Raw genomic sequence first — 56,916 nt, 5'->3', positions numbered from 1 at the left:
ATGATCGCCATAGGGGCCCCGGCCAAACACATCCACCCAGCCGGGCACCCACCACAAAGCCCCGGGCTTTAAACCGGGGAATAGCCGAGCACATCCACCCAGCCGGGCACCCCACAAAGCCCCGGGCTTTAAACCGGGGAACAGCCGACCACATCCACCCACCCAGGCGTACCTCAACGAAAAGACCGGGCAGCCACGACGAAGCACGTTCCCCACTCAGCGCCTCAAAGCTCGACCTTCGCAGAGCGCAGCCCACCCAGAGCGCAGGCGCAATCGCCTGTGGATAGACGTTTGACCAGCCCTTCACCCTGCGGAAGAATAGAAATCGGGGGTCCCCCAGGGCCTGTGGATGGCGCGGCACCACTTTCGTCCAGGTGTGGTAAGGGGTGACCGGATGGAGCCGGTCCGCCATGTTGCTCCGCCACGCTGTCCACCACGGGATTCGCCGACAGTGTCCGATTCGTCGACAGTGTCCAGAGTGGACGAGCCGCGACAGCGGCAAGAAGGCCTCACTTCCCCCCCACTTCAACATATAGCGCGCCGGGGGGCTTGTGGCAAGACCCCGGTCAGGTCGCAGAATTGCCGCCTCCAGGCCAAATCTGCGGAATGGGTGCACAGTCCGTGTCTTGTTGACCTCGTGGGGATCACGCGGAGACGTCGAGCCGCTCGCGGCGCTCGCGGTCGCGTTGTGGCAGCTCGGCGCGGAGGCGCGGGTGTGCGCCCCTCCGGACGAGGAGTTCGCGGCGCTGATGGACCGGGCCGGTGCGCCGCCGGTGTACGTGGGTTTCGGCAGCAGGGCCGCGCAGTCCCCGGTGGACACCGCGCGGGTGGCCACCGAGGCGGTCCGCGCGCAGGGGCGCCGGGTCCTGCTCGCCCGCGGGTGGGCCGGGTTGGCGCCGGTCGACGACGCGGAGGACTGCTTCGTCGTCGGTGAGGTCAACCAGCAGGCGCTGTTCGGCAGGGTGGCCGCCGTCGTGCACCACGGTGGTGCGGGTACCACCACGACCGCCGCCCGGGCCGGTGCGCCCCAGGTGGTCGTGCCCCGGATCGCGGATCAGCCGTACTGGGCCGCCCGGGTGGCCGGGTTGGGCATCGGTTCGGCGCACGACGGTCCGACCCCGACCACCGACTCCCTGTCCGCCGCGCTCGCCACGGCCCTGGCCCCCGGGACCGGGGTGCGGGCGCGGGCCGTGGCGGGCGAGATCCGCACCGACGGGGCGGTGGTCGCCGCGAAGCTGCTCCTCGGAGCAGGTCAGTGAGGCCCGTACCCCGGTGGCGGGTACTGGCCGTACGGCGCGTGCCCGGGGAAGTGGGTTTTGTGCGGGGTGTGCCGCAGGAACGCGAACGTCGGCGGCAGCAGGCTGAGGATCATCTCGAACAGCGCTGTCAGGCCGATGAGGACGACGACCGCGGTCATGCCCAGGTACGCGACGTAGATCCGGATGTTCGGGACGAGGAAGAACAGGACGGCCGTCACCGAGGGCAGGAAGGCCCCGACCGCCGTGAGCACCGCCCCCGCGGTCTGGCGCGCGAAGATCAGTGCCGCGCCGACCAGCAGCAGCAGCGCCGACACGCTCAGGCCGACCGCGCACGCGATCGAGATCGGGTAGGAGGCGCCCGACCTGGCCACGCAGCGCCCCACGCACTCGGAGACCGCGCCGAACGTCACGAAGGCCCCCCAGGCGCAGGCGATCGCCAACACCACACCGGCCCCGGCCGCCGTGTACGCGGTCGCACCGCTCGGGCTCGGCTGCGGGAACCGGGGCGGGTACCCGGCAGGTGGGTACGGCGGGTACTGGCTCACGGGTCCATCCAGGTCGGGTCCGGGGCGGAATCCGGGCTGACACCGCCGGGCACCGGCATGCTAGTGCCGCGGGCCCGCCCGGTCGGTGACAACCGGGAGTTCTCCGACAGCCGCGCCAGGCGGCCAACCCGTCGCGGGACGGGTGGCCGCCCGCAACCGGTTCGGGTTGAACGCACGGGAGAGGGGTGGTCACCGCGAGCGCGGTGACCACCCCTTCGCCCCGACCGGTCAGTCCGTGGCCTCCGGCAGGTCCACCAGCGGGGTCTGCACCAGCCGCACCGAGCGGCGGCGGTTGATGTACTGACCCCGGCCGACGGGCAGGGTGCGGGGCTTGAGGTTGCCCAGGAACGCGCCCTCCTGCTTCGGGCACGACAGCAGCAGCGCGGGCGTGCCCAGCTCCCACATCTTGCGGACCGCCGCGTTGCCCATCGACCGGCCCGCCCCCGTCGTGGAGCGGGCGATGATCACGTGCACGCCCACGTCCGCGGCGTCGGCGAGGACGGGGAGCAGGGGGGCCAGCGCGCCCGCGCCGCCCGCGGTCTCGGTCATCTCGAAGTCGTCGATGATGATGTAGAGCCTGCCGCCCTGCCACCAGTCGCGCTTGGGGAGCCTGCTGGGGGTGATCTCCGGGCCGGGGACGCGCTTGCGGATGACCGACGCCGCGCCCTCGATGGACTTTGCGAGGGCTTCCGCGCCGACCGCGTACTCCATCTGGTGCTCGGCGGGGACGCAGTCGCGCAGTTCGCGGCGGAAGTCGCCGAACATGATGCGGGCCTCGTCGTTGCTGTGGTGGGCCACGACGGAGCGGGCGATGTGGCGCAGCAGGTTGGTCTTGCCGGACTCGGTGTCGCCGTAGATCAGCAGGTGCGGGCTGGCGTCGAAGTCGTGCCACAGCGGGCCCAGCTCGACGTCGTCGACGCCGAGGGGGATGCGGACCTCCGCGGCCTTCGACGGCGCGGTGGGCGGGGGCAGCTCGGCGACCGACAGGGTGTGCGGCAGCAGCCGCACCTGCGGGGCCACCGGGCCGCCGGGCACCGCCAGCGCCTCGGCCAGCTCCACCGTGGCCTCGGCGAGGTCGTCGGTGTCGGACTGGCCGTCGATGCGGGGCAGGGCGGCGAGGAAGTGCAGCCGGTCCGGGGTGATGCCCCGGCCGGGGATCGCGGGCACGGTCGCGGCGAACCGGCTGTTGATCTCGGAGTCGGTCGGGTCGCCGAGGCGCAGCTCGAAGCGGGTGCCGAGCACGTCGCGCAGCCACGGGCGCATCTCCGCCCACCGGCTCGACGAGATCAGCAGGTGCACGCCGAAGCTGAGCCCGCGCGCGGCGATCTCGGTGAACCTCTCCTCCAGCTCGTCGAAGTCCTGCTTGATCGTGTACCAGCCGTCGACGACGAGGAACACGTCCCCGTACGGGTCGAGGTCGGAGAAGCGGCCCTCGCGCCGGGCCCGCCGGTAGGTGGTCATGGAGTCGATGTTGTGCTCGGCGAATAGCTCCTCCCGCTTGGACATGATGTTGGTGACCTCGAGCACCGTGCGGGTGACCCGGTCGCGGTCGAGCCGGTTGGCGATGCTGCCCACGTGCGGCAGCTTCGCCAGCGAGCTGAGCGTGCCGCCGAAGTCCAGGCAGTAGAACTGCACCTCGGCGGCGCTGTGGGTCAGCGCCAGCGCCGAGATGATGGTGCGCAGCACGGTGGACTTGCCGCTCTGCGGGCCGCCGACCACCGCGGCGTTGCCCTTGCCGCCGGACAGGTCGGCCACCAGCAGGTCGCGCTTCTGCTGCGCGGGCAGGTCGACCAGGCCCAGCGGCACGGTCAGCTCGGAGGTCATCAGGTCGCCCACCGGGCGCAGGCCCAGCTTCGGGTCGTCCACCAGCGGCGGCAGAAGCTGGTCGAGGGTGGCCGAGGTCTTGAGCGGGGCCAGCCACACCTGGTGCGCCCGCGGGCCCACCCCGCGCAGCCTGCCCATGAGCACGTCCAGCATGGTCTCGGTGACCTCGCCGTTCACCGGCTCCGGCTCCGGCTCGGGTTCCAGGGTCGCCGGGGGTTCGACGTAGGCGGTGCCGAACGGCACGACCCGCTGCTCGACCCCGTCGTCGGACTGCGCCCGCTGCTTGGTGCGGTAGGGGGAGGAGGAGAACGCGCCCTTGAACCGGATCAGCGACTGGGTGTCCGGGCGCAGGTAGCCGTTGCCGGGGCTGTTGGGCAGCTCGTAGGCGTCCGGGACACCGAGGATGCTGCGGCTCTCCATCGCCGAGAAGGTGCGCAGGCCGATCTTGTACGACAGGTGCGTCTCGATCTTGTGGATGCGGCCCTCGTCGAGCCGCTGGGAAGCCAGCAGCAGGTGCACGCCCAGCGACCGGCCCAGGCGGCCGATCATGGCGAACAGGTCGATGAAGTCGGGCTTGGCCGAGAGCATCTCGGAGAACTCGTCGACCACGATGAACAGCGCGGGCATCGGCTCCAGCGGCACGCCCTGGGCGCGGGCGGCCTCGTAGTCGCGGCGGGAGGCGTAGTTGCCCGCCGCGCGCAGGTGCTCCTGGCGGCGGTTCATCTCACCGGCCAGCGCGTCCTGCATCCGGTCGACCAGCTCCAGCTCCTCGGACAGGTTGGTGATCACCGCCGAGGTGTGCGGCAGCTCGTCGAAGCCGAGGAACGCCGCGCCGCCCTTGAAGTCCACCAGCACGAAGTTGAGGTCCTCCGAGGTGTGCGTGGCGGCCAGCGCCAGCACCAGCGTGCGCAGCAGCTCGCTCTTGCCGGAGCCGGTGGCCCCGATGCACAGCCCGTGCGGGCCCATGCCGTCCTCGGCGGCCTCCTTGAGGTCGAGTTCCAGCGGGGTGCCGTTGGCGGCGATGCCGATGGGCACCCGCAGCCGCCGCTTGGCCGTCATCCGCTCGCGGCGGTACTTCACCGGTTCGAACCGGGCCACGTCGCCGAGGCCGAGCAGCCCGGCCAGGTCGTAGTCGGCGGCCATCGGCTCGTCGTCCTCGGACACCTCGCCGACCCGGAACCTGGCCGTGGTGCGGGCCAGGGCGCTCGCCGCGATCGCGCTGAGCCGGTCGGGCCTGCACAGCGGGCTGGTCCTCGGCTTGCCCAAGCGGTCGAACGACACGGTCCGCGCCTCGTCGGCGTCGACCTCCAGGAACAGCACGCCGGGGCGCTGCTGCCAGGGCAGCGAACCGGACACGTCCAGCACCACGGCGTTGCGGTAGCCCTCGTCGGCCATGCGGTGGTCCGACGGCACGGACACCCCGTCGACGACCAGCACCACGAACGGCTCGGAGGCGGTGATCGGGGTGTCGGCCTCGAACCGGGGCCTGCCGGTGAACGACGGGCCGCCCAGCAGCAGCTCCACCTCGGCCACCTCGGCGGCCACCAGCCGCCGGGGACCCGCCGCGTCGCGGCTCTCCGGGTCCTGGTTGTGCGGCAGCCACTTGACCCAGTCCCAGCGGTCCACCCGGTCGGCGGAGGCGCACACGGCGATCCGGGCGTCACCGGGGGCGTGCGCGACGGCGAACTGGGCCAGCACCGCCCGGACCAGGTCCAGCACGGCCGCGTCGGCGCCGCTGAACTGGATCTGGCCGAAACCGCGCAGGTACACCGCGATCGGCGCGTCCGGCAGCGACGAGTAGGCGCGCAGGAACCGGCGCAGCGCGTGCGCCGACATCGGCTCCAGGTCCTCGATCGGCTTGGTGCTCGGCGGCAGCAGCTTCAGCGTCGAGCGCTGCGCGCCGACCCCCAGGCGGACCTCGCCGAAGTCGTCGTGGGCGGGCCTGCGCTCCCACAGCCGGTAGCCAAGGGCGATCGACCACAGGGCGCGCGGGTCCGGGTGCACCCACCGGGCGGCGCGCTGCTGGGCGTGCAGGGACTTGCGGACCCGGCCGCGCAACTGCGCGAGGTAGCGGATGTAGTCGCGGCGGTGCCCGTGCAGCTTCTGCTTGTGCGTCACCGAGCTGCGCATGAGCTGCACCACGAGCATCCCGACCACCGACAGCACCATCATGCCGCCGCCGATGTAGGCCATCGCCCCGGCGCCGGGCCGGACGAACATCATCACCATGGCCATCGAGCCCAGGCCCATCGGGGCGTACATCAGCACCGAGCTCATGCCGCCGCCGGTGTCCTCCGGTACGGCGGGCGGCTCCTGGATCTCGATCTCGGAGTCGGGGGCGGTCGGCTTGGGCCGCCGCGACCTCCGCGCGAACAGGACTGTGCCCACGTGCTCTCCTCGGTCGGTCGGTGCTCTCCACCCCTGCACGGCTCCCGACCCCGAAAAGGGTCACCGCCGCCGCGGGTGAACCCGGGACGGCCCCGCAGCCGTGCTCTGCCTCGCACCGGCAGGAAAGGACCCGGACACCGATGGAAGAGCAGACACAGCACCGCACGACCACCGCCGTGAGGCTGCGGTTCGTGCTCGGGAAGAAGGCGACCGACGTCGCCCTGCCCGCGGACGTCCCCCTCACCGACCTGCTGCCCGCCGTCCTGCCCCAGTTCGGGGCCGAGTGGATCGAGCAGGGCGCCGACCACGAGGGGTGGGTCGTGCAGCGGGTCGGGGAACCGCCGCTGGACGAGGACCGCACCCTCGCCGAGCTGCAACTCCTCGACGGCGACACCGTCCACTTCCGGCCGCGCGCCGACGAGCTGGCGGCCATCGACTTCGACGACCTGGTCGACGGCGTCGGCGAGCAGGTGCGCGAGCACCCCGGCGCGTGGAACGCCGCCCGCACCCGGGTGCTGCTGCGCGTCGTGTCCGGTGCCGCGCTGGTGCTCGGCGTGCTCCTGGTGCCCGGTGTGGGCGCGGTCGGCCTCCAGGCCCTGGTCGCCGGGGTGGTGGCCGTCCTGCTGCTGGGGGCGAGCGCCCTGGTGGCGCGCGGCGCCGCCAAGCCGCAGCCCGCCACGGTGCTCGCCGGTGCCGCCGCGGTCTACGCCGCGCTCGGCGGCGACCTGCTGGTGCGGGTGCTCAGCCCGGAGTCCGGGACGATGGTGCGGCTGACCGCCGCGGCCGCCGCCGCGCTCATCGCGCTGGCCGTGGGGGTCGTCGCGGTCGCCGACTCGGCCCTGCTGTTCGCCGGGGCCATCCTGTTCACCGGGGTGCTGGCGGTGACCGGGCTCATCGGGTCGCTCGCCGAGGTCACCGGGCCGCAGGCCGTCGCCATCGGCCTGACCCTGACGCTGCTCGCCGGGGCGTTCGTGCCGTCCACGGCGTTCCGGCTCTCCGGGCTGACCCTGCCGATGCTGCCCGGTGGCGCCGACGAGCTGAGCGAGGACATCGACCCGGTGCCGCACAAGGTGGTCATCGAACGCGGTGCCGCGACCGTCGGCTACTCCACCGCCCTGCACACCGGCCTCGGCCTGGCCCAGTCGGTGCTCGTGCCGTTCCTGGTCGTCGGCGGCCACGGCTGGTCGATGGTGCTGTCGCTGGTGATGGCGTTCCTGCTGCTGCTGCGCTCGCGCCACCCCAGCGGGCTGGCGGCGCGGTGGGCGTTCGTCGTGCCCGCCCTCGTGGTCGTGGTGACCAACCTGCTGCACGTCGGTGCCGAGCAGACCGGTGGCGCGCGGCTGCTGGTGGTGTTCCTGCCCGTCCTGGTGGTCGGGCTGCTGCTCCTGCTGGCTGGGGAACGCCTGCCTGGGCGGCGGTTGCGCCCCTACTGGGGCCGGGCCGTGGAAATCCTCGAATCGGTGACCGCCATCGCCGTGGTGCCGATCCTGTTGCAGGTGCTGGGCGTGTACGCGGCCATGCGCGGATTGGCGGGCTGACATGCAGTCGCGCAGGGACCAGGTCCAGGCCTACTTCTTCGTGGTGGGGCGGCTGGTGTCCGCCGTGACCACCGGGCGGCCCGACGCCATCCAGTCGCCCTACCGGCGGCTGAACACCGGCACCGTGTTCGGCGTGCTGCTCGCGGCGGTGCTGATGGCGATCTTCGGCATCTACGGGTTGTTCGTCCCCGGCGGGGACAACTCCTGGCGGCAGGACGGCGCCATCGTCATGGACAAGACGACCGGCACCCGGTACGTCTACCTCGCCGGGCAGTTGCGCCCGGTGCTCAACTACTCCTCGGCCCGGCTGGCGACCGGGGGTGCCGGTGGCGGCGGCCAGGTGAAGTCCGTGTCGCGCAACTCCCTCGGCGACACCCCCGTCGGCCAGCCGATCGGCATCACGGGCGCACCGGACATGCTCCCCGGCGCCGACCGGCTCAACCGCGGCCCCTGGACGGCCTGCGTCACCCCCGGGGACGGCACACCCCAGGCGGGCCCGCAGGTCACCCTGCTGATCGGCGGGCCGTCCCGACCGGGGCTGACCGACGCGCAGGCCCTCCTGGTGTCCACCCCGGACGGTGGGGTCCACCTGGTGTGGCAGGGCAAGCGGCACCGCGTCGGCGACCGCGCCGTGCTCGACACCCTCGGCTACGGCGACACCCGGCCCCTGCCGGTGTCGGCGGCCTGGCTCAACCCGCTGGAGCAGGGCAAGGACGTGGCGGCGCCGGTGACCCCGGGCATCGGCGCGGCCGGCCCGCAGGTCGACGGCAAACCCGGTGTGGTGGGCCAGGTCTTCCGCGTGCGCAACCCCGCGATCGACTCCGACCAGCTCTACCTGCTGCGCGCCGACGGCGTCGCGGCGCTGAGCCGGACCACCGCGGCCCTGCTGCTGGCCGCCCCGGACACCAAGCGCGCATACCCGGGCGCGGCGGTGACGCCGATCGAGGTCGGACCCGCCGCCCTGCAGGGCATCCCGGTCGCACCGGGGGTCGACCTGGTGAGCGGCCTGCCCGCGCAACCACCCACCCTGGTGACCCCACCGCGCGACTCCTACGCCTGCGTCCGCTACGGGCCGACCGGCGACGGCGACATGGACGTGACGGCCGAGGTCCGACCCGCCGCGGAGGTCGACGCCAAAGCCGTGCCCACCGCCCCGCACGACGCCGGGACGATGGCCGACCGGGCCTCCGTGCCCGCGGGCGGCGGCGTGCTGGCCCGCGACCTGCCCGCCCCCGGCGCGGCACCGGGCGCCCTGCACCTGATCACCGAGAACGGGATGCGCTACCCGGTGGCCGACGCCGCGGCGCTCGGGGCGCTCGGCTACGCCGAGAACGCCGCGGTGCCCGTCCCCGCCGCACTGCTCGCCCTGCTGCCCACCGGTCCGCTGCTGAGCACGCAGGCCGCGTTGCAGACCCAGGGCCCCTGATCCGAATTCCCCCGCTCCGGGGGTGAACCACCCGGAGCGCCCCAACCGTGTTGGGGATGAAGGCAGTCGCACACCGAACCGAGGAGAGCCGCAATGGCAACGAAGTTCAGCCAGACACAGATCGACACCGCTGCCGGGAAGCACCAGGACTTCATCAACACCCTGGAGGACACCCACCTCCGGGCGCTGCGGACGGAGATCGCCAACACCCTGGCCTCCAGCGGCAGCAAGGTCACCACGGCGCTGGACCAGGTCTGCGAGGAGTGGATCACCCAGATGAAGCAGGGCGTCATCACGAACATGAACGGCATGATCAAGGCGATCCGGAGCGCGGCCGCGGACCAGACGGAGATGGACCTGACGAGCGCGCGGGACATCACGAACCTGTCCATGTCCAGCTCGAGCTTCCTCGGCGGCTGAGCGCCGGACTCCGGCCCGGTCCACCGCACGACCTCCTGATCCCACCTGAACCACCCCACACGAGCAGAGGATTCCGATCATGGCGAACGACCAGACTCTCTACGACTACGACGTCATCGAGGCGTGCGTCACCCTCATGAAGAACAAGGCGAACGAGATCGCCGGTGACGTGCAGGGCCTCCAGGGCGACGTCAGGACCATCATGGTCGACTGGGAGGGCACCAGCGCCCAGGCCTACGAGAGCCTCTCCACCGACCTGGTCAACGACCTGCACAGGCACAACGACTACCTCGAGCAGCTCAAGGTCAAGCTGGAGGCCGCGGCCTCGGGCATGCAGGGCTCCGACAGCGACTGGGGCAAGAAGATCCTCGCCAACGGTGGCTGATCGGTCCGCGGTGTGCCTGCCGGGTCGCAGGCACACCGCGGACCCTTCCCCCTCCCGCAGAACAAGGTCAAGGAGCCCCGATCATGACCACCAAGTTCGACCCGGAGGCGATCCGGACGTCGGCCAAGAAGCTCGGCGCCCTCATGGACGACATGGGTGCCTTCTCCAAGCTGAAGCCGCACTGGCCCAACGCGGGCCAGTTCGAGCTGGCGCAGTGGCTCGAGCGCGTCGTCGACGACCGGCGCAACGGCATCGTCGCCCACGCCGAGCACCTCAAGATCGCGCTCGAGCAGATGGAGACCACCCTCACCCACATCGCCGACGACTTCGAGAACCTCGACGGCGACAACGCCAAGAAGATCAAGGACAGCATCGGCGAGCTGAAGAAGAACATCACCTCCGGCATCACCACGCTGGACCAGAACACCGAGAAGGACCAGGGCAACTTCGGCGGCCGCAAGAACGACGCCGACGGCGACGGCTACAACGACAGCGTCGGCTGAGCCCTCCTCTTCCGCCCTTCCCCACCCACCCGCCCTCCGCCCCGGCCCGGCACCGTCCCGGCAGGACGACGGCGGGTTGGTGCGCGTACCGACCCACCCAAGCCAACCGCTCCCCGGTGAGGAACCGATCCCATGGCCGACTCCAAAAAACCCCAGTTGGTGGGCGTCTACCAGGCGTCCGCCCCAGCGTTCCTCCCCGGGAAGTACACCACGTACAAGGCCCTCAGCGACGCGGTCAAAGACCTGCTCTACACCGCGCACCGGGGCCGCGGCGTCGAGGGCAGCCTCTCCACCAACAACACGGCGGAGGCCTGGTACGACCTCGAGTTCGCCGTCAAGGACGCCACCAAGCGGCTGGGCGAGGTCAACGAGGCGTTCGCCACCGAGATCAAGAACGTGCGCACCGCGCTGGAGGGCGAGGCGGGGGAGGCCTTCGAGAAGTACACGAAGGACCTGCTCAGCGAGAGCGAAGAGCTGTACACCACGCTCAACAGCAAGCAGTACGGCACCACGATCGGCAACGTCGGCCACGCGATCCAGGCCTACGCCAACCGGTGGTGGGAGATCGTCGACGAGGCCGACAAGAACCGCGAGAGCGAAGAGAAGCGCATCCAGAACGCGGGCATCAAGGGCATCAACAACCTGATGGACCTGGCCGACGACACGAACGCCTCCGAGATCCAGCAGTTGATCAACAAGTTGGCGGAGAAGACCAACGAGGCGATCGTCGCCCTCAACGACGAGGCCGAGGCGGCGCTGATCAAGAGCCTGCAGGAGCTGACCTCGGGGCTGGGCACGCAGTACGACTCGCGCGGCCAGGAACTCGCCCCGCTGCGCATCATCAACGGCCTGGCCAAGTCCGAGGACCCCCGCTACGGCGGTTCGACGGGCGGCGGGAACAACAACGGCAACGGCAACGGCAACAACAACGGCAACGGCAACAACAACGACGATGACGACGACACCGACACCGACACCGGGGGCGGTGAAGGGGAGGACGAGGACTACCAGGAGGGCCTCGACGACGCGGAGGCCGCGGCGGTCAAGGCGATCGACGACCTGATCGCCAAGACCGACGACCCCGAGGAGAAGGCCGCCCTCGAGGCGGCCAAGAAGGCCGTGACCGGGGCGATCGACGACCTGGGCGACGACTCCGGCACGGGTGGCAGCGGCGGCTCCTCCGGCGGGTCCGGCTCGAAGTCGGGCGGCTCCGACACCGGCGGGGGCGGCAGCACGGGTGGCGGCGGGAGCGGTTCCGACAAGGAGGCGCTGGACAAGGCCAATGCGGCCGCCTCCGACGCGATCAACGGCCTCAAGGGCGGCGCGGGCGGCGAGACCGGCTCGGGCGCGACAGGCGGCGGCGAGACCGGCTCGGGCGCGGCGGGCGGCGGCGACACCGGCGCGGGCGGCGCGGGCTCGGCGGAGCAGGCCAAGCGCGACCAGGCGCTGGAGCAGGCCAAGGACGCCGCGGGCAAGGCCATCGACGACCTCATGGGCGGCGGGAAGTCCGGCGGCCTCGGCGGCGACACCGGTGCGGGCGGCAGTGGTGACACCGGTGCGGGCGGTGGCGGCGACACCGGTGCGGGCGGCGGCATGACCGGCGGCTCCCCGGGCATGGGCGGCACCCCGGGCGGGTCGGACCCCGCCGAGCAGAAGCGGCAGAAGGCCCTCCAGGACGCCAAGGACGCCGCGAACAAGGCCATCGACGACCTCACCGGCGGCTCCGGCGGGTCCGGCGACAAATCCGGCGGGCTCGGCGGCGGCTCCGGTGTGCCCACCCCCGAGGAGCAGGAAGCGCTCGACGACGCGAAGGACGCCGCGGGCAAGGCCATCGACGACCTCGCCGGCGGGACCGACGACCCCGAGCGCAAGAAGGCGCTGGAGGACGCCAAGGACGCCGCGCAGAAGGCCATCGACGACATCGGCGGCGGCGCGGGCGGGCTGGGCGACAAGCCCTCCACCTCCTCCGACGGCCCCGGCTCCGGCTCCGAACCGCTCGACCCGAAGGCCCGCGAGGCCTTCCAGGACGCCAAGGACGCCACCACCAAGGCCCTCGACGACATGATCGCCAAGACCGACGACCCGGCGCAGAAGGCGGCGCTGGAGGAGGCCAAGCAGGCCGCCCAGGACGCGATCGACAACCTGATCAGCCCCGAGCACCACCGCGCGGTCGAGGACGCCAAGGACGCCGCCGAGGCCGCGATCGACAAGCTCGGCAGGCCGGGGGACACCCCGGAGCAGCAGAAGGCCCTGGACGAGGCGGCCAAGGCGGCGCGGGAGGCGATCGACGGCCTCGACAGCGCGATCGACCCCGACGACCCGGACTACGCCAAGGCCGTCGAGGACGCCAAGGCGGCCTCCGACAAGGCGATCGACGCGCTCGCCCAGGAGGGCGACAGCCCCGAGCGCACCAGGGCGCTGGAGGAGGCCAAGGAGGCCGCCCGCCGGGCCATCGACGGCATCGGCGCCGCCGGGGACACCGCGGGTGGCACCAGCTCGGCGCTGGAGAGCTTCCTCAACCCGCTCGGCGCGCAGAAGCCGGACATCAAGACCTCCTCCGGCGGTCTGGGCGGCGGCGGGGCGGGCGGTGGTGGCGGCGTGCACGTGCCGTCCCTCGGCGGTGGCGGCGGCGCCGGGCACGTCCCGGCCTCCGTCGGCGCGGCGGGGGAGGCCCGGTTCGACACCGACGTCTCCCGCGACCGCGGCCTGACCGTCCCCGGCGGGGTCACCACCGCCGCGGCGAACGCGACCCCCGGCATCCCGGGCGGCCTGTCCCAGGCGGGCCAGATGGGCGGCATGCCCATGGGCGGGATGCCGATGGGCGGCGGCATGGGCGGGATGGGCGGCATGGGCGGCCAGCAGGACAAGGAGCGCGAGCCGCAGATCTGGATTCAGGCCGAGGACGGTGCCTGGGACGAGGACAAGGACGGCCCCCGGCCGCCCGTTCTGGGACGGAGCTGACCCGTGGTACTCGCACCCCTCGACCCGCCGCCCCCGGCGGACGACCCGAACCTGGCCAACCTCACCACCGAGCAGCTCGCCGCGCTCGTCTTCGCGGGAGACCCGGAGGTGTACCACGAGCAGGCCAGGGCGATCGACGCCGCCACCGAACGGCTCCAGCAGGTGCTCGACGGCATCCGGCACGACGCCCGCCTGATCCACGAGGCGCTCGACGGTGAGGTGCTGGTCGCCTTCGACGACGTGTCGCACCGCCTCGGCGCCTCGGTCGACGCGGTGCTGCAGGCCGCGTGGAACCCCGGCTACGCCGCGTCCCTGCGCGCGGCGGGCGACGCCCTCGCCGCGAGCCAGCAGCGCTTCCGGGACCTGCAGGGCAAGCAGGCCGAACAGGCCGCGGCGCCACCGGCCCCGGACGCACCGGCGCCCGAGGTGGTGCAGGCCCAGCACGCCGAGTCGGCGTTGCAGATCGTGCGCGACCTGGGCACCGCCTACCGGGACATCGGCACCAGGATCACCCCGTTGCCGCTGATCAACGGGGCGAAGACCTGGCAGGCCCCCGATCAGACCGCGCCGGGGCCCCAGCCGGTGAACTCGTTCACGCAGACCGGCGTGGACCTGTTCCAGGGCCAGGGCGACCCGGGCACCTACGGTGCGGTGGGCGCCGGGTTCGGCCCCGGCGCCTTCGCCGCGGGCGGCCCCGGGTCGGGCACCTTCGGTGGAGTGGGCGGTGGGGCCTTCGGCAGGCGCGAGACCGTGACCTCCGGTGGGGGTCCCGGCGACACCCAGTGGGGCTTCGCGGGCACCCCGGTGGTCGGCAGAGCACCCGTCGAGACCACCGCGGGGACCACCTGGGCGGTCGCCGGGTCGGGCGACCAGGTCACGGCGGCCGGGGGCGGCCCCTGGGCCGCCGCGATCTCGCCCGCGCAAGGTGTGGTCACCGCCGCCTCCGTCGGGTTGCCGCCCGCGGTGCTCGGCCGCAGCTCCGGTCTCGGGACAGGCGCGCCCCAGCCCACGGGCAAGCGCGAACGCACCGTCATCGCCACCCAGCAGGAGGACGAGTCAACGGAGGAGGAATCCACGCGCAGGCCGCAGGACCAGGGGGAGGCGCTGGACGAGCGGCAGGTCCGGGTCACCTCCGACCCGAGCACCGAGCACGCCGTCCCCGCCGTCGTCCCGGTCCTCCCGGTGACGGTCTCGGCGGCCCCGCCGGTCACCGCCGCCCCACCGGTCACGGCGGCGGCGCCCGCCACCCTCGCCGCGACCTCGGCCCCGGTCGTTCCCGCGCCCCCCGGCCCCGCTGTCCCGGCGGTCGCCGCACCCCCGGCGCACCCGGGGGGCACCCCGACCATCCCCGCCATCGCGACCTCCTCGGGCGGGCACGGGATGCCGGGCGGCACCGTCACCCCGGCGTCCGGGCAGTTCGGGCCACCCCCGGTCCGGCCCCTGGCCACGGACCTGACCGCCGTCCAACCCGGCACCGGGCTCCCCGGCGCACCCGCCGCGCACACGTCCTTCAACGGGCACACGGGCCCGCCCGCGGCACCCGGCTACGGGCCGATGAACCCGATGGGGCTCGGCGGACGTGGTCCTGGTGAGCGCGACAACGAGCGCTTCGCCGAGATCCCGCTGGAGGCCGACGCAGGTGTGTGGCAGAACCCGGTCGGCGCGACCGTGCTCGGCAGGCCCCCGGCCACCGAGCAGAAGTCCCCGTCGCCGATCGGCAGCCCACCCGCCGAGCAGCCGACCGGGGGACCGCAGCGGTCCGAGGAGGACGCGAAGCTGCTGGAACAGGCGCGGGAGCAGGCGTTGCGGATGCTGGGCCGGACGAGCGAACGGGAGAGATGACGTGAACTGGAGTTCGATGTCGGAGGCGGACCTGCGCCGCATGGCCGACGACGCGATGGCCGACCTCGACCGCGAGCGGGCCAAGCTCGGCGAGCTGGGCAGGCTGTGGAACGAGAACACCACCGTCCACGCCAAGGACCGCTCGCTGTCGATGACCGTCGACGGCCGCGGCGAGCTGCTGGAGATGGCCTTCACCGGCGGCAAGTACAAGACGATGCCCCCGGCGCAGCTCGCCCACGTCATCGTCGAGACGCTGGGGCGGGCCAAGGCCGAGAGCATGGCCAAGATCAGCGAGGCGATGGGCGACCCCGCCATCCCCGGCATCGACGTCGCGGGCCTCGCCAGCGGCAAGGTCGACCCGATGGAGATGGTCAACTCCCTGCTCGGCCCGATGCTCGACGGCTTCGGCGGCCTGGAAGCCCTCGGCGGGACCGCGGGCAAGCCCGCCGACAACGGAAGGCGCAAATCCGATGACTGAGCAGTTCCGCCTCGACCCCGACGGCGTCGCCGCGGGCACCAAGAAGCTCAAGGGCGCGGGGGGACGGCTGAACACGGCCGTCACCGCCCTCAACGTCGTCCTCGACGACCACGACGGCTGCTGGGGCACCGACGACATCGGCAAGGCCTTCGAGCAGAAGTACGTCAAGCCCGCCACCGACACCCGCAAGTACGGCGCGGACGCGGGCACGGGGATCGTCAAGACCGGCGAGAACCTGGACAGCGCCTCGACGACGTTCCAGTCCGTCGACCACGAGCACGCGACCAGGATCGACCGGACGCCGCCCGAGTAGTCCGACTTCCCCGCCACCTGCTGGCGGTTCCCATTCGGTTCAGGTCAGGAGGGCGGGCGGATGAGCGGCTCGGACGAGGTCACCCGTCTCCCCGACGGCCTGCAGAAGTTCTTCAAGGTCACCCTGGGCATGGAGTGGCCGGAGGGCAACGAGGGCGGCCTCAAGGCGATGAGCCGCGCCTGGACGGACTTCGCCAAGGAGTTGCGCGCGGTCAGGGACGAGGTGGTCGGGGCCGCCCGCGACGTCGACCGCGCGATGGACGGCGTCACGGCCACCAACGTCGTCGACTACCTGAACCAGGACATGGTCAAGGGCCTGGAGGAGCTGGCCACCCAGGCCGACGACCTGGCCAAGTCGTCCAAGACCGCCGCGGCCGACATCCAGAAGGCCAAGATCATGCTCATCGCCATGGCGGCGCTGGCGCTGGCCACGGTGATCGCGCTGCTCTCCTCGCTGTTCGGGGCCTTCTTCGTCGGCCCGGTGCTCACCACGGCCAGGTTCACGCTCCAGGGCATCCTGCGACTGCTCCTGTCGAAGATCATGCAGTTGAGCATCAAGCAGGTCGCCACGAACGTGCTCGTGAACGCCCTGAAGATGGGCGCGTTCGGCGCGATCTTCATGGGCGCGCTCGACGGCGGCATCCAGCTCGGCCAGATGGCGGCGGGCGGCCGCGACGACTTCGACTGGGACTCCTTCAAGGGCTCGGTCATCGGCGGCGCCATCGGCGGCGCGGCGGCGGGCGTCTTCCACGGCGTGGCCAAGGGCGTCGCCGGGGCGATCAACCCCAGGGTGCGGGCGGGCCTGCCCAAGAAGGTGCAGATCGGCCTCAAGTTGGGCGGCAACGCGGGCTACGCCGTCGGCCAGGTGGCGATGGTCGCCGCCAGCAACCCCGTGGTCAACATCGCCACCGGCGGCCACGGCGACGTGTGGGACGGCCTGCTCGGCGCCATGGGCCCGGCGCAGGGCATGTACAAGAAGGGCGAGTACTCCGGCTACGGCGACAGCCGCGGCACCGGCGCCAAGCTCGCCGCCGTCTTCGACAAGATCCGCAACGGCACGCCGATCAACGTCACCCTGGACGGGGACCCCGGCGGCACCACCTCGTCCGACGGCGGCCCCACCTCGGAGAAGGGCCAGCCGGTCGTCGACGGCTCCGGCAAGTCCCTCGGAACGGTCTTCGACCCCCCCGAGGTGCAGACCGAGAGCAAGGGCGACCCGTCGTCGACCCGGGGCGACACCCCGTCTCGGGGCGACACCTCGACCGGGGGCGACCGGCCCACGACCGTCTCCGACGGCGGCCAGTCACAGGGCGCGGACCGCTCGAACCAGTCGGGCGACAGCCCCCAGTCGTCCACTGCGGGATCGTCCAACGGGAAGCCCGCCGCCGTCACCCTCGGCGAGAACACCCCCCAGACCACGACGAACACCGCGGGCGGTCACAGCGACACCGGCGGCCAGTCGAACGCGGGTGGTCGCGGGAGCACCGGTGAGACCGGCAGCCAGTCGAGCACCGGTGGCCGCAGCGGCTCCGGTGAGACCAGCGGGCAGTCGAGCACCGGTGGCCGCAGCGGCTCCGGTGAGACCAGCGGGCAGTTCGACGGTGGTGGCCGGGGCAGCTCCGGTGAGGGCAACGGGCAGTCGAACGCGGGCGGTCGCGGCGGCTTCGGGGAGAACACCGAGCAGTCGGGTACCGGCGGCCGGGAGGGCTTCGGCGAGAACAGCCGCCAGCCGAACGCCGACGGCCGCGGCGGCTTCGGGGAGAACGGCGGCCAGTCCAACACCGGTGGCCGTGAGGGCTTCGGCGAGAACGGGTCGAACACCGGTGGCCGGGACGGTGCCGGTGCGGACGGCGGGCGGTCCGACGTCGGCGGCCGGGACGGCTTCGGCGACACCAGGCCCGCTGACTCCACCACCGCGGGCGACGGCAACCCGGCCGGTGCGGTCGCCGGTGGCGTGAACCCCGGCGGGAACACCGTGGGTGGCAACAACGCCGCGGGCGGGAACAACGCCGGCCAGGGTGCGGGTCAGGGTGGCAGCCCGAGTGGCAGCCAGGGCCAGAACACGGGCCAGAGCGCGGGTCAAGGCCAAAGCGCGGGTCAAGGCCAGAGCGCGGGGCAGGGCCAGAGCGCGGGTCAAGGCCAGAGCGCGGGCCAGCAGTCCGCGGGCGGCCGCGCGGGTGGGCAGGGGCTGCCCAGCACGACGTCCGGCGGCCCGGGCACCTCGTCCGCCCCGGCGGCCCCCGCACAGGGGAGCCCGGTGGGGGACCGCACGTCCTCGTCCGGCCCGGCCACGGGTCAGCAGTCGGACACCTCCACGAACGCGACGCCCCAGACCACCACCTCGGGCCCGACCCGCACCGACACCGCCCCCACCCAGGACAGCGGCTCCCGCCCCGACACCGGCAAGTCCCAGACGACCACGACGGGCTCGACCCCGACGACCCAGCAGCCCGGCACCATTCCGTCCCAACCGGACGGACGCCCCCAGTCGACGAACCCCACCGACCCGGCACAAACCCCCGCCCGAGGCGGGAACACCACCCCGTCCACACCTCCCACCCCGCCCACCGACCGCCCCGCGGCGGGCCCCCTCGCTCCTGCTGCCCCCACCCAGTCCGGCCCCACTCAGCCCGGCCCTGCTCAGTCCGGCCCCACCCAGCCTGGTTCCACCCAGCCCGGTTCTGCGCAGTCCGGCTCCACTCCGTCCGGCCCATCGCAGTCCGGTTCCACCCAGTCCGGTTCCACCCAGTCCGGTTCCACCCAGTCCGGTCCCACTCAGGCTGGCCCTGCTCAGTCCGGCCCTTCGCAGTCCCGCTCCACCCAGTCCGATCCTGCTCAGTCCGATCCTGCTCAGTCCGGTCCTGCTCAGTCCGGTTCCGGGCAGCCGGGTCCGATCCCCGCCGCAGCCCACTCCGGTTCGACCCAGTCCGGCTCGGGCCAACCTGGCTCGAACCAGCCCGGTCCGGTGCAGACCGGACCCGCGCACTCCGGTGCGGGGCAGTCCGGCCCGGTCCCCACCCCGACCCAGTCCGGTCCGGTGCAGTCCGGTGCCGCGCAGCCGGGTCCGGTGCCCGGCCCGGTCCAGTCCGGTCCGGTGTCCACGCCTGCCCAGTCCGGCCCCGTCCCCACCCAGTCCCAGCCCACCCGCTCGGACGCGACCACCCCCGACCAGCAGGCGAAGCCCGCCTCGCCTACCCAGTCCTCCACCTCACGCCCGGTGATGCCGGAAATCCCCACCACCCAATCCCCGAACCGCACCCCCGGCGGCGCCGAGCCCACCTCCCCCCAGCAGCAGGCACCCCGCCCGGACGCCACCCCCAGCCGGGCCGACACCCCCGCCCGCTCGGAGAGCCCGACGCGCTCGGAGACACCAGCGCGCTCGGACGCCCCCACCCGTTCCGAGGCCACGGCTCGGTCGGAGGCCCCAGTCCGGGCGGAGGCGCCAGTCCGCTCGGAGTCCTCGGCTCGCCCGGAGGCTCCGGCGCGTCCGGATTCTTCGGCCCGCCCGGAGTCCTCGGCCCGCCCGGAGTCCTCAGCGCGGCCGGAGGGCTCTGCCCGCACGGAGGCCCAGCCCCGTTCCGAGGGACAGTCGCGCCCCGAGACGTCCTCCCGCACCGACGCCCCGGCACGCCCCGCCCCGGGTGCCGGTCAGTCCACCGCCACCTCCTCCACGGGCCCCGCCCCCAAGGCCGAGTCCACGCTCCGCCCGGAGACCCCCGCCGCCGAGCAGCGGTCCCAGCAGGCCACGGCCAAGGCGGGTGAGCAGGCGACCCAGCCGCAGAACCGGCCCGGTGCGCAGCGGTCGAGCACCGACCCCGACGCGCCGACCCCGGCGCAGGACGCGCTGGCGGCCGCGGCGGCGGCGAGCCTCGCCCTCGACGGGACCCCGCACGCCCCCGGTGGGCGGTCCGCAGGTGGACCGGGACCGGACTTCGTCGCCCCGAAGGACTGGAACGGGCGGCGCGACTCGGCGCAGCCCACGCGGTTCAGCGCCGAGCGGTTCGACCCGTTCGCGAGCGGGCGCACCAAGGACGGGCAGCGGGCGGGGACCATCACGCAGATCCGCTTCGACCTGCGCCGCTTCGAGGTGGCGCCCGGCAAGTGGGTGCGGGAGTTCACCATCCCGGTCGAGGTGCACGCCAAGGCCGGGGCGGTCGACCCCGCGGGCAGCCGCGCGCTGGTCGAGCAGATGCAACAGGTGCTCGACGAGAGGTTCAACCAGCGCTCGCACTTCGCCAACGGCGACCAGGCGCACTTCACCATCGAGGCGAAGTTCTCCAACGGCCCGGAGTCGGGTTGGGACACCGACTCCCACCGCTCGGTGCCGGTGGAGGTGTTCGACTCGGCGAAGGGTGACACGCGCGAGACCAACCAGGTGCAGTGGGACCTGCGCGAGGGCCCGGCGAGCCTGCTGCACGAGCTGTTCCACTTCGCGGGCCTCGGCGAGGGCTACGCCGACCCCAAGATGCTGTTCAGCCGGGCCGACCGCGAGGGCATCATGGGTCCCCGGGCCAGCCGCGGCCTGTTCCTGCCCCCGGAGGACATCAGGAAGATCGACGAGGTGTCCCGCGGCGCGGGCCAGGTGGTGGACCACTCCCTCGGCGCCCCGGCCAACCCGCGCCCCGTCCCGGCGCGTCCGTGGACCGCGCGGCCGGGCGTGGTCAGCCAGGGCCCGTACTCGGAGATGCACGTCCCGGCCGAGATGCCGCCCAAGCCGCCCACCCCGCCGACGCCCACGCCCCCGACGCCCACCCCGGTGAGCGACGCGAACCCGTCGTCGCGCGGCGGGCGGCGCCCGGCCGCGCTCCTGCCGGACATCATCGAGACCATCGAACTCGACAACCTCACCAGGCCCGGGGGCGACACCACCAACAACGGCACCACGACCAACAACGGCACCGGCTCCGGCACCACGAACACCGGTACTGACAACGGCGCCACCACACCCAACAACGGCGCCACCACGACCAACGGCGGCACCACCACCGACCCGGCCGCACAAGAGGTCAAGCGCAAGATCCCCGCCTACTCCAGGGACAACCGCTCGCCCGGGAAGGCGAAGCAGATCGACAAGGTCGTGGGTGCCGACATCCGCTCCGGCCTCGACGCCCTGATCAAGGGCCTGGCCGACAACGCCGACGTCAAGCAGATCCAGGAGGAGCAGGTCGAGGGTGCCGCGCTGACCCTGATGGGAGCCGGGAAGACGACCCCCATCAGGGTCAACGGCAAGCACATGGAGCTGCACATCCTCTCGGAGCCCCTCTGGGACGGCCTCACGCTCAAGGAGAAGAAGGCGGACGCGGCCAAGACCGACGGCACCGACGCCGCCACGACCAAGACCGACGACAGCGCGGACGCCACCACGACCAAGGCCGAGGACGCCAAGGAGTACGGCAAGGCCAAGCCGACCGCCAAGGTCGAGTCCACCAACGAGCAGAAGGTCGACAACTCCCGGGACGGCGTCGCGCGGGTCCAGGTGGGCTTCACCGCCATCCCGCCGATGTTCGTCGGGGCGGGCCTCGACGTGCCCGCCGCGCCCAGCGGGGCGCACGAGCACAAGTCCACCTACAAGGCCACCCAGAGCTCCACCGTCGAGCTGAAGGCCCTCGAGGACGTCGAGGTCCCGATCAAGTTCACCTACACGCTCTTCGACGCCTCCGGGGCGAGGGTGGGCGACGCCCAGACGACCACCGGCAAGGTCGGGCTCAGCGTGCCCACCACCCTCCAGCAGGAGAGCACCGCGGGCCCCTTCGTCGCGCCCACCAGCACCATGCCCAGGCGGTTCGCGGTCGAGACCGCGCACGCCAAGACCGAGGGCGGCAAGAGCTTCTTCGACCAGGCCAAGGGACTGTTCGCCAAGCAGCTCGTGGCGGTGGGCGCCGACGGGCGCACGGCCCTGCGGGAGCTGTTCTCCGAGTCCACCCTCACGGACAAGGTCGTCCCCAACGCGGTGTCCGACCCGACGGCGGTCGGCAAGGACGAGGGCTGGGTGCGGGCCGACCAGGTCCTGCACAAGGGCAAGCACAGCAAGAGCTGGTCGCAGGCCGTCGACCAGGTCGAGGTCCGCGCGGTGACCCGGTACGTGCAGGTCATCGAGCAGCCCAAGGACGTCAAGCACACCGACACCGGTGCCCTGGACCTCGGTTCCGGCGACAAGCACACCACCTCCCGCACCACCGGGGGCATCGCCTTCTTCGGCTGGGGCGTCGACACCCCGGCGTTCTTCGTCGGCGGTGGGCCGACGGGCGGGATCAGCGTGTCGAAGGAGAACTCCCAGAACATCACCCGCAACGACGTCGCCAAGGACACCCTGTCCACGACCGGCGACGCCGTGCGCTACCGGGCGGTCTACGACCTCCAGGTCCGCCGGGTGGGCCACGACCCCGTGCCGCTGGTGGGCCACGTCGAGGCCATCCAGTGGACCCGGCGCGACCGCGCCGAGCGGGCCGGGATGCTCCCGGACGACACGGCACCCGGCACGACGCCCAACCCGCCGAACACCGCGACCCCGAGCACCGCGACTCCGAACACCGCGACCGACTCGACCCCCGCTCCTCCCGCGGCCACCCCGCCGCGGGTGCACTACGGGCCTCCCCACATGGAGTCCAAGCTGTCCCTGAGCGGCGGCAAGATCAACGAGCTCTACGACAACGGCCACATCCGGGAGAAGGTGGCCGAACTGCTGCAGAAGACCCCCGGCCACCGCTGGTACCACCTGAGCTCGAGCAAGTTCCTGCGGACGTTCGACTCGCCGGACCTGGCCAAGTGGCACACCACCCAGAACCGGGTCAACGAGCTGCTGTCCCGGGGCGACGACCTGGCCGCCAAGCTGACCTCGGCCCAGCTCTCCGAACTGGTCGACACCATGCTGTCGCCGAACGGCCTGACCATGGAGGTCGTCAAGAAGGGCGTCTTCCGCGAGTACCACGCGCTGGTCACGCTCAGGGCCAAGCTGACCGACTTCACCGACGTGCCCGGCAAGACGCTCACCGAGGCCGAGAGCGGCAGCACCGCCAAGTCCAAGTCCGAGGTGGAGTTCGGCAAGGGCAGCAAGAAGTCCTTCGCCTTCGGCGGCCAGGCCCGGGTGCAGGGCCCGATCGGCAGCGCCTTCGGCGTCTACATCGGCGAGGTGAAGGGCACCCACAGCAGGTCCAGGACGGACAAGCTGAGCGTCGGGGACAAGGGCTCGGTCGTGCGCACCGACGGCGACGGCCTCAAGGCGGACGGCACCGTCGACAAGCGCAAGCTCCACAAGTTCCGCGGCACCCTCGAGATCACCGAGGAGGTCCGCACCTACAACCGGCTCAACGAGCGCACCCGCGCCATCACCTTCGGCAAGCCCGGGCGCACCGTGCCCGAGGTCGAGACGCTGAGCCTGTCCACCGACTCGACCCCGGTGGCGCCGCACGTCGTGCCGATCGAGGTCCACGTCCCGGACAAGCTGGTCAGCACGACCCCGCCCGACCCCCTGACGATCACCTCGAACAACCACCGGGTCACCAGCAGGCCGCCCGCCATCGACAACCTCTTCGCGCCCGACACGAAGGTCTTCGACAACGCCGAGGTCGTCGCCGTGTTCGGCACCGAGCACATCAACCAGTCCATGGAGGACTCGCTGCTGCGCGCCTCGGGCAACGACCAGGCCTTCAGCTTCCCCGACGGGGGCAGGACCAGGCTGATCCAGGCGAAGGTGAGCCCGGACGCGATGAAGCGCAACCCCACCCTGTTCAGCGAGGTCACCAAGGTCGACGGCATCCACCACGGCCGCAGGCTCGCCGACGCCCGCGGCCGGGCGGCCGCGGTGTTCACCCCCACCGGGGCCCGCAAGCTCGGGCCCGTGGAGTTCCAGAAGATCCAGGAGCGAACGGGCAGCCGCACCACCGCGGGCTCGGGCCGGGGCGTCGACAACGGCCTCGGGGCGACCAGCACGGGCGTGGCGGTCGTGTCGGGCACGGGTTCGACCGCCAAGCCCGGCAACATCGTCAGCCCGCGCGGGATCTTCATCGCCGACTTCACCCCCCTGTCGGTGCGGTGGGGCAGCAAGGAGGGCGGTGAGACCACCAACGTCGAGCGCACCGTCATGGAGAACGGCGTGCCGGTGAAGAAGTCGCTCGTCGCCGTTGACCTCGACGTCGCGGTGGTGGCCGAGGTCCACCACCACGGCAACCTCCTGGGCCGGTTCTCCAAGCCCGACCCGGCTGACATCGGCAGGTCCGGCGAGACCTTCCACATGGACAACGCGGTGCTGATGTGGGCCACCGACGAGCAGATCGCCAAGATGAACAACGAGCCGGCCCCGGCTCCCGCCGCACCCTCCCAGCACGGTGACCGGACCCTGCCCGCACCCGCGGGCCTGGCGGGCTCGGCCAAGCCGTCGATCGGCATCGGCCGGGTCACCACGCCGATCGATCTGAGCCGCTCCGTCCTGCCGCAGTTGCGCGGCAAGCTGGGCGCCGACCTCGCCGCCCGGCTGCTGCCCGACTCGGCGCTGGCGGAGAACCACGACAACGTCCGCGCGCTCAACGAGTTCCTCGCCCACGCCGAACGATCGGTGAACTCCTCCCTCAACGGCGGCCGCTCCCTCCCGCTGCGCCTGGAGGACCGCATCTCCGGGAAGACCTACTACGCCACGCTCGAGGCGAGCTTCCAGGGCACCCCGACGTTCGCCGGGATCGACCACGTCTCCGAGGCGACCTCGGCGAACAAGACCACCACCAAGAGCACCTCGGACCGCTCCAAGGGCGTCACCATCGCGTCGGTCAACGGTTCCGTGCGCCCCGCCATGGCCATCACCAAGCAGGGCGACCCGGCGAACGCCGGGAAGAAGACCGGCTTCGGCGAGCCGGGCAGCACGCTCAGCACGGGCCCCGACGCCGGGGCCGAACTGGGCAAGTTCGACCGCAAGACCTCCGTGGAGCAGCAGACCGACCGCAAGCAGTCGGCCACCGCGGCGGGCCCGATGGCCGCCTACCGGGGCACGCTGTCGTTCGACCTGACGATCGAGCGCAAGGTCGAGGTCGACGCCACCGGCCAGGAGCGGGCCAACGAGACCCTGGCCACCGTCAAGGGCACCACGGAGGACGTGACCGTGGTCCAGCTCGCCGAGGACTCCCTGCCCGCCCGCACCGCGGGCAAGTCGACCTACGGCGAGGCGGACCCGGCGGTCACGGTCACCGACCGGTCGCAGCACAGCAAGGACGGGCTGGCAGCCTGGCACAAGGGGGAGGACGCGACGGGCCTGCCCTCCGACGGCACCTTCTTCGTCGACCACTTCCTCGGCGACGTGGGCGACCTGCGCCGGGGCGCGGAGAAGGCCATCGAGAACGGCGGGGCCAAGGTCGACGCCGCCACGGTCGCCGCCCTCCGGTCGGGCCTCAACGTCGTCGCGGCCAAGGCGGGCCTCGGCGCCATGAACAAGGGCAAGTTCTCGCTCCCGCTGCCCTCGCACGTCAAGGGCGAACTCGAGGTGCACGTGCGCTTCCCCGACCCGCCCCGGTTGGCCTCGGCCAGCGCGGGCGTGCAGGTCAAGGGTTCGGAGAAGGCGGGCCGGAAGGTGAAGGTCGAGTTCAAGTCCGGCAACGAGTACAGGACCGGGGCGACGGCACTCGCGATGAGCGTGGGCGCGGGCCACCCGGCGGGCGCGAACTCGTTGAGCGAGGGGCGGCGGAACTTCCAGTCGCTGTTCGGCAACACCCGCAAGCGGCTGCCGATCTCGGCCAAGGACCTCGTCGGCACGACCGAGGTCACCAAGCCCGCGGGCAGCGTCACCACCCCCCAGTCCCCCGAGGCGGTCAAGCCCGAGGACAAGGTCACCCGCGCCGACCTGCGCACCGCCGAGTTCCGCTTCGTCTTCCGCCCCACGGGCGGCCTGTTCAGCACGCTCAAGACCGGCGCCGCCGACCTCAAGGTGCACGACGCCTACGTCATCCGCAGCACCCCGGACGCGGCCACCGCACTGCCCAAGGAACTGGTCGACGCGGTCAACAAGCTCAAGGAGACCGGCGAAGCCTGGAACAAGGCCGTGGTGCAGTTGGAGGGAATGCGCAACGCCCTCGACGACGTGCTGACGCCGGAGGCCCTGGAGGACGGCCTCGCGGAGGTCGAGAAGGGCAAGGCCGAAGCCGACAAGGCCGCGGGCAAGTGGTGGTCGGCCTACGACACCTACCAGAGCGCCCTCGCCACGGCCCGCGGCGAAACCCCCACCAACACCACCCCCGACGACGGCAGCTCCCAATCGGACACCAGCTCCGACAACAGCACCGACTCCGACGACGGCGGCGCCCAGCGCACCGCAGATGAGGAGCGGCAGCGCCAGACGGCAGAGGCCGACCGCCGGCGTGTTGAGGCGGAGCGGCAACGCCAAGCCGACCAGACCGAAGCCGACCGCAAGCGGGCTGAGGAGGCTGCGGCGAAGCAGGCTGAGAGGGAGGCTGCGGCGAAGCGGGCTGAGAGGGAGGCTGCGGCGAAGCGGGCTGAGGAGGCTGCGGCGAAGCAGGCTGAGAGGGAGGCTGCGGCGAAGCAGGCTGAGAGGGAGGCCGCGGCCAAGCGGGTTGAAGAGGCTGCGGCGAAGCAGGCTGAGGAAGCTGCTGCGAAGCGGGCTGAGGAAGAGGCTGCGGCGAGGCGGGCTGAGGAAGCTGCGGCGAGGCAGGTCGAGGAGGAGGCTGCGGCCAAGCGGGCCGAGGAGTTGGCTGCCGGGCAGCGCGTGGGTGATGAGGTTGCCGAGGGTGAGGTTCCCGCCGGGGAGCGTCCCGTGGTGGAGGCGACTGCTGAGCGGGCTTCGGAGGAGGGCTCCGGGGAGACGCCTGTCGGACCCTCGCGGGAGGATGGTGCCGCGGCTCGGGAGTTGGCGGAAGAGCGGGCCTGGTTCGAGGCCGAGCAGGAGCGCGTCCAGCAGCAGATCGAGAGCGAGTCGCCCGGGCGCAGGCGTGAGGTGCAGGAGCAGTTGGAGCGTGCGGCCGACCGCGCCCAGCAGCGGCGGGGCGGTGCCGAAGGCCCCACCTCTCCCGGCGATCGACCGCGGACCGCGGGGCAATCGTCCGACAGCACCCCCACCACGCCGACCCGCACCCGCTCGGTCCCGGACCCGCGGACGCCCACCGACCACGGCGACTCGTCGCCCCGGCGCGGAACCCCCCAGGGCGCCGCCACCCCCGAAACCCCGACCCGCCTGCCGGTGCGCACCTCCTCGAACGCCGAAGGAGCCGCCCGCGACCTGAACGGTGCCCTCGCCGAGGAGAACTCGACCCCCACCACCGGCCACCTGCCGAACACCACCCCGGAGTCGGCGCTCACCGACCCCGCGAACGAGTCGGCCCAGGTCGCCCGGCAGGAGGAGAACCCCAGCACGACCCGCGCCCCGGAAGCGCCCACCCCCGACCCCGCGAGCACCACTCCCGAAGCGAGCGCGGCACGCGAGCCCGCGCAGGTCGACCCCGAGGCCGCCCCCACCCCGACCGAACCCACCCACCGCCCCGGCAACCAGCCCACCCCCGAGCAGTCCCACACCTCGAACGGCCAGGAGTCCACCCCGGCCACCCCCGAACCCATCACCCCCGACTCGGCCACCCTCACCCGGAGCACTCCCGAGCAGGTCAACCCCGCCTCGGCCATCACCAACCCGGTCACCCCGCAGTCGGTCAACCCGAACCGGGCCACGCCCGAGCCCGCTGTCTCGAACTCGGTCACCCCGGAGTCGGTCACCCGCGATTCGGCGCCTTCCAACCCGGCCGATGTGGAGCCGGTTGACCTCAGCCGGGCCACGCCCGAGCCTGCTGTCTCGAACTCGGTCAGCCCGGGGTCGGTCGACTCCGGCGTGGTCAGCCCGGAGTCGGTCAGCCGCGATTCGGCCCCTTCCAACCCGGCCGATGTGGAGCCGATTGACCTCAGCCGGGCCACGCCCGAGCCCGCCGCCTTGAACTCGGTCACCCCGGAGTCGGTCAACTCCGATCTGGCCACCCCCGAGCCGGTCAACACCGACTCGGCCATCCCCAGCCCGGCCACCCCCGAACCGGCCAACTCCACCTCGACCGCTCCCAAGCAGGCCACTTCCACGCCCACCAACAACCCCAGGCCCCCCGCCCTCAACCTGGCCACCCCCGGGCCGGTCACCACCAGCACGGCGAGGACGACCCCCACCGACTCGTCCGCCACCCCCACCCACGCGGTCGAGCAGTCGACGACGAACGGCACCCGCACCCCCGCCGACACCCCGCCTCGCCGCCGCAACAGCGCGCCGGTCGCGGTGGCGAACCCCGCCACGGGGTCGGCTGTCCGCAGCAGCAGCGTGCCCGCGCCCGGCGCGGACGCGGCGGGTGGTCCGGCTGCCCGCTCGGTGACCCTGGGCGACGACGACGGCGGGTCCGCCGGTCGGCCGCAGCGGTTGTCCGACCTGGGGGAGTTCTCGCGCAGTTGGTTCGACGCGCGGCTGGAGTTCCAGCGGCGGGCCGAGGAGTACGAGCGCCGGTTGGCCGACTACCTGATGCGGCGCGAGGACGTCCAGGCCGAGTTCGGGCGGTTCGCCCAGGCGGTCTGGGGTGTGGTGCCGCAGCGGCGCAAGCGCTGGGCCGGGGAGAACGAGCCGTCCCTGATCGGGGCGGTCGGGGTCGGCACCCAGAACCAGCAGGTGGTGCAGTCCGGCAACCTGCGTGAGCGGATCACGCTCATCTGGTCCCTCGCCCGGGGGGAGGACCTGCTCGGCGCGCTGCCCGACCTGCACACCCGCCACCCGCAGATCGAGGCGGAGCGGTCGCAGCGGCGCCCCACCGACGCCGTTCAGGAAATCACCCGGCTCACCCAGGACACGTCCCTGTCCCGGGCGGAGCGGCAGCGGCAGATCGACGAGATCACCCGGAGCATCCGCACCCGGACCCGGCCGGAAGATGTCCACCCGCCGCTGAGCCAGCGCGAGCTGGCCACCGGCGTGCGCGACGGGGAACTCCAGTGGGTTCCCGCTGAGAACCGCATGGAGATGGCCCTGCACGTCGACCCCGGGCCGTCCACCGAGCCGGGGCAGCCCGGACCCTCGGGCGGGTCGCGGGAGGGTGGGCTGCACCAGCGGGCCGAGAACACCGGTGGGTTGGTCAGCACCGGTTCCTCCGGGTCGACGCACCTGGTGCTCACCTTGGCGTCGATGCTCAACCAGCACCGCAACGCCGGTCTGAACCTCGACGTGCTGCGGATGGGCCTGGTCGGCTTCCTGGGCAGCACCAACCACTACCAGCACACCTACCACGAGGTGATGCGCGCGGCGGAGCTGGTCGACCCGGCGCTGCTCTACGACGACAACTTCGGCCGCTACCACCGCTTCGGCCCGCTCAGCGAGCAGGAGCTGCGCGCCAACGTCGCCGTCGACGGGCTGTTCCCCGACGAGCACGCGCTCGCCCTGGTGAACTGGGACGCCGCCCGCGCCGTGCTGCCGGACCTGCCCGAGCAGTCGCGGCACTCCGACCCCTTCGACCTCGACGACCTGGCCCGCGACTTCGACGCGGCCTCGACCGGTTCGCGGCCCTCGTCCTCGGGTTCCTCGCACGGCGACCCGTTCCACCTCGACCCGAGGCCGCAGCCGCGGGTCCGCATCGCCGAGGAGAACAACCAGGTCTTCGAGGTCCCCGCCCGCGAGCCGCGCCCGCGCGCCGAGGCCCAGCGCAACGCTCCCGCCCCGGCGCAGGCGCCCCCGCAGGCCCCGGCACGGCACCGGGCAGCCCCGCAGGCGCAGCCCACCCAGCCCACCCAGGCCCAGCCGACCCGGACGCAGCCCGGCCGGCCTTCCGCGGGCCCCCAGCCCGCCGACCCCGGTCCCGCCGTCCCGCCGCGCGGGATGGACCCGGCGGCCTACGACGTGCTCTACGAGGAGGCCATGGGGGTGCGCCCCACGGCCGTCTCCCCGGCCGAGCAGACCACCGTGCTGTTCCAGACCGAGCAGACCCGGCTCGACGACCAGGCCCGGTGGCAGGTCCAGGAGCTGGCCTACGGCCTGTTCGAGGACATGCGCCGCCGCGGGCCGGACGAGTTCCCGCCGCGGATCTCCATCGTCGGCTACGGCAACTCCCGCACCCACGCGGTGCGCACCGGTGAGGCCCGCGCCCGCGCCGTCCGGGACCTGCTGATGGACACCCTGGCCGCGGAGCACGAGCGGTACACCCGGCACGGCCACGACCGCGCCACGCTGCCGAACCCGGCGTCCTTCGAGCCGACCGTCCACTCCGGTGGCCGCAGCCGGAACCCGCGCCCGGACGGGCCGGACCTGGCCACCCGCAGGCGCACCGTCATCATCGACGTGGTCGCGCTGTCGGACGTCCTGCTGCTCGGCGGTGGCCGCCCCGGCGTCGAGATGGCCACCCCGGACGCCGCGCCCACCCAGGACGCGACAACCCAGGACTCGACCACCCGCGCGCCGGGAACCCTGGACAACCCCGTCCCGCTGACCGAGCTGCTCGCCCCCGAGCACGTCGACGCCGACGACGTGGTGTTCACCCCGTTGACCGACGCCTCGGGCGAGGTGGTCGGCGTCGCGTTCCCCCGGGCGGGCGAGGCGGAGATCTTGTCGGAGGCCTTCGCGCACGGCGTCGGTGACGCGGGCGCCTACTCGGTGGCCATGCACCACTCCGCCGACGGGTTCGCCGTCCGGCGCAGGTCCGACGGCAAGGAGGTCCGGATCGACGAGGCCGGGGTGCTCCGGCTGCTCGCGAGTTCCGCGCTGCCCGGCGGGCAGGCGTGGCGCAGGCACTCGGAGCTGGTGTTCCTGAGCTGCCGCGTGGCCGACCCGGCCCTGGGCAACCGGCTCGGCGGGTTGGCGGACCTGCTGCGCGAGGACGGCTACCGCGGTGACGTGCGCGGCCCGGACTCCCCGGTGACGCTGTTCGCCAGCGGTACCCGGTCCTTCCCCGACGGCGGCGGGCTCCGGACGGCGGGGGAGCGGCCCGACGTGCCCGGCCCGCTCACCGACAGCCCCACCCCCACCCCCGGGCATCCCGGTGTCGTGATGGAGGTCCGGTCCGATGACGGCGCCGCGCCATCCCGGTCCACCGACGGTGACGAGCTGTCCCGGTCCACCGACGACGACGCCGACTCGGTGCCCTCGACGGTGATCGACCTGCACGTGGCCACCGACGAGGCGCGCGGCGAGGGCGTGTTCGCCCCGCCCGCCCCGCGCGCGGCCCAGTCGCACCTGGCCGGGCAGGACCACGCCGACCTCTCCGCGGCCGAGCGGACCGAGTTGGTCAAGCGGCTCGACCTCACCAAGTCCACCCCCTCCCACGCCGACCTGACCCCGGTCGCCCTGGCGGCGGCCCCGGACAACGCGGTCACCCGGTCCGCCGCGGGCGAGCGCCGCTACACCTGGGCGGGTGACCGCGGGCTGCCGCCGCTGCCGGAGCTGCTGGAGCTGCCGCGCCTGGTGCACTCGGTGGTGCTGGGCGGCGCGCTGCGCACCGCCGGGGCGGTGGCCCACTTCCGCGACAACCTCCTGCACACCGCGCGCACCGCGGGGGAGCGGTGGAAGGCGGTGCTGTGGACCGACGTGTCGCGCGCCGACATCGCCCGCGCCGCGGCGCGGTGGCAGGTGCTCACCCAGGCCCGCCACGGTGTCAGCGGCGAGGACGACGAGTTGGACCTGGACTACCTGACCAACGTCGCCGACCTGTACGACCTCGCGGCGGGCGCGGGCATCGCCCTGCTCGACGTGAACGAGGTCTTCCACGAGGAGGCGCCCATGGACCAGTACGACCGGTTCGCCTCCGAGTTGGAGCGCGGCACCCGCGAGAGCCGGGACGCGGCGGCGGCCATCGCCGCCAACGAGATCCTGTCCCGCTTCGGCGGTGTCCACGCCGACCCCCGGCTGCGGGCGGACGACCTGGGCCCGGCCGAGGCCGTGGTGGACAGCCCTTCCGGCTGGGCGGGTGGCAGCGGTCTGCTCGCCGTGCCGAAGGGCCACCCGATCGCCGACCTGCACCGCGACGCCCTCGCGGGAGTTCCCCCGGTGTCCGCGGGGGTTCCCGCCGCACCCGGGGCGGTTCCGGGCGCGGCACCGTTCGCGGGCGGCCTCCCGGGTGACGGCGTGCTGCCCGACCTGGCCCGCCTGGCGGGTCTGGCCGACGCCGCCGAGCTGCCCGGCCTGGCCGGGTTCAGCCCCGGCGACCCCGGCCCGGTGGACGAGCCCACGGCGGGGTCGCTCGCCGGGCTCCCGGTGGACGAGGCGGCCAAGCGGGTCATCGAGGAGCTGGTGCGGGACCTGCGCGAGCGCGACGGGGACCTGAACCTGCTCGCCGTGGCCGACGCCATCGCGGGCCACCCGCGCGCGGGTGAGCTGTGGACGGTCGTCCTGGCCTTCCTGGCGACCCGCCCCGAACTGGCCGAACTGGTGCGCTCGGTGACCCTGGAGGGCGTGGACGAGACCGGTGCCCCCCGACGGGTGGTCCTGCCGCCCCGCGCCGCCGAGCTGGTCGAGTTCGCGGGCGACCCGGTCGTGTCCCGCCCCGGTGAGCACTCCGTGGCGGCGTCCCTGCAGTGGCCCGAGTGGCTGTGACCCCGGTGGACCGCGCCCAGGAGGAGGGACCACGATGGACACCATGACCGACGACCCGGAGCGGGGCGAGGACTCGCTGGAGAACTGGTTCCTGCTGATGGACCCCACCTGGCGGCCCGCCGAGGGCGCGGCGCCACCGGCGGAGGCGGTGGTCGGTCTGTGGCCGGTGGACGAGGGCGGTGGGCTCGGCCGCTTCCGGCCCAACCGGGACTACCGCCCCACCGGTGCGGATTCCCCGACGGACCCCTTGGACGCCGTCCTGCGGCTGGTGCTCCAGGCCCGCGCCGAGACCTCCCACCTGCAACTGGTCCTGCGCGACGCCGCGCTCGAACTCGCGGTGAACGCCGACGGCCGCCCCCTGATCACCAAGTCCCCGGACGACGTCCCCTGCGTCGTGGTGGTCACCGGTGAACCGCACCGCGACCGCGTCACCCCGCCCGGCTGGCACCGGGTCGACCTGGACGAACTGGTCGTCCACCTCGCCGACGGCGTTGACGTCCTGATCAACCCCGGCGGTCCGGCCTCGACCCGCCTCACCGGCGACTTCATCCGCGAGACGCTCCTGGTGGACGACGAGCGGATCACCGACCCGCGCGCGCGGGAGCAGGCCGCCCAGACCCTCCGCGTCATCCCGTGGAACGGTGTCGACCCCGTGCGGACCGACCCGCCCGCCCCCGCGTAGTCCGCCCCGTTCTGGATTAATCCGCGCATTGTGACGACAAGATGTCCGGCTCTTGAAATGTCGTTCATGACGCGGAAATCAGCCGTACCCCATTCCCAGAGAAATGGGAACCGCCTTTCCTGAGCGGGCCTCAGCCGGGGCTGTGGCGTCGATCGCACCGCTTCCTCCTTGTGGCGCAGCGGGTGCGGGACCACTCCGCCCGTCGTGGCGCTGTGTGATCATCGGCTGTCCCCGCCCGCGGCGGCCTGCTCCGGCGGTGTCCGGAACCGCGAAACCGCACGCGTGTTGTCCGGAAGCTGCGAGCCGGGACTGCCACCAGCCCAGTTCCGGGGTCCGGGCGCGCGGGGGCCGTCGGGCGGGGCTGTACCCGGGGTACTCCGAGTGGATCACCGCATGGGCCAGGAGGCGCAGAACAACCGTTGCCCGGACGTGCTTGTACCCGGAAAATCTCCGTCAACCGAACGGTGCATTGCCCGGTGTTCGAAATAATCGGTAACGTTTGCCGCGACCTGATCTTCGGGTGGCGCTCGGACGGGTGCACGCCACCGCGCGGAAGTTCTCGCGGTGGTCGGAACGGTCCGGCTCCGCGTTCCACTCCCGACGGCCGATGTGGACCGTCCCGCTCATTCCCCTGCCTGCCACGACTTTCCCGTGGCAGGCGCACGTCCGCGTGCCCGGACGGTGATCGTGAGGAGCGCTCAGTGGTCGACTCGTTGTCCCGGCGGGGGACCTCGCCGCACCCCGTGCTGCGCCGGATCGCCTACCCCGCGCTGCTCCTGGCCACCCTCACCACCGCCGTGGTCGCCATAGCCGAGGACTGGGACCCCGGTGTGGTCAGCCCGCTGGCCGCGTTCACCATCATCGCGGTGTTCGCCCTGCTCGAACACCTGATCCCGTTCGAGCCGCGGTGGCGGCCGAGGCCGCGTGAGTGGGGCGTGTACGCCCTGTACTTCCTGTTCACCGCCCTCGGCACCGCACTCGCCCAGACCCTGGTGGCCGCTGTGGTCGAGGCCATCGCGCCGCTGGAACCGGGTTGGCCGTTGGCACTGGAGCTGCCCACGGCGTTGCTGCTCGGCTCGCTCGGCGGGTACGCCTTCCACCGGTTCAGCCACCGCAACCCGTTCCTGTGGCGGTTCCACGGCGTGCACCACGTCCCGGACAAGGTGAACGTGGGCAACAACGGCGTCAACCACGTCCTCGACATCACCATGACCCAGGTCGTCGTGCAGCTTTCCCTGGCACTGGTGGGCTTCTCCGCCCAGTCGGTGTTCGCCGTCGGCCTGTTCGTGGTCCTCCAGGGCTACTTCACCCACGCCAACATCGATGTCGGCATCGGCTGGCTCAACCACGTGCTGGCCAGCCCGGAGCAGCACCGCCTGCACCACAGCACCGACCTGGCCGAGGCGGGCCACTACGGCTCGGACCTGTCCGTGTGGGACCACCTGTTCGGCAGCTACACCTGGCGGCCCGGGCGCACCCCGGCCGCCATCGGCCTGTCCGACCCGACCTCGTTCCCGCGCACGGGGGAGGTCGTCGCCTCGTTCCTGCACCCGCTGCGACCCCGGGGCCGCGCGCCGAGGCCGGGCGGCTGAGCCGCCCGGTCCGCCCGCGCGGTCCCGGTCCGCGTCCACCCGGTTTCCCGACACACGAAGGAAAGCCCCGCGATGCACCCACGCACGCCCGTTCCCGAGGACAACCGCTTCGCCATCGTCGGTATCGGCTGCCGCCTGCCCGGCGGCGCGTCGGACTACCGGACCTTCTGGCGCAACGTGCTCGACGGCAAGGACTGCGTCACCGACACACCGCGCGACCGCTACGACCGGACCACCCTGGGCAGCCGGGACAAGGCGAAACCGGGGCGCTTAGTCGGCGGTCGGGGCGGTTACATCGACGGCTTCGACGAGTTCGACCCGGAGTTCTTCGGCATCAGCCCGCGCGAGGCCGAGCACATGGACCCGCAGCAGCGCAAGCTGCTGGAGGTCGCCTGGGAGGCGCTGGAGGACGGCGGCCAGAAGCCCGCCGAGCTGGCGGGCACCGACGTCGGCGTGTTCATCGGCGCCTTCACCCTGGACTACAAGATCCTCCAGTTCGCCGACCTCGGCTTCACCACGCTGGCCGCGCACACCGCGACCGGCACGATGATGACGATGGTGTCGAACCGGATCTCGTTCTGCTTCGACCTGCGCGGCCCCAGCGTGTCCATCGACACCGCGTGCAGCTCCTCGCTGGTCGCGGTGCACCTGGCCTGCCAGAGCCTGCGCAGCGGGGAGACCGGCTTGGCGCTGGCGGGCGGCACCCTGCTGCACTCCGCGCCGCAGTACACCATCGCCGAGACCAAGGGCGGTTTCCTGTCCCCGGAGGGGAAGTCGCGCACCTTCGACGCCGACGCCGACGGCTACGTGCGCGCCGAGGGCGTGGGCGTGGTGGCGATCAAGCGCCTGGCCGACGCGCTGCGCGACGGCGACCCGATCCACTCGGTGATCATCGGCACCGGCGTCAACCAGGACGGTCGCACCCCGGGCATCACCGTGCCCAGCGGCGACGCGCAGACGGCGCTGATCGAGCGGGTGTGCGCCGAGGCGGGCGTCTCTCCCGGCGAGTTGCAGTACGTGGAGGCGCACGGCACCTCCACCCCGGTCGGCGACCCGATCGAGGCCAACGCCCTGGGCCGGGTGCTGGCCAAGGGCCGCGCGCCCGGTGCCAAGTGCTACATCGGCTCGGTGAAGGCCAACATCGGCCACACCGAGGCCGCCGCGGGCATGGCCGGGCTGATCAAGACCTCGATGGCGTTGCGGCACAAGGTGATCCCACCGCACATCAACCTGAACCGGGTCAACCCGGAGATCGACCTGGCGGCGCTGCCGTTCGACATCCCGACCGAGCCGGTGCCGTGGCCCGAGCACGACGGCCCGGCCCGCGCCGGGGTGAACTCCTTCGGGTTCGGCGGCACCAACGCACACGTCCTGCTGGAGGAGCCGCCCGCCCGCGAGGCCCCGGCCGAGCGGGCCGAGGTGCCAGTGCCCGCCGTGCTGCCGCTGTCGGCGCGGGCGCCGGAGGCCCTGGCCGAGCTGGCCGCCGGGCTGCGCGCCGAACTGGCCGCCGGGGTGGACCTGGCCGACCTGGGCCACACCCTCGCCCACCGCCGCCAGCACCACGAGCACCGCGCCGCCGTGGTCTACACCGATCGGGAATCCCTGGACGCGGCGCTGGCCGCCGCCGAGGCGGACACCGCGCACCCCGACGTCCTCACCGGGCGGGCGGGGACCGACGAGCGGCCGGTGTGGGTGTTCACCGGCATGGGCCCGCAGTGGTGGGCCATGGGCAGGCAGCTCTTCGCCGCCGACCCGGTGTACCGGGCGGTGATCGAGCGCGTCGACGCCGAGATCCGCGCCCAGGCCGGGTGGTCGCTGGTCGAACTGATGGGCGCCGACGAGGCCGACTCGCAGATGGCCGAGACCTGGCTGGCGCAGCCCGCCAACTTCGCCGTGCAGATCGCCCTGGCCGCCGTCTGGCGCTCGCGCGGGGTCGAACCGGCGGCGATCGTCGGGCACAGCACCGGTGAGGCCGCCGCCTTCTACGAGGCGGGCGTGTACTCGTTCGAGGACGCCGTCACGGTGATCCTCAACCGCAGCCGGTTGCAGCAGAAGCTGGTCGGCGCGGGCACCATGCTGGCCGTCGGCCTGACCGAGGCGGAGGCCACCGCGCGGGTGCGCCCCTACGGCGACCGGGTGTCGATCGCGGCGGTGAACAGCCCCGGCGCGGTCACCCTGGCCGGTGAGCGGGACGCGCTCGCCGAGCTGCACCAGGCGCTCAACGGCGACGGCGTGTTCGCCAAGTTCCTGTCGGTGCTGGTGCCCTACCACAGCGCCGCCATGGACGCGATCAAGGAAGACCTGCTGGCCGCGCTCGCCGGGATCACCGCCGACCCGGCCACCGTGCCGCTGTATCTGACCGGCCGCCCCGGCCGGGGCGCGGGCCCGGAGCTGGACGCGGGCTACTGGTGGGACAACGTGCGCGACCGGGTCCGCTTCCGCGAGGCCGTGGACGCGCTCGCCGCCGACGGGCACCGGCTGTTCCTGGAGATCGGCCCGCACCCGGTGCTGGCGCACTCCATCGGTGAGTGCCTGGCCGCCCGGGGCCTGAGCGGCACCAGCGTGCCGTCGATCCGCCGCGCCGAGGACGAGCCGGTCCGCCTGGCCCGCTCGGTCGCCGCCCTGCACGCCGCGGGCGCCACCGTGGACTGGTCGGTGCTCCAGCCCGCCGGGTCGCCGGTGCCGCTGCCGCGCTACCCGTGGCGCCGCGACCGCTACTGGGTCGAGCCCGAGCCGGTCGCCAGGGTGCGCCTGGGCCACCGCGACCACCCGCTGCTGGGCCGCCGCGGCGCGGGCGCCGAGGCAGCCTGGGAGAACCGGCTCGACACCGAGGCGCTGCCCTACCTCGACGACCACCGCATCCAGGGCAACCCGCTGTTCCCCGCCGCGGGCTACGTGGAGATGGCGTTGCAGGCGGTCAAGGCGCTGACCGGGGGCACCGACGCCACCGTGGCGGACCTGCGGCTGCGCAAGGCGCTGTTCCTCTCCGACAGCGACCCGCGGCCGGTGCACCTGTCGCTGTCCGGTGAGGACGCGTCGTTCACCGTGGCCACCGCGAGCGACACCGGCGAGCGGGTCGTGCACGCCAGCGGCGTGCTGCGCGCCGAGCAGCGCGCCCTGCCCGCCACCCCGCTCGACGCCGACGCGGTGCGTGCCCGCGCCCGGCAGCACCTCGACGGCCCCGGCGCCTACGCCGAACTGGCCCGGCTCGGCTACCACTACGGCCCGGCGTTCCAGGGCATCACCGAGGTGTGGGTGGGCCGGGACGAGGCGCTGGCCCGCATCGAGGCCCCGGCCGGGGTGGACGCCGCCGGGCACCACCTGCACCCGGTGCTGCTCGACTCCTGCTTCCAGACCCTGCTCACCCCGCTGATCACCGAGCAGGCCCGCGACGGCATCCGGCTGCCGGTGTCGATCGGGGAGATCCGGGTCGACGAGGTCGGCGCCCGGCCGCTGTGGGCGCACGCGGTGCTCACCGGCCGCGAGGCCGACGAGCTGGTCGGCGAGATCACCCTCTACACCGAGGCGGGCGAGCCGCTGGGCCGCGTCGGCGGGTTCCGCGCCGTTGACGTGGAGAAGGCGGCCACCGCGGTCGGCAGGCAGACCATCGACGGCTGGCTGTCGCGGGTGTCCTGGCGGCCGGTGCCCGACCCGGCCCCGATCGAGGGCCCGCTGGGCCGCTGGCTGCTGTTCGCCGACCGCGGCGGGGTGGCCGAGGAGCTGGCCGCCCGGGTGCGCGCCGAGGGCGGGCACTGCCACCTGGTGCGCACCGGGCCCGCCTACCGCGCGGGCCGCTGGGAGTCCACCGTGGTCCCCGGCGACCCGACCCACCTGTCCCGGCTGGCCGCGGACCTGGCCGACGGCGCCGAGACCGGCTTCGAGGCCGTGGTGCACCTGTGGAACCTGGACCTGCCCGGCGCGGACGCGCTGGACCGGGCCGCGCTGGACCCGGCGGCGGGCGCCTACTCGCTGATCACCACCGCGCAGTCGGTGCTGGCCGGGGAGCTGACCGGCAGGCTGCACGTGGTCACCCGCGGCACCCAGGCCGTGCGCGCCGAGGACCCGGTGGAGCCGATCGGCGCCCGCGCCTGGGGCATCAGCCGGGTGCTGTGGCACCAGGAGCTGACCGCGCACCGCGGTGTCCTGGTCGACCTCGAACCCGGCGCCCCGGACCGGGCCGCCGAGGCGGACGCGCTGCTGCGCGAGCTGGCCGCCCCCGCCGACCCGGACGTCGACGAGGTCGCGCTGCGCGGGGGAGTGCGGCACACCAGCAGGCTGGTGCCCGCCGCCGACGCGCTCACCGCGCCGCTGCCGCCGCGCCTGCGCCAGGACGGCGCCTACCTGGTCACCGGCGCGTTCGGCGCCCTGGGCAGGCTGCTGTGCCGCACCCTGGTCTCCCGGGGGGCGCGCAGGCTGGTGCTCCTCGGCCGCACCCCGCTGCCGGAGCGGGCGTGGTGGGACGCGCTCGACCCGGCGGGCAAGGTCGGCGGCGCGGTGCGCTTCGTCCGCGACCTGGAGGAGGCGGGCGCGCAGGTCATCCTCGCCCCGATCGACGTCACCGACGAGGCCGCGCTCACCCGCTGGCTGGCCGGGTACCGCCGCGACCACGGGCTGCCGCTGCGCGGGGTGTTCCACCTGGCGGGTCACGTCCGCGACACCCTCGTCCCGGACATGGACCGCGCCACCTTCGACGCCGTGCACGACCCCAAGGTCGTCGGAGCGTGGCTGCTGCACCGCCACCTGCGCGACGAGCCGCTGGACCACTTCGTGCTGTTCGCCTCGGTGGCCTCGCTGCTGACCACGGCGGGTCAGACCAACTACGCGGCGGGCAACGCCTTCCTCGACGCGCTGGCCCACCACCGCCGCTCCCGGGGTCTGCCCGCGCTGAGCCTGGACTGGGGGCCGTGGGCCACCGGGATGATCGAGGAGCTGGGCCTGGTCGAGCACTACCGGGTCAGCCGCGGCATGAGCTCGCTGTCGCCGGAGGCGGGCATGGCCGTGCTGGAACGCGTGCTCGGCCAGGAGCAGGCTCAGCTTCTGGTGGCCACGGTGGTGGACTGGCCGACGTTCCTGTCCTGGTACGCCGACCCGCCGCCGCTGGTGGCCGAGCTGGCCGCCGCGGCGACCGAGGTCACCGAGACCGGCGGCAGCTTCCTCGACGTGTTCCGGGTCGCCGACGACGCCACCCGGCGCGAGCTGGTCGCCGAGCGGTTCACCGCGCTGGTCGCTGGCGTGCTGCGGGTCGCCCCGGAGAAGGTCGACCAGGGCGCGGGCCTGACCTCGGCTGGCCTGGACTCGCTGCTGGCGATGGAACTGCGGGCCAAGGTCAACACCGAGCTGAAGGTGTCGCTGCCGGTGGTCGCGCTGCTCAGCGGCGCCCCGGTCGCCGAGCTGGTCGAGCAGGTGCACGCCGGGCTCATCGCCCGCGCCGCGGGCGGCGACGACGGTGCCGAGGTGGAGGTCTTCACCGACGAGCACCGCTACCCGCTCACCCAGAACCAGAAGGCGCTGTGGTTCCTCAAGCAGCTCAACCCGGACGGCTTCGCCTACAACATCGGCGGCGCGGTCGAGGTGCGGGTGGAGCTGGAGCCGGAGCTGATGTTCGACGCGGTGCGCGCCCTGGTGGCCCGCCACCCGCTGCTGCGCGCCAACTTCGTGCTGGAGAAGGGCCAGGCGGTGCAGCGGATCGCCGACACCGCCGAGGCCGACGTGGCGCTGTTCGACGTCGAGGACCGGCCGTGGGAGGACATCTACCGGACGATCATCGACGAGTACCGCAGGCCGTACGACCTGGGCACCGACCCGCTGGTGCGGTTCCGGCTGTTCCGCAGGGGCCCGGACCGCTGGGTGATCATGAAGGCGGTGCACCACATCATCTCCGACGCCATCTCCACCTTCACCTTCATCGAGGAGCTGCTGTCGCTCTACGAGGGTATGAAGCGCGGGGAGACTGTCGAGCTGCCCGAGCCCGCCGCCCAGTACCTGGACTTCCTCAACTGGCAGAACCGGTTCCTGGCGAGCCCCGACGCCGAGCGGATGCTGGCCTACTGGCGCGACCACCTGCCCCAGGAGGTGCCGGTGCTGGCGCTGCCGACCGACAAGCCGCGCCCGGCGGTGCAGACCGACAACGGCGCGTCGGAGTTCTTCACCGTCGACGGGGACCTGACCGCCCGGGTGCACGAGGTGGCCCGCGCCCACGACACCACCGTGTTCGTGGTCCTCATGGCCGCCTACTACCTGCTGCTGCACCGCTACACCGGCCAGGACGACATCATCGTCGGCAGCCCGGTGACCGGGCGCACCGAACCGGAGTTCGCGGGCGTCTACGGCTACTTCGTCAACCCGCTGCCGCTGCGCGCCGACCTGTCCGGCGAGCCGACCATCGGCGAGCTGATCGAGCAGGTGCGCTCCACCGTCCTCAACGGACTCGACAACCAGGAGTTCCCGTTCGTCCTGCTGGTCGAGCAGCTCAAGCTCAAGCACGACCCGAGCCGGTCCGCGGTGTTCCAGGCCATGTTCATCCTGCTGGCGCACAAGGTCTCCACCGAGAAGTACGGCTACCAGCTCGACTACATCGAGCTGCCGGAGGAGGAGGGCCAGTTCGACCTGACCCTGTCGGTGTACGAGGACGAGGCGGAGAACCGCTTCCACTGCGTCTTCAAGTACAACACCGACCTGTTCTTCGCCGAGACCGTCCAGCGCTTCGCCCGGCACTACGTGACCCTGCTCGACGGCCTGACCAAGGCGGCCGACGACGCCCCGGCCACCGCCCTGCCGGTGCTGGACGCGGCCGAGCGCCGGACCGTGCTCACCGAGTGGAGCGGCGCGGGCCGGGTCGTCCCGGCCGAAATCCCGCTGCCCGAGCTGATCTCCGCCGCGGCGGCGATCACCCCGGAGGCCACCGCGGTGGTCGTGCCGGGCGGGGAGCGGCTGTCCTACGGCGACCTGGAGAGCCGGGCGCGCGCACTGGCGGGCGGGTTGCGCGCCAGGGGCATCGGCGCGGGGTCGGTCGTGGCCCTGTGCCTGCCCAAGTCGACGGACCTGGTGGTCACCGTGCTGGCCGTGCTCAAGTCCGGTGCGGCGTACCTGCCGCTGGACCCGGACTACCCGGCCGAGCGCCTGGCGCACATGCTGGAGACGGCGGGCGCGGAGCTGGTGCTGGCCGACGACCGGTACGCCGACCGGCTGCCGGGCGCGGTGACCGCCCTCGCCGACCTGGAGCCCGACCCGGCCGCGGTGCTCGAACCGGTGCCGCTGGACGCAGTGCCGTTGGACTCGACCGCGTACGTCATCTTCACCTCGGGCTCGACCGGCCTGCCCAAGGCCGTCCGGGTCACCCACCGCAACCTCGCCTCGGCGTTCGAGGCGTGGCGCGCGGAGTACCGGCTCGACACCGACGCCAGGGTCCACCTGCAGATGGCCGGGTTCGCCTTCGACGTGTTCACCGGCGACCTGGCCCGGGCGCTGGGCTCCGGCGGCACCCTGGTGCTGGTCGACCGCGACCTGCTCTTCGACACCGCCCGCCTGTACGACACCATGGTCACCGAGCGGGTCGAGTGCGCCGAGTTCGTGCCCGCGGTGGTCCGCGCGCTGATGGCGCACTGCGACCGGACCGGGGCCCGGCTGGACTTCCTGCGGCTGCTCGCGGTCGGCTCGGACGCCTGGAAGGTCGCCGAGTACCGGCGCCTGGTCGACCTGTGCGGCCCGGACACCCGGGTGGTCAACTCCTACGGCCTGAGCGAGGCCACGATCGACAGCACCTGGTTCGAGGGCCCGGTCGACGGCCTGGAACCGGGGCGGATGGTGCCGATCGGCCGCCCGTTCCCGAACTCCGAGCTGTACCTGCTCGACGAGCGCGGTGAACCGGTGCCCCCGGGGGTGGCGGGCGAGCTGTTCGTGGGCGGCACCGGCGTGGCGGCGGGCTACGTCGGCGACCCGGAGCAGACCGCGCTGCGCTTCACCACCCGCGAGCTGGACGGCCGCGAGGTGCGGCTCTACCGCACCGGCGACCTGGCGCGCTGGGGCGCGGGCGGGCACGTGGAGTTGCTGGGCCGCGCCGACGGCCAGGTGAAGGTGCACGGCCACCGGGTCGAGGTCGGCGAGGTGGAGACCCACCTGTCGCGCTGGCCGGGGCTGGCGCACGTGGTGGTGCTGGTGCGGCCCGACCAGCGCGGCGAGGACGTGCTGTGCGCGTACTGCGTGCCCGCCGACGGGGCCGCCCCGGACTGGCGCGCGCTGCGCGCCCACCTCGGCGAGCGGCTGCCCACCTTCATGATCCCGACGCACTTCGCCGCGCTGCCCGAGCTGCCGCTCACCCCGAACGGCAAGGTCGACGTGGACGCGCTACCGGTGCCGGAGGCGAGCGCGGGCACCGTCGCGTTCGAACCGCCGGTCACCCTGTACGAGGTGCGCACGGCCGCGCTGTGGCAGTCGCTGCTCGGCGTGGAGGGGGTCGGGCTGCGGCACGACTTCTTCGAGCTGGGCGGCAGCTCGGTGAAGCTGGTGGAGCTGATCCACCACCTGCGCACCGAGTTCGCGGTGGAGGTCCCGGTGAGCATGCTGTTCCGGCTCACCACCCTGCACGGGATGGCCACCGCGGTCGAGCACGTGGTGACCGGCCGGGTGGCGGGTTCGCAGCCGTTCCTGGAGTTCAATCCCGACCGGACCGACACCGTGTTCTGCTTCCCGCCCGCGGGCGGGCACGGCCTGGTCTACCGCCAGCTCGCCGCGCAACTGCCCGAGCACCGGCTCACGGCGTTCAACTTCATCCCCGGCCCGGACAAGGCCGCCCGGTACGCCGACCTGGTGCAGTCCTGCCAGGCCGACGGGCCGTACACGCTGTTCGGCTACTCCCTCGGCGGCAACCTGGCCTTCGAGGTGGCCAAGGAGCTGGAGCGCCGCGGCGCGGCCACCGCGCACGTGGTCATCATGGACTCCTACCGGGTGCCGGAGCGCTTCGAGCTGGCCGAGGAGCACATCGCCGAGTTCGAGCGCGAACTCGCCGACCACCTGCGGCGGCACACCGGGTCGGCGACGGTGACCGAGGAGACCGTGGCCCAGGCGCGGGACTACCTGGGCTACTCCAGCCAGACCCCGAACACCGGCGTGGTGGGCGCCCCGGTCACGGTCCTGTCCGACGAGTCCAAGGCCGAGAAGTACGCCCAGGGCGCCAAGGGGAGCTGGCACGGCACCTCGACCGCGGGCACGGTCGTGCTGCGCGGCTCCGGGGCGCACGAGGAGATGCTCGACGGCGAGCACCTGGAGCACAACGCCGCCCTGCTGCTGGAGGTCCTGGGCCAGGGGGGCAAGCGCGATGTCGCGTAGCAGGCGGGAGGTCTGGGAGCGGCGCGGGCGCCGCCCCGGGCAGCCTCCCCGGGTGATCATCGTCGGCGCCGGGGTCTCCGGCATGGCGGTCGGCTCCTACGGGCAGATGAGCGGCCTGGAGACGCGGATCTTCGAGAAGCACGTCATCGCGGGCGGCTGCTGCACCGGTTGGGGCCGAGACGGTTGGCTGTTCGACTACTGCATCGACTGGCTCAACGGCACCAAGCCCGGCAACGCCGCGAACCAGGTGTGGCGGGAGCTGGGGGCGCTCGACGGCAAGTCGGTCACCCGGTTCGAGGTGTTCAACAAGGTGGTCGACACCGACGGCCGGTCGGTGTCCTTCCCCACCGACCCGGACCGGCTGGAGGCCGAGCTGCTGGCCTGCTCACCCGCCGACGAGAAGCTGATCCGCGGGTTCTGCGCGGACCTGCGCCGGTTCACCAAGCTGGCCCTGCACCCGTTCCTCACCCCGCCGCCGCTGACGCCGCTGCGGGAGAAGCTGGCCATGCTCGCCACGGTGCTCCCCGCGTTCCGCCTGTTCTGGCGCAGCGGCGGGACCCAGATGGCCGACTTCACCGCCCGGTTCAGCGACCCGTTCCTGGCCAAGGCGCTGCGGAACATGTTCTTCCAGGACCCGGAGAACTTCGCGCTGATCCCGTACCACTACACGATGGCCGAGGCGCACAACGGCAACGTGGGGATGCCCCAGGGCGGCTCGCTCGGCCTGGCCAAGTCCATCGAGGACCGCTACACCGCCCTCGGCGGCCGGATCGACTTCCGGTCCCGGGTCGCCCGCGTCCTGGTCGAGGACGGCCGCGCGGTCGGCGTGGAGCTGCGCGGCGGTGAGCGGCACTACGCCGACCACGTCGTCGCCGCGTGCGACGCGCTGTCCACGGTGTCCACCCTGCTCGGCGGCAGCCACAGCAGCCCCACGCTGGACACGATGCTCACCGAGGTCATGCCCGCCCCCGGTGAGCTGTACCCGGCGCTGGTGTCGGTGTTCGTCGGCATCCGCGGCGACCTGCCCGCCGAGGAGTCGCACAGCACCACCTACTTCCTGTCCGACGAGGACGCGGCCCGGCTGCCCGGGTCGTTGCAGAAGAGCCTGGTGGTGCACCTGCGGTCGCGGATGATCGCGGGCATCGCCCCACCGGGGCACTCGCTGCTGATGTGCAACTACTTCAGCGACTTCGACACCTGGAAGGACCTGCGCACCGGTGACCGCAAGGCATACCGGGCGCGCAAGCAGGAGGTGGCGGCCTTCGTCCTGGAATACCTCGAACGCCTGCACCCCGGCATCGGTGACCGCGTCGAACAGGTGCAGGTGTCCACCCCGGCCACCACCGAGCGCTACACCGGCAACGCCAGGGGTGCGATCCTGGCCTGGAAGTCGCCGCGCGCCGACGACCTGATCGACCGGATGATCGGCAAGGACCGGCTGAGCCTGCCCGGCCTGCGCGGGTTCCACCTGGCCGGGCACTGGGTCGGCGGGGGCAGCCTGATCAAGGCCGCCGCCTCCGGCCGCTTCGCCGCGCAGTACCTCTGCCGCGAACTCGGTGTGCCGTTCCGGGCCGTGGAGAGCACCGACACCCGCCCCTGGGGCCCCGAGCGCCTCGGCGAACTGCCCCAACTCGACCGGTGGACCGAACAGCAGGTGCCATCCGGGGAAGAAGCGAGGACGTCCTCATGAGCCGCAAGACCATGATCGTCATCGGTGCGGGCCTCGGTGGTCTGTCCACCGGCTGCTACGCGCAGATGAACGGCTACGACAGCCGGATCTTCGAGATGCACGAGATCCCCGGCGGCTGCTGCACGGCCTGGGACCGGGGCGACTTCTGGTTCGACTGCTGCATAAGCTGGCTGCTCGGCAGCGGCCCGGGCAACGAGATGCACCAGATCTGGCTGGAACTCGGTGCGCTGCAGGGCAAGGAGATCCGCCACTTCGACGTGTTCAACATCGTCCGCGGTCGCGACGGCCGGGAGGTGCACTTCTACTCCGACCCGGACCGGCTCGAAGCCCACCTGCTGGAGATCTCGCCCGCCGACGCCAAGCTCATCCGCGACTTCTGCAACGGGCTGCGCAAGTTCCGCAAGGCGCTCGCGGTGTACCCGTTCCTCAAGCCGGTCGGCATCATGGGCACGCTGGAGCGGATTCGGATGCTGGCCGGGTTCCTGCCGTACTTCAACGTGGTCCGCAAGTCCATCAGCACCCTGATGACCGACTACTCCGCCCGCTTCGAGGAACCGCTGCTGCGCGAGGCGTTCAACTACGTCCTCTACGAGAAGCACGCCAACTTCCCGGTGCTGCCGATCTACTTCCAGCTCGCCTCGCACGCCAACCTCTCCGCCGGGGTGCCCGAGGGCGGTTCGCTGGGCCTGGCCAAGTCCATCGAGGAGCGCTACCGGCGCCTCGGCGGCGAGGTCACCTACAACGCCAAGGTGCAGCGGATTCTCGTCGAGGACGACACCGCGGTGGGGGTGCTGCTCGACGACGGCACCGAGCACTACGCCGACATCGTGGTCTCCGCCGCCGACGGGCCCACCACGATGACGAAGTTCCTCGACGACAAGTACCTCACCGACGAGTACCGCAAGCTCTACACCGAGACCATCCACGAACCCGGCATGGTCTTCCCCGGCTACGTCTGCCTCTTCCTGGCCCTGGACCGGCCGGTGCCCGATGGCGACCCGTGCACCACCTACCTCCTGACCGAGGAGGAGGCGCGGGACCTGGTCGGCATCAAGCACCCCAGCATCAACGTCCAGTTCCGCAGCACCCACTACCCGGAGCTGTCGCCGGAGGGCACCACCATCGTCTACATGACCTACTTCGCCGACATCGCACCGTGGCGCGAGGTCGACGAGGGGCCCGAGCAGGTGACCCGGGTCCGGGCGGGGGAGAAGCTGCACACCCTCCCCGTCCGCCACGGCAAGCAGTACTACGCCGCCAAGCGCAGGGCGCGGCTGGCGCTGATGGACATCCTGGAGAAGCGCCACCCGGGCATCACCGCCTCGGTGGTCGCCCGCGACGTGTCCACACCGCTCACCCAGGTCCGCTACACCGGCAACTACAACGGCACCGTGCTGGGCTGGCAGCCGTTCGTCGACAGCGGCGAGACGCTGGAGGAACTGGTCAAGAAGTACGGCCCCGGCCTGCCCGGGCTGCGCAACTTCTACCAGTCCGGGGTCTGGGCCACCACCGGCGGCCTGATCCGCGCCGCCACGGCGGGCAGGCAGGTCATGCAATTCATCTGCAAGGACGACAACAAGGAGTTCGACGCACACGTGGACGATCACGGACCGCCCCCGACGCACCGCGTGATAGCCGTGCGCCCGCAGCACGAGCGCACGCCCCGGAACCTGGTCTCGCTGGCGGGCGGGGGTGCGTCGTGAAGGTCTCCAAGTGGGTCGTGCGCGAGCACATGCGCGGTGTCCCGGACCCGGCGCGCATCTACGAGAGGGTCGAGGAGGAGTTGGTCGTCGACCTCGCCGAGGACGAGATGCTCCTGGAGACGCTGTACGTCTCGGTCGACCCCTACCAGCAGGGCCTCGCCCTCGACACCCGCGTCGGCGACCACATGGGCGCCGACTCGGTGATGCGCGTCCTCCAGGCGGGCCCCCGCGCCCTGTTCCGGCCGGGCGACCTGGTCCAGGGCTTCGGCGGCTGGCGCACCCACGTGGTCGACACGGGCGGCCCCACCCGCTGGGACTCGACCTGGCACGCCGAGAACATGCCCCTGGTCTTCCCCGCCTACCGCCTGCTCGACCCCGCCCACTACGGCGACGCCCTCCCGCTGCACACGGCGCTGAGCGTGCTGGGCGGCCCGGGCATGACCGCCTGGGGCGCGATGCGCAAGGTGCTCCAGGTCCGGCCCGGTGACAGCGTCCTGATCAGCGGGGCGTCCGGGGCGATCGGCTCGGTGGCGGGCCAGCTCGCCAGGCTGGCGGGCGCGGGCCGGGTGGTGGCCACCACCCGCTCGGCGGCCAAGACCGACCACCTGCTGGGCCTGGGATTCGACGAGGTCGTGGTCTACAGCCGCGACGAGCCGCGCGACGAGGTCCGCGACCGCCTCCGCCGCGCCCTGCCCAAGGGCGTGGACCGCTACCTCGACACCGTCGGCGGCGCCCTCACCGACGAGGTGTTCGGGATGCTGGCCGTCGGCGCGCGGATCGCCATCTGCGCCCAGTTCGAGAGCCAGGTCGGCGGCGACCACGTCGGCCCGAGGCTGCTGCCGCTGCTGATGCGCCCGCAGGCCACCGTCCGCGGCGTGTTCTCCCTGGAGTGGATGGAGGACCCGGCCTGCTGGGTGGACCTGGAGGCCGACCTGGGCAACCTGGTCCGCTCCGGCGCCGTCGTCCACGAGCACACCATGCACGAGGGATTCGACTCGATCCCCGCGGCCTACGGGTCGCTGTTCGCCGACGGCGCGGACAAGAAGGGCAAGGTGCTGGTCCGGCTCTGATCGGCCCGTTGTGCCGGGGGCGGGCCCACGTGGGCCCGCCCCCGGCGTCGTGCTACTTCCCGGCGCGGGCCCGCAGGGCGGCGAGGGCCTGGTCCGCGTGCACCTCCATCCGCAGTTCGGACTTCACCACGGCCAGCACGGTCCGGTCGGTGTCGATGACGATGGTCCGCCGCCGCGTCTGCACGGCGCCGAACCGGTCCGGCAGTCCCAGCTTCCGTCGGACCCCGTAGGCGGCGGCCACAGCGCCGTCGGGATCGGACAGGAGCGGAAAACCGAAGGAGTGCGCGTCGGAGAACTCCCGCTGCTTGTCCACCCCGTCGGAACTGATCCCCACCCGCTGCGCGCCCACCTCGGCGAATTCGGCGGCCAGGTCCCGGAAGTGGCAGCTCTGCGCGGTGCACCCGGTCGTCATGGCGGCGGGGTAGAAGAACAGCGCCACGGGGCCGAGTTCCAGGAACTCCCTGAGTGAGCGCGGATTCCCGTCCTGGTCGACGAGCTTGAAGTCCGGTGCGATGTCACCCTTGTCCATGCGACTGACGATAATCGTTGTGGACGGTCGCGAAAAGGTGCAACAGGGGCAACCGGAGAACGTTTTCCCCTTGTTTTTCCGCAACTCCCGCGGCTGTGCGCCAATGGGTCGGGGTCGACGGAATTCCCGCCGGGCGGTCGCGGGGCGGTGGGGGAGGCCGTCCACTCGGACGTGAGCGGGGTGCGCCGCCACGCGGGCGCGGCACTGTGATTTGATCATGGTGACCGTCCCGGACCCCGCCGCCCCGGGCGACCAGGGAACTTGAACTACTCCAGAAAAGTCTCTAGGGTGTGCCGTGTGACGTCCGACTTCGAGGCTCAGTTGCGGGCGGTCTCGTTGCGCGTGACCCGACCCAGGCTGGCGGTGCTCACCGCGCTGCGCGACCACCCGCACGTCGACACCGACACGGTGATCGCGCTGGTGCGGGTCCAGCACCCGACCGTGTCCCACCAGGCGGTCTACGACGTCCTGCGCGCGCTGACCGACGCCGGTCTGATCCGCCGCATCCAGCCCGCGGGCACCACCGCCCGCTACGAGTCCCGGGTGGGCGACAACCACCACCACGTCGTGTGCCGCTCCTGCGGCGCGATCGCCGACATCGAGTGCGCCGTCGGCCACGCCCCCTGTCTCACCGCCTCGGACGACCACGGCTTCGCGGTCGACGAGGCGGAGGTCGTCTTTTGGGGCACCTGCCCCGACTGCTCGACCGGACGCACAACCCGATAGAACACCAGCACAGCCGATAGAACACCAGTACAGCCAGCGCAAGTTCGGAAGGACGCAGATGAGCGACCCCAGGGCAACGCCCCCCACCAGCGCTCAGGGCGTGGACGAGAAGGCGGCGGCCGGCTGCCCGGTCGCGCACGACTCGGTGACCGCCCACGGCAGCGAGAGCGAGAACCCGGCGATCGACTCGCCGACCCCGAAGACCTCGGGCCGCCCGCACACCAACAAGGACTGGTGGCCCAACCAGCTCGACCTGTCGGTGCTGCACGCCCACTCGTCGAAGGGCAACCCGCTCGGCCCGGACTTCAGCTACGCCGAGGAGTTCGCCAAGCTCGACGTCGAGGCCCTCAAGCGCGACATCACCGAGGTGCTCACCACCTCGCAGGACTGGTGGCCCGCCGACTTCGGCCACTACGGCGGCCTGATGATCCGCATGAGCTGGCACGCCGCGGGCACCTACCGCATCCACGACGGCCGCGGCGGCGCGGGCGACGGCGGTCAGCGCTTCGCCCCGCTCAACAGTTGGCCCGACAACGCCAACCTGGACAAGGCGCGCAGGCTGCTGTGGCCGGTCAAGCAGAAGTACGGCCAGAAGCTGTCCTGGGCCGACCTGCTCGTGCTCGCGGGCAACGTGGCCCTGGAGTCCATGGGCTTCAAGACCTTCGGCTTCGGCTTCGGCCGCGAGGACGTCTGGGAGCCCGAGGAGATCATCTGGGGTCCCGAGGACACCTGGCTGGGCGACGAGCGCTACGTCAGCGACTCGGAGATGGCCGAGGACGTCGGCGCGACCGAGATGGGCCTCATCTACGTCAACCCGGAGGGTCCCCGGGGCAACGCGAACCCCGCCGCGGCGGCGCACTTCATCCGGGAGACCTTCGGCCGGATGGCGATGAACGACGAGGAGACCGTCGCCCTCATCGCCGGTGGCCACACCTTCGGCAAGACCCACGGCGCCGGTGTCGCCGACAACCACGTCGGCCCCGAGCCCGAGGGCGCCCCGCTGGAGGCGCAGGGCCTGGGCTGGCTGAGCACCCACGGCAGCGGCAAGGCCGGTGACACGATCACCAGCGGTCTCGAGGTCACCTGGACCGACGTGCCGACGCAGTGGAGCAACCGCTTCTTCGAGATCCTCTTCGGCCACGAGTGGGAGCTGACCACCAGCCCCGGCGGCGCCAAGCAGTGGGTCGCCAAGGACGCCGAGGAGATCATCCCGGACCCGTTCGACCCGGCCAAGAAGCACAAGCCGACCATGCTGACGACGGACCTGTCGCTGCGCGTGGACCCGGCGTACGAGAAGATCTCCCGCCGTTTCCTGGAGAAGCCCGAGGAGTTCGCCCTGGCGTTCGCCAAGGCCTGGTACAAGCTGCTGCACCGCGACATGGGCCCGGTCAGCCGCTTCCTGGGCCCGTGGGTGGCCGAGCCGCAGCTCTGGCAGGACCCGGTGCCCGCCGTGGACCACGACCTCGTCGGCGAGTCCGACATCGCCGCGCTCAAGGCGAAGGTCCTCGACTCCGGCCTCACCACCGCCCAGTTGGTCTCCACCGCCTGGGCCTCCGCGGCGAGCTTCCGCGCCACGGACAAGCGCGGCGGCGCCAACGGCGCCCGCATCCGCCTGGAGCCCCAGCGCGGCTGGGAGGTCAACCAGCCCGAGCAGCTCGCGACGGTCCTGGAGACCCTGGAGGGCATCCAGCGGGAGTTCAACGACGCGGGCGGTGCGAAGATCTCCCTCGCCGACCTGATCGTGCTGGCCGGTTCGGCGGCGGTCGAGAAGGCGGCCCGCGACGCGGGTGTCGAGACGACCGTGCCGTTCCACCCGGGTCGCACCGACGCCACCCAGGAGCAGACCGACGTCGAGTCGTTCTCCGTCCTGGAGCCGCGCGCCGACGGGTTCCGCAACTACCTGCGCCCCGGTGAGAAGCTCCAGCCGGAGGTGCTGCTGGTCGAGCGCGCCTACATGCTCGACCTGACGGCGCCGGAGATGACCGTGCTCGTCGGCGGTCTGCGCTCCCTCGGGGCCAACGTGGGCGGCGCCGAGCACGGCGTGCTCACCGACCGGCCCGGTGTGCTCAGCAACGACTTCTTCGCCAACCTGCTGTCCCCGGGCACCAGGTGGAAGGCGTCGGAGTCGCAGGAGAACACCTACGAGATCCGCGACGCGGCCACCGACGAGGTGAAGTGGACCGCCACCGCGGTCGACCTCGTCTTCGGCTCCAACTCCCAGTTGCGCGCCCTCGCCGAGGTCTACGCCAGCCAGGACGCCCAGGAGAAGTTCGTCGCGGACTTCACCAAGGCGTGGACGAAGGTCATGGACCTCGACCGGTTCGACCTCGCCTGAGCCCGCTCTGCCCCGACGAGCCCGGCCGATCCCCGTGGATCGGCCGGGCTCGTCGGCGTCCGGGCGGACCCGCGCCAGGCGGGGTGATCACCCCCCTGCTGTGATCACCCCGCTCGCGGGATCAGCAGGACGGTCGGGTCGGCTTGCCCGCGTAGCGGTCGCCGAGCCAGTTCAGCGCGGCGGTGCCCCACACCGAGACGGCGGTGATGTGCCCGGCGAGCGGGATCGGCGTCCACTGGATGTCGGCGCCGCGCGCGCAGTAGCGGTCGCGCAGTCCTTCCGCCGCCGCGTACGGGATCAGTTCGTCGAGCGTGCCGTGGTACAGGTACACCGGTGCGGTGGGCGCGGTCGTGCCGAGCCGGTTCTCGGCGAGCCGGGCCTGCCAGGCGGGGGAGTCGATCAGGTCCGGGGTCGTGGTGAGGTCGTTGAGCCGGGTGAACGGCGCCGCGAGGGCGAGTTCGGCGACGCAGGCGTCCCGCACCTTGGCCGTCAGTTCCTTGCCGCGTCGAGTGAGTTGGTCAGCGAACGGCAGTTCGGGGTAGGCGGCGGCGTAGCCCACGGCAGCCGCGACGAGCAGACCGGAACCCAGGTTGCCATCGTTGAACGCGGCGACCTCGTTCAGGTCCGACGGCACGCCACCCTCGGCGATCCCGACCAGGTTCAGCTCGGGGGCGTAGGTCGGCTGCAACTCACCCGCCCAGGCGGCGGCCTGCCCGCCCTGGGAGTAGCCGAAGGCGCCGACCGGGGCGCGCCGGTCGAGGCCCGCCTCCGGCAGCCGGGTGGCGGCGCGGGCCGCGTCGAGCAGCGCGTGACCCTCCGACCGACCCACCGCGTAGGTGTGCGTGCCCGGGGTACCCAGACCCTCGTAGTCGGTGACGACCACCGCCCAGCCCTTCAGCAGCGCCTGCGCCAGGAACGCGATCTCCACCTCCGTGCCCGCCCGCAGGTGGTAGGACGGCGCGCACTGGTCGCCGAGTCCCTGCGTGCCCATGGCGTAGGCGACGACCGGGCGCGGGCCGGGACCGGGCCAGGCGTCCGGCGGCACCAGGACCGTGGCCGACACCGCGATGCGCGCGCCCGTGGCCGAAGTGGACAGGTGCAGGACCTGGTGGGCGTCCACCGGCGCGGGCAGGACGCGGAACGGCTCGGGGTGCCAGTCGACCCGCCTGCTGCGCAGCACGTCACCCGGTGACCCCGGGGGGAGCGGGGCGGGCGGGGTGTAGAAGGCGTCCTGAGACGGCACCGGCAGGGGCTCGGCGGCGCCCGCCACGGGCGCGGGCCCGCAGGTGAGCAGCGCGAGTGCGACCAGGGACGAGACCAGGGCGGATCGGCGGACCATGGTGCCTCCGGTATTGTGGAAACTCCGATTTTCGGAAACCTAGGTCCGCACCGCCGAAGCGACAAGCCCGATTACCACTTTGTCCCGGTCGGGGAACGGGAGCACCGGTGACCACACCGCCCAGGCGCGCCTACGGGGGCGTCTCCGCCGACGACCGCCGCGCCCAGCGCCGGGCCCGGCTGCTGGTGGCCGCGCTGGAGCTGTTCACCGCGCGCGGCTACCAGCAGACGAAGATCGTCGACCTGTGCACGCTGGCCGGGGTGTCCACCCGCAACTTCTACGAGGAGTTCCCGGCCAAGGAGCGGGTGCTGCTCACCCTGCACGACCGGATCAACGCCGAGGCGCTGCGCCGGGTCGGCGGCAGGCTCACCGAGGTCGAGGGCGCGGGCACCGCGACCAGGGTGCGGGTCCTGATCGACACCTTCATCGCGGGCATCACCGCCGACCCGCGCCTGCCGCGCCTGAACTACGTCGAGGCCGTCGGGGTGAGCACCGACCTGGACCGCCAGCACCAGGAGTGGGTCCGCCGCTGGGCCGACTTTATCGAGTCCGAGGCCCGCCTGGCCGCCACCCGCGGCGACGCCCCGGACCGCGACTACCGCCTCACCGCCTACGCCGTCGTCGGCGCCATCACCGGCCTGCTGCGGGAGTGGCAGGCGCACGACCCGCCCCTGGACACCGCCGCCATCGCCGAGGAGATCCGCGGCCTCGTCCTCGCCGCCATCACCCGCCCGGCGGTACCCGTCGAACCGTGACCCCGGACCGTCCACCTGGGACGCGGTGCCCCTGCCCGGGCTCGCGCGATTCCGACATCGGCGACGATGAGTCGAATACTGCCGCGCGACCCCCCGAGTCAATGTGACGGACGTCCTGTGCCGCACCCGGAGCACGCGGAACCCCCCGAGGGCGTTCACCGTTGACATGCCGATCACCGCCCACCGGTCCGCCGCGCCCCGCGCCCGCCGGGACGGGGTGGAATCGGCCACGCGGTCCCCGGGGTCCCCCCGCGCGCCGGAATGCGGCAGCACAGGGCGCAGAACCGTCGGCGTGTTGCCCGAACGCGTGCGCGCCGAGATGACAAAAGCCCGGCCGGGCGAATCCGTGTCCCGCCCGGAACCCGTGGGTGGGTTTGCCGCGCAACGGTGCCGGGACAAAGCCACCGATGCGGTTCCCACTCTGCGGAACGGCTTGATTCCGCTGCGGTGCGAGCATCGCCATATCCAGAAACGGCCGGTTTTCGCGGTACCTTCCCTCCCTACGGTGGGATCGCGCACCCGCAGCGATCGACACGCCCCGCACCGGGGCTGACCCATCCGGCGCCGCGCACCGGCGTGAGAGGAGATCGTGTGAACGACAGTGAACCGACCGCGGGCGCCGCGCCGAGCGTCGGAGTCCGGGCCGAGACCGAGAAGGCCGAAACCCGGGTGGCACTGACCCCGGACACCGTCGGAAAGGTGCTGGGGCTGGGCTACCAGGTCACCGTCGAGTCCGGGGCGGGCACGCGATCGGGGTTCGACGACCAGGCCTACCGCGACGCGGGCGCCGAGGTGGTCGACGGCCCGGTGTGGGGCGCCGACGTCGTCATCGGGATCAACCCGCCCCCGGCCGAGGACATCCGGCGGCTGCGCCCGGGTGCCACGTCGATCTCCATGCTCGCGCCCGCCCTCGAACCCGACCGGGTCGCGGTGCTGGCCGAGCAGGGGGTCACCGCGCTGGCCATGGACGCGGTGCCGCGGATCTCCCGCGCCCAGTCGCTGGACGTGCTCAGCTCGATGGCCAACATCGCCGGGTACCGCGCGGTGATCGAGGCCGCCCACGCCTTCGGCCGCTTCCTGACCGGCCAGGTGACCGCGGCGGGCAAGGTGCCCCCGGCCAAGGTGCTCGTCGCCGGGGTCGGTGTGGCCGGGCTGGCCGCCATCGCCGCGGCCAACAGCCTGGGCGCCGTCGTCCGCGCGACCGACCCCCGGCCGGAGGTCGCCGACCAGGTCCGCTCCCTCGGCGGGGAGTACCTCGCCGTCGACGTCGTCCAGGACATGGGCACCGACGGCTACGCCAAGGCCACCTCCGAGGACTACGACCGGCGCGCGGCGGAGATCTACGCCGAGCAGGCCGCCGACGTCGACATCGTCATCACCACCGCGCTCATCCCCGGCAGGCCCGCCCCGCGCCTGCTGACCGCCGAGCACGTCGCCTCGATGAAGCCGGGCAGCGTGGTCGTCGACATGGCCGCCGCGCAGGGCGGCAACGTCGCGGGCACCGTGGCCGGTGAGGTCGTCGTCACCGACAACGGGGTCACGCTCATCGGCTACACCGACCTGCCCGGGCGCCTCCCGGCGCAGGCCTCGCAGCTCTACGGCACGAACGTGGTCAACCTGCTGCGCCTGCTCACCCCGGGCAAGGACGGTCAGCTGACCCTCGACCTGGACGACGTGGTGCAGCGCGGGATGACCGTCGCGCACGGGGGTCAGGTCCTCTGGCCGCCGCCCCCGGTGTCGGTCAGCGCGACCCCGGCCGCCGCGGCCGCCGCCGCGCCCGCTGCGCCCGCCGCGAAGGAGGAGCCGGTCCGGCGGCCGTGGCTGCGCGCCGCGGGTGCCGTGCTCGGCGCGCTGGTGCTGTTCGGGATCACCTCGGTCGCGCCCGCGCCCCTGGCCGGTCACCTGACCGTCTTCGCGCTCGCGGTCGTCATCGGCTTCTACGTGATCGGCAACGTGCACCACGCGCTGCACACGCCGCTGATGTCGGTCACCAACGCCATCTCCGGGATCATCGTGGTGGCCGCGCTGCTGCAGATCGGCACCGACGACGCCCTGGTGACCGGGCTGTCGGGCGCCGCCGTCCTGCTCACCACCATCAACATCGTCGGTGGCTTCGCCGTCACCCGGCGGATGCTCAACATGTTCTCGAGGAGCTGACCGGTGACCGCACAGACACTGACCACCGCGGCCTACCTCCTGGCCGCGCTGCTGTTCCTGGCCAGCCTCGCCGGGCTGGCCAAGCACGAGACCGCGCGCACCGGCGTACGCACGGGCATCGCGGGCATGACCATCGCGCTGGTGGCCGCGGTCGCCGCGAACCTGGACTCCGGGGCGACCGGCCTGCTGGTGCTGGTGGTCGCGCTGGTCGTCGGGGCCGCCATCGGCCTCTGGCGGGCCAAGGTCGTCGAGATGACCGGCATGCCCGAGCTGATCGCCCTCATGCACAGCTTCGTCGGCCTGGCCGCGGTGCTGGTGGGGTGGAACGGCTACCTCGACCACGGCGCCGAGGACGGGCTGACGGGATCGCTGCTGGGGGTGCACCACGCCGAGGTCGTCATCGGGGTGTTCATCGGCGCGGTGACCTTCACCGGGTCGATCATCGCCTACCTCAAGCTCTCCGCCCGGATCAACTCCTCCCCGCTGCAGCTTCCGGGCCGCCACGTGCTCAACCTGCTGGCCCTGGTCGCCTTCGCGGTGCTCACGGTCGTGTTCGTGGTGCAGCCCGCGGTGTGGGTGCTCGGCGTGGTCACGGTGGTGGCGCTGCTGCT

General features: G+C 72.7%; 25 protein-coding genes and 1 pseudogene (1 of these 26 running past the window's edge). 22 read left to right on the top strand and 4 right to left on the bottom strand.

Annotated elements, in window-relative coordinates:
• Positions 1-758 precede the first annotated feature (758 nt).
• A pseudogene (locus UO65_RS14250) lies at positions 759-1,259 on the top strand (glycosyltransferase); the annotation flags it as partial.
• Here the strand turns inward: UO65_RS14250 and UO65_RS14245 are convergent.
• Positions 1,253-1,804 carry a hypothetical protein gene (locus UO65_RS14245; RefSeq protein ID WP_035282734.1) on the bottom strand — a complete coding sequence of 184 codons (552 nt, stop codon included), beginning with the start codon at positions 1,802-1,804 and terminating at the stop codon, positions 1,253-1,255. The pseudogene UO65_RS14250 and the gene UO65_RS14245 sit on opposite strands and share 7 nt — an antisense overlap.
• 228 nt (positions 1,805-2,032) lie before the next feature.
• Positions 2,033-6,016, bottom strand: coding sequence for a type VII secretion protein EccC (locus UO65_RS14240; RefSeq protein ID WP_035282731.1), 3,984 nt, complete (start codon positions 6,014-6,016; stop codon positions 2,033-2,035).
• A 140-nt stretch (positions 6,017-6,156) separates the two neighbouring features.
• On the opposite strand from UO65_RS14240, the gene eccD reads away from it, so the two are divergent.
• From eccD to UO65_RS14160, 16 genes are all read left to right on the top strand, one after another.
• Positions 6,157-7,554, top strand: coding sequence for a type VII secretion integral membrane protein EccD (gene eccD / locus UO65_RS14235; RefSeq protein WP_035282729.1), 1,398 nt, complete (start codon positions 6,157-6,159; stop codon positions 7,552-7,554).
• Position 7,555: 1 nt separating this feature from the next.
• Complete coding sequence (gene eccB / locus UO65_RS14230; RefSeq protein ID WP_035282727.1) at positions 7,556-8,980, top strand: type VII secretion protein EccB; 1,425 nt, start codon at positions 7,556-7,558, stop codon at positions 8,978-8,980.
• A gap of 93 nt (positions 8,981-9,073) precedes the next feature.
• Positions 9,074-9,400 (top strand): hypothetical protein, encoded by a 327-nt coding sequence (locus UO65_RS14225; RefSeq protein WP_035282725.1) that lies wholly within the window; start codon positions 9,074-9,076, stop codon positions 9,398-9,400.
• Between the two features lie 79 nt (positions 9,401-9,479).
• The gene (locus UO65_RS14220; protein ID WP_035282723.1) at positions 9,480-9,785 is read left to right on the top strand and encodes a WXG100 family type VII secretion target; all 306 of its coding nucleotides are present in this window, start codon (positions 9,480-9,482) and stop codon (positions 9,783-9,785) included.
• Positions 9,786-9,868: 83 nt separating this feature from the next.
• Complete coding sequence (locus UO65_RS14215) at positions 9,869-10,288, top strand: hypothetical protein (RefSeq protein ID WP_035282721.1); 420 nt, start codon at positions 9,869-9,871, stop codon at positions 10,286-10,288.
• Between the two features lie 132 nt (positions 10,289-10,420).
• A complete protein-coding gene (locus UO65_RS33330; protein WP_052021169.1) occupies positions 10,421-13,249 on the top strand; it encodes a hypothetical protein in 2,829 nt (942 codons plus the stop codon).
• A 3-nt stretch (positions 13,250-13,252) separates the two neighbouring features.
• A complete protein-coding gene (locus UO65_RS14205; RefSeq protein WP_035282719.1) occupies positions 13,253-15,091 on the top strand; it encodes a hypothetical protein in 1,839 nt (612 codons plus the stop codon).
• A gap of 1 nt (position 15,092) precedes the next feature.
• Positions 15,093-15,569, top strand: coding sequence for a YbaB/EbfC family DNA-binding protein (locus UO65_RS14200; RefSeq protein ID WP_233427569.1), 477 nt, complete (start codon positions 15,093-15,095; stop codon positions 15,567-15,569).
• On the top strand, positions 15,562-15,882 hold the full coding sequence (locus tag UO65_RS14195; RefSeq protein WP_035282717.1) for a WXG100 family type VII secretion target: 321 nt from the start codon (positions 15,562-15,564) through the stop codon (positions 15,880-15,882). The genes UO65_RS14200 and UO65_RS14195 overlap by 8 nt, the downstream gene beginning before the upstream one ends.
• A 60-nt stretch (positions 15,883-15,942) precedes the next feature.
• Positions 15,943-32,403 carry a WXG100-like domain-containing protein gene (locus UO65_RS14190; protein WP_035282715.1) on the top strand — a complete coding sequence of 5,487 codons (16,461 nt, stop codon included), beginning with the start codon at positions 15,943-15,945 and terminating at the stop codon, positions 32,401-32,403.
• Positions 32,404-32,437: 34 nt separating this feature from the next.
• A complete protein-coding gene (locus UO65_RS14185) occupies positions 32,438-33,085 on the top strand; it encodes a type VII secretion system-associated protein (RefSeq protein WP_035282713.1) in 648 nt (215 codons plus the stop codon).
• Between the two features lie 701 nt (positions 33,086-33,786).
• The gene (locus tag UO65_RS14180; protein ID WP_110079925.1) at positions 33,787-34,677 is read left to right on the top strand and encodes a sterol desaturase family protein; all 891 of its coding nucleotides are present in this window, start codon (positions 33,787-33,789) and stop codon (positions 34,675-34,677) included.
• A gap of 72 nt (positions 34,678-34,749) precedes the next feature.
• Complete coding sequence (locus UO65_RS14175) at positions 34,750-44,001, top strand: non-ribosomal peptide synthetase/type I polyketide synthase (protein ID WP_035282712.1); 9,252 nt, start codon at positions 34,750-34,752, stop codon at positions 43,999-44,001.
• Positions 43,991-45,691, top strand: a complete 1,701-nt coding sequence (locus UO65_RS14170) for a phytoene desaturase family protein (RefSeq protein ID WP_035282710.1) — start codon at positions 43,991-43,993, stop codon at positions 45,689-45,691. Before UO65_RS14175 ends, UO65_RS14170 begins: the two co-directional genes overlap by 11 nt.
• The gene (locus UO65_RS14165) at positions 45,688-47,394 is read left to right on the top strand and encodes a phytoene desaturase family protein (protein WP_052021168.1); all 1,707 of its coding nucleotides are present in this window, start codon (positions 45,688-45,690) and stop codon (positions 47,392-47,394) included. The genes UO65_RS14170 and UO65_RS14165 overlap by 4 nt, the downstream gene beginning before the upstream one ends.
• Positions 47,391-48,464, top strand: coding sequence for an MDR family NADP-dependent oxidoreductase (locus UO65_RS14160; RefSeq protein ID WP_035282708.1), 1,074 nt, complete (start codon positions 47,391-47,393; stop codon positions 48,462-48,464). Before UO65_RS14165 ends, UO65_RS14160 begins: the two co-directional genes overlap by 4 nt.
• A 52-nt stretch (positions 48,465-48,516) precedes the next feature.
• Here UO65_RS14160 and UO65_RS14155 read toward each other — a convergent pair whose 3' ends face one another.
• Positions 48,517-48,993, bottom strand: a complete 477-nt coding sequence (locus UO65_RS14155; RefSeq protein ID WP_035282706.1) for a peroxiredoxin — start codon at positions 48,991-48,993, stop codon at positions 48,517-48,519.
• 297 nt (positions 48,994-49,290) lie between these two features.
• Between UO65_RS14155 and UO65_RS14150 the strand changes: the two genes are divergently transcribed.
• Positions 49,291-49,719, top strand: coding sequence for a Fur family transcriptional regulator (locus UO65_RS14150; protein ID WP_035282704.1), 429 nt, complete (start codon positions 49,291-49,293; stop codon positions 49,717-49,719).
• A 58-nt stretch (positions 49,720-49,777) separates the two neighbouring features.
• The gene (gene katG, locus UO65_RS14145; RefSeq protein ID WP_035282702.1) at positions 49,778-52,054 is read left to right on the top strand and encodes a catalase/peroxidase HPI; all 2,277 of its coding nucleotides are present in this window, start codon (positions 49,778-49,780) and stop codon (positions 52,052-52,054) included.
• Positions 52,055-52,175: 121 nt separating this feature from the next.
• Here the strand turns inward: katG and UO65_RS14140 are convergent, their stop codons facing one another.
• Complete coding sequence (locus UO65_RS14140; RefSeq protein WP_084175564.1) at positions 52,176-53,393, bottom strand: lipase family protein; 1,218 nt, start codon at positions 53,391-53,393, stop codon at positions 52,176-52,178.
• A 107-nt stretch (positions 53,394-53,500) separates the two neighbouring features.
• Here UO65_RS14140 and UO65_RS14135 point away from each other — a divergent pair, with 107 nt between their 5' ends.
• The 3 genes from UO65_RS14135 to pntB all read left to right on the top strand — a co-directional run.
• Entirely contained in the window at positions 53,501-54,148 is a 648-nt protein-coding gene (locus UO65_RS14135) for a TetR/AcrR family transcriptional regulator (RefSeq protein ID WP_035282700.1), read from the top strand.
• A gap of 591 nt (positions 54,149-54,739) precedes the next feature.
• The gene (locus UO65_RS14130) at positions 54,740-56,305 is read left to right on the top strand and encodes a Re/Si-specific NAD(P)(+) transhydrogenase subunit alpha (RefSeq protein WP_035282698.1); all 1,566 of its coding nucleotides are present in this window, start codon (positions 54,740-54,742) and stop codon (positions 56,303-56,305) included.
• A 3-nt stretch (positions 56,306-56,308) separates the two neighbouring features.
• Positions 56,309-56,916, top strand: partial view of a Re/Si-specific NAD(P)(+) transhydrogenase subunit beta gene (gene pntB / locus UO65_RS14125; protein ID WP_035282696.1) — the 5' end (the start) only. The gene runs 805 nt beyond the window's last position; the window shows 608 of its 1,413 coding nt (coding positions 1-608); its start codon is at positions 56,309-56,311; its stop codon lies off the right edge, out of view.

This window comes from Actinokineospora spheciospongiae, assembly GCF_000564855.1.
GTDB classification, from domain to species: Bacteria; Actinomycetota; Actinomycetes; order Mycobacteriales; family Pseudonocardiaceae; genus Actinokineospora; species Actinokineospora spheciospongiae.
Note: the sequence above shows the minus strand (reverse complement) of the source record. Positions and strands in the feature narration are given on the sequence as shown.

Excerpts from the sequence above, each read along its gene's own strand:
- eccD (WP_035282729.1), top strand. The coding sequence starts at position 6,157 with ATGGAAGAGCAGACACAGCACCGCACGACCACCGCCGTGAGGCTGCGG.
- eccB (WP_035282727.1), top strand. The coding sequence starts at position 7,556 with ATGCAGTCGCGCAGGGACCAGGTCCAGGCCTACTTCTTCGTGGTGGGG.
- UO65_RS14225 (WP_035282725.1), top strand. The coding sequence starts at position 9,074 with ATGGCAACGAAGTTCAGCCAGACACAGATCGACACCGCTGCCGGGAAG.
- UO65_RS14220 (WP_035282723.1), top strand. The coding sequence starts at position 9,480 with ATGGCGAACGACCAGACTCTCTACGACTACGACGTCATCGAGGCGTGC.
- UO65_RS14215 (WP_035282721.1), top strand. The coding sequence starts at position 9,869 with ATGACCACCAAGTTCGACCCGGAGGCGATCCGGACGTCGGCCAAGAAG.
- UO65_RS33330 (WP_052021169.1), top strand. The coding sequence starts at position 10,421 with ATGGCCGACTCCAAAAAACCCCAGTTGGTGGGCGTCTACCAGGCGTCC.
- UO65_RS14195 (WP_035282717.1), top strand. The coding sequence starts at position 15,562 with ATGACTGAGCAGTTCCGCCTCGACCCCGACGGCGTCGCCGCGGGCACC.
- UO65_RS14190 (WP_035282715.1), top strand. The coding sequence starts at position 15,943 with ATGAGCGGCTCGGACGAGGTCACCCGTCTCCCCGACGGCCTGCAGAAG.
- UO65_RS14185 (WP_035282713.1), top strand. The coding sequence starts at position 32,438 with ATGGACACCATGACCGACGACCCGGAGCGGGGCGAGGACTCGCTGGAG.
- UO65_RS14175 (WP_035282712.1), top strand. The coding sequence starts at position 34,750 with ATGCACCCACGCACGCCCGTTCCCGAGGACAACCGCTTCGCCATCGTC.
- UO65_RS14170 (WP_035282710.1), top strand. The coding sequence starts at position 43,991 with ATGTCGCGTAGCAGGCGGGAGGTCTGGGAGCGGCGCGGGCGCCGCCCC.
- UO65_RS14165 (WP_052021168.1), top strand. The coding sequence starts at position 45,688 with ATGAGCCGCAAGACCATGATCGTCATCGGTGCGGGCCTCGGTGGTCTG.
- UO65_RS14155 (WP_035282706.1), bottom strand. The coding sequence starts at position 48,993 with ATGGACAAGGGTGACATCGCACCGGACTTCAAGCTCGTCGACCAGGAC.
- katG (WP_035282702.1), top strand. The coding sequence starts at position 49,778 with ATGAGCGACCCCAGGGCAACGCCCCCCACCAGCGCTCAGGGCGTGGAC.
- UO65_RS14140 (WP_084175564.1), bottom strand. The coding sequence starts at position 53,393 with ATGGTCCGCCGATCCGCCCTGGTCTCGTCCCTGGTCGCACTCGCGCTG.